Annotated in this window: 41 protein-coding genes; 16 read left to right on the top strand and 25 right to left on the bottom strand. The window is 73.1% G+C overall.

Features of this window, described 5'->3' with window-relative positions; genetic code table 11:
• Positions 1-54: 54 nt before the first annotated feature.
• On the bottom strand, positions 55-1,095 hold the full coding sequence (gene mgrA, locus IE265_RS13105; RefSeq protein WP_190035646.1) for an L-glyceraldehyde 3-phosphate reductase: 1,041 nt from the start codon (positions 1,093-1,095) through the stop codon (positions 55-57).
• A 277-nt stretch (positions 1,096-1,372) separates the two neighbouring features.
• Between mgrA and IE265_RS13110 the strand changes: the two genes are divergently transcribed.
• Positions 1,373-1,939 carry a snapalysin family zinc-dependent metalloprotease gene (locus tag IE265_RS13110; RefSeq protein ID WP_190035647.1) on the top strand — a complete coding sequence of 189 codons (567 nt, stop codon included), beginning with the start codon at positions 1,373-1,375 and terminating at the stop codon, positions 1,937-1,939.
• 245 nt (positions 1,940-2,184) lie between these two features.
• Here IE265_RS13110 and IE265_RS13115 read toward each other — a convergent pair whose 3' ends face one another.
• The 4 genes from IE265_RS13115 to IE265_RS13130 form a co-directional block, all read right to left on the bottom strand.
• Positions 2,185-3,273 (bottom strand): glutamate--cysteine ligase 2, encoded by a 1,089-nt coding sequence (locus tag IE265_RS13115; protein ID WP_190035717.1) that lies wholly within the window; start codon positions 3,271-3,273, stop codon positions 2,185-2,187.
• A gap of 63 nt (positions 3,274-3,336) precedes the next feature.
• Positions 3,337-3,687, bottom strand: coding sequence for a hypothetical protein (locus IE265_RS13120; protein WP_190035648.1), 351 nt, complete (start codon positions 3,685-3,687; stop codon positions 3,337-3,339).
• A gap of 188 nt (positions 3,688-3,875) precedes the next feature.
• A complete protein-coding gene (locus IE265_RS13125) occupies positions 3,876-4,220 on the bottom strand; it encodes a VOC family protein (RefSeq protein ID WP_190035649.1) in 345 nt (114 codons plus the stop codon).
• Positions 4,221-4,297: 77 nt separating this feature from the next.
• Positions 4,298-4,633, bottom strand: coding sequence for a PRC-barrel domain-containing protein (locus tag IE265_RS13130; protein ID WP_373302944.1), 336 nt, complete (start codon positions 4,631-4,633; stop codon positions 4,298-4,300).
• A gap of 362 nt (positions 4,634-4,995) precedes the next feature.
• Between IE265_RS13130 and IE265_RS13135 the strand changes: the two genes are divergently transcribed.
• The 3 genes from IE265_RS13135 to IE265_RS13145 all read left to right on the top strand — a co-directional run bounded on the left by IE265_RS13135 (position 4,996) and on the right by IE265_RS13145 (position 7,584).
• Positions 4,996-5,649 (top strand): hypothetical protein, encoded by a 654-nt coding sequence (locus tag IE265_RS13135; protein ID WP_190035651.1) that lies wholly within the window; start codon positions 4,996-4,998, stop codon positions 5,647-5,649.
• Positions 5,650-5,788: 139 nt separating this feature from the next.
• Positions 5,789-6,517, top strand: a complete 729-nt coding sequence (locus IE265_RS13140) for a class F sortase (RefSeq protein WP_190035652.1) — start codon at positions 5,789-5,791, stop codon at positions 6,515-6,517.
• 299 nt (positions 6,518-6,816) lie between these two features.
• Positions 6,817-7,584 (top strand): LamG domain-containing protein, encoded by a 768-nt coding sequence (locus IE265_RS13145; protein ID WP_229916158.1) that lies wholly within the window; start codon positions 6,817-6,819, stop codon positions 7,582-7,584.
• A gap of 9 nt (positions 7,585-7,593) precedes the next feature.
• Here IE265_RS13145 and IE265_RS13150 read toward each other — a convergent pair whose 3' ends face one another.
• A complete protein-coding gene (locus tag IE265_RS13150; protein ID WP_190035653.1) occupies positions 7,594-8,133 on the bottom strand; it encodes a helix-hairpin-helix domain-containing protein in 540 nt (179 codons plus the stop codon).
• A 100-nt stretch (positions 8,134-8,233) separates the two neighbouring features.
• On the opposite strand from IE265_RS13150, the gene IE265_RS13155 reads away from it, so the two are divergent.
• Complete coding sequence (locus IE265_RS13155) at positions 8,234-10,657, top strand: ATP-binding protein (RefSeq protein WP_190035654.1); 2,424 nt, start codon at positions 8,234-8,236, stop codon at positions 10,655-10,657.
• On the opposite strand, the gene IE265_RS13160 is transcribed toward IE265_RS13155, so the two are convergent.
• Together IE265_RS13160 and IE265_RS13165 are read right to left on the bottom strand one after the other, a co-directional pair.
• The gene (locus IE265_RS13160; protein WP_190035655.1) at positions 10,609-11,076 is read right to left on the bottom strand and encodes a response regulator; all 468 of its coding nucleotides are present in this window, start codon (positions 11,074-11,076) and stop codon (positions 10,609-10,611) included. The two genes, IE265_RS13155 and IE265_RS13160, sit on opposite strands and share 49 nt — an antisense overlap.
• 5 nt (positions 11,077-11,081) lie before the next feature.
• The gene (locus IE265_RS13165) at positions 11,082-12,863 is read right to left on the bottom strand and encodes a PP2C family protein-serine/threonine phosphatase (protein WP_229916159.1); all 1,782 of its coding nucleotides are present in this window, start codon (positions 12,861-12,863) and stop codon (positions 11,082-11,084) included.
• A 410-nt stretch (positions 12,864-13,273) separates the two neighbouring features.
• Here IE265_RS13165 and IE265_RS13170 point away from each other — a divergent pair, with 410 nt between their 5' ends.
• Entirely contained in the window at positions 13,274-14,563 is a 1,290-nt protein-coding gene (locus IE265_RS13170; protein WP_229916160.1) for an MFS transporter, read from the top strand.
• 230 nt (positions 14,564-14,793) lie between these two features.
• Here the strand turns inward: IE265_RS13170 and IE265_RS13175 are convergent, their stop codons facing one another.
• On the bottom strand, positions 14,794-15,111 hold the full coding sequence (locus IE265_RS13175; RefSeq protein WP_190035657.1) for an alpha-amylase inhibitor: 318 nt from the start codon (positions 15,109-15,111) through the stop codon (positions 14,794-14,796).
• A gap of 563 nt (positions 15,112-15,674) precedes the next feature.
• Between IE265_RS13175 and IE265_RS13180 the strand changes: the two genes are divergently transcribed.
• Positions 15,675-16,598, top strand: coding sequence for an SGNH/GDSL hydrolase family protein (locus IE265_RS13180; RefSeq protein ID WP_190035658.1), 924 nt, complete (start codon positions 15,675-15,677; stop codon positions 16,596-16,598).
• A 134-nt stretch (positions 16,599-16,732) separates the two neighbouring features.
• On the top strand, positions 16,733-17,536 hold the full coding sequence (locus IE265_RS13185; RefSeq protein WP_190035659.1) for a sortase domain-containing protein: 804 nt from the start codon (positions 16,733-16,735) through the stop codon (positions 17,534-17,536).
• Between the two features lie 188 nt (positions 17,537-17,724).
• Here IE265_RS13185 and IE265_RS13190 read toward each other — a convergent pair whose 3' ends face one another.
• From IE265_RS13190 to IE265_RS13205, 4 genes are read right to left on the bottom strand one after another with little or no spacing between them, the layout of a single operon-like run.
• A complete protein-coding gene (locus tag IE265_RS13190) occupies positions 17,725-19,089 on the bottom strand; it encodes a GH1 family beta-glucosidase (protein WP_190035660.1) in 1,365 nt (454 codons plus the stop codon).
• Positions 19,090-19,142: 53 nt separating this feature from the next.
• A complete protein-coding gene (locus IE265_RS13195; RefSeq protein WP_190035661.1) occupies positions 19,143-20,057 on the bottom strand; it encodes a carbohydrate ABC transporter permease in 915 nt (304 codons plus the stop codon).
• On the bottom strand, positions 20,050-21,048 hold the full coding sequence (locus tag IE265_RS13200) for a carbohydrate ABC transporter permease (RefSeq protein ID WP_190035662.1): 999 nt from the start codon (positions 21,046-21,048) through the stop codon (positions 20,050-20,052). The genes IE265_RS13195 and IE265_RS13200 overlap by 8 nt, the downstream gene beginning before the upstream one ends.
• A 14-nt stretch (positions 21,049-21,062) precedes the next feature.
• A complete protein-coding gene (locus IE265_RS13205; RefSeq protein WP_190035663.1) occupies positions 21,063-22,376 on the bottom strand; it encodes an ABC transporter substrate-binding protein in 1,314 nt (437 codons plus the stop codon).
• Positions 22,377-22,557: 181 nt separating this feature from the next.
• Between IE265_RS13205 and IE265_RS13210 the strand changes: the two genes are divergently transcribed.
• Positions 22,558-23,910: an ROK family protein gene (locus tag IE265_RS13210; protein WP_190035664.1), complete on the top strand. Its 1,353-nt coding sequence runs from the start codon at positions 22,558-22,560 to the stop codon at positions 23,908-23,910.
• Between the two features lie 15 nt (positions 23,911-23,925).
• Here IE265_RS13210 and pqqE read toward each other — a convergent pair whose 3' ends face one another.
• The 10 genes from pqqE to IE265_RS13260 form a co-directional block, all read right to left on the bottom strand.
• Positions 23,926-25,047, bottom strand: a complete 1,122-nt coding sequence (gene pqqE, locus IE265_RS13215; protein ID WP_190035665.1) for a pyrroloquinoline quinone biosynthesis protein PqqE — start codon at positions 25,045-25,047, stop codon at positions 23,926-23,928.
• A complete protein-coding gene (pqqD, locus tag IE265_RS13220; RefSeq protein WP_190035722.1) occupies positions 25,044-25,310 on the bottom strand; it encodes a pyrroloquinoline quinone biosynthesis peptide chaperone PqqD in 267 nt (88 codons plus the stop codon). Before pqqD ends, pqqE begins: the two co-directional genes overlap by 4 nt.
• Positions 25,307-26,041, bottom strand: a complete 735-nt coding sequence (gene pqqC / locus IE265_RS13225) for a pyrroloquinoline-quinone synthase PqqC (protein WP_190035720.1) — start codon at positions 26,039-26,041, stop codon at positions 25,307-25,309. Before pqqC ends, pqqD begins: the two co-directional genes overlap by 4 nt.
• A 62-nt stretch (positions 26,042-26,103) precedes the next feature.
• Positions 26,104-27,003 (bottom strand): pyrroloquinoline quinone biosynthesis protein PqqB, encoded by a 900-nt coding sequence (gene pqqB / locus IE265_RS13230; protein ID WP_190035666.1) that lies wholly within the window; start codon positions 27,001-27,003, stop codon positions 26,104-26,106.
• Positions 27,004-27,012: 9 nt separating this feature from the next.
• The gene (gene pqqA, locus IE265_RS13235; protein WP_190035667.1) at positions 27,013-27,141 is read right to left on the bottom strand and encodes a pyrroloquinoline quinone precursor peptide PqqA; all 129 of its coding nucleotides are present in this window, start codon (positions 27,139-27,141) and stop codon (positions 27,013-27,015) included.
• Positions 27,142-27,313: 172 nt separating this feature from the next.
• Positions 27,314-28,306 carry a ThuA domain-containing protein gene (locus tag IE265_RS13240; RefSeq protein ID WP_190035668.1) on the bottom strand — a complete coding sequence of 331 codons (993 nt, stop codon included), beginning with the start codon at positions 28,304-28,306 and terminating at the stop codon, positions 27,314-27,316.
• Between the two features lie 385 nt (positions 28,307-28,691).
• The gene (locus IE265_RS13245; protein WP_190035669.1) at positions 28,692-30,842 is read right to left on the bottom strand and encodes an outer membrane protein assembly factor BamB family protein; all 2,151 of its coding nucleotides are present in this window, start codon (positions 30,840-30,842) and stop codon (positions 28,692-28,694) included.
• 198 nt (positions 30,843-31,040) lie between these two features.
• On the bottom strand, positions 31,041-31,916 hold the full coding sequence (locus tag IE265_RS13250) for a citryl-CoA lyase (RefSeq protein ID WP_190035670.1): 876 nt from the start codon (positions 31,914-31,916) through the stop codon (positions 31,041-31,043).
• The gene (locus tag IE265_RS13255; RefSeq protein ID WP_190035671.1) at positions 31,913-33,112 is read right to left on the bottom strand and encodes a CaiB/BaiF CoA transferase family protein; all 1,200 of its coding nucleotides are present in this window, start codon (positions 33,110-33,112) and stop codon (positions 31,913-31,915) included. The genes IE265_RS13250 and IE265_RS13255 overlap by 4 nt, the downstream gene beginning before the upstream one ends.
• A gap of 56 nt (positions 33,113-33,168) precedes the next feature.
• Positions 33,169-33,936: an IclR family transcriptional regulator gene (locus IE265_RS13260; protein WP_190035672.1), complete on the bottom strand. Its 768-nt coding sequence runs from the start codon at positions 33,934-33,936 to the stop codon at positions 33,169-33,171.
• 214 nt (positions 33,937-34,150) lie between these two features.
• On the opposite strand from IE265_RS13260, the gene IE265_RS13265 reads away from it, so the two are divergent.
• From IE265_RS13265 to IE265_RS13295, 7 genes are all read left to right on the top strand, one after another.
• Positions 34,151-35,653, top strand: coding sequence for an aldehyde dehydrogenase family protein (locus IE265_RS13265; RefSeq protein ID WP_229916167.1), 1,503 nt, complete (start codon positions 34,151-34,153; stop codon positions 35,651-35,653).
• A complete protein-coding gene (locus IE265_RS13270; protein ID WP_190035674.1) occupies positions 35,650-37,401 on the top strand; it encodes a thiamine pyrophosphate-binding protein in 1,752 nt (583 codons plus the stop codon). Before IE265_RS13265 ends, IE265_RS13270 begins: the two co-directional genes overlap by 4 nt.
• 355 nt (positions 37,402-37,756) lie before the next feature.
• A complete protein-coding gene (locus tag IE265_RS13275) occupies positions 37,757-38,917 on the top strand; it encodes an ABC transporter substrate-binding protein (protein WP_190035675.1) in 1,161 nt (386 codons plus the stop codon).
• 7 nt (positions 38,918-38,924) lie between these two features.
• Positions 38,925-39,794 (top strand): branched-chain amino acid ABC transporter permease, encoded by an 870-nt coding sequence (locus tag IE265_RS13280; RefSeq protein ID WP_190035676.1) that lies wholly within the window; start codon positions 38,925-38,927, stop codon positions 39,792-39,794.
• Entirely contained in the window at positions 39,791-41,626 is a 1,836-nt protein-coding gene (locus IE265_RS13285) for a branched-chain amino acid ABC transporter ATP-binding protein/permease (protein WP_190035677.1), read from the top strand. Before IE265_RS13280 ends, IE265_RS13285 begins: the two co-directional genes overlap by 4 nt.
• Positions 41,623-42,357 carry an ABC transporter ATP-binding protein gene (locus tag IE265_RS13290; protein ID WP_190035678.1) on the top strand — a complete coding sequence of 245 codons (735 nt, stop codon included), beginning with the start codon at positions 41,623-41,625 and terminating at the stop codon, positions 42,355-42,357. Before IE265_RS13285 ends, IE265_RS13290 begins: the two co-directional genes overlap by 4 nt.
• 78 nt (positions 42,358-42,435) lie before the next feature.
• Entirely contained in the window at positions 42,436-43,314 is an 879-nt protein-coding gene (locus IE265_RS13295; RefSeq protein ID WP_190035679.1) for a shikimate dehydrogenase, read from the top strand.
• A 46-nt stretch (positions 43,315-43,360) separates the two neighbouring features.
• Here IE265_RS13295 and IE265_RS13300 read toward each other — a convergent pair whose 3' ends face one another.
• A complete protein-coding gene (locus tag IE265_RS13300) occupies positions 43,361-44,401 on the bottom strand; it encodes a LacI family DNA-binding transcriptional regulator (RefSeq protein ID WP_190035680.1) in 1,041 nt (346 codons plus the stop codon).
• A 65-nt stretch (positions 44,402-44,466) separates the two neighbouring features.
• A complete protein-coding gene (locus tag IE265_RS13305) occupies positions 44,467-46,908 on the bottom strand; it encodes a glycoside hydrolase family 3 C-terminal domain-containing protein (RefSeq protein ID WP_190035681.1) in 2,442 nt (813 codons plus the stop codon).
• Between the last annotated feature and the right edge of the window lie 126 nt (positions 46,909-47,034).

The raw sequence follows: 47,034 nt of genomic DNA on the forward strand, positions 1-47,034 counted from the left end.
GCCGGGCCCCGCCGCGCTCGGGCGCGGACCGCCGTCAGGCGCCCGGTCCGGTGCTCAGAGGTTGCCGAGCCGCGCGTCGCGCCACAGGTCGACGCCGCCGTCGGTGGCGTACTTGTCGATCTCGGCCAGTTCCTCGGCGCTGAAGTCGAGGTTCTCCAGAGCGGCGACGTTCTGCTCCAACTGCTCCGTGCGCGAGGCGCCGATGACGAGCGAGGTGACGCGTTCGTCGCGCAGCGCCCAGGCGAGAGCCATCTGGGCGAGGGTCTGGCCGCGTCGGCCCGCGATGTCGTTGAGGGCGCGCAGCCGGCGGACCATGTCCTCCGAGAGCCACGAGGCGTCGAGGGAGGTGCCCCGCGCCGCACGCGAGTCCTGCGGCACACCGTCGAGGTAGCGCCCGGTCAGCATGCCCTGGGCCAGCGCGGTGAAGCCGATGACACCGAAGCCCTCCTCCTCGGCGGCGTCCAGCAGGCCCTCGGTCTCGATCCAGCGGTTGAGCATGCTGTACGACGGCTGGTGGATGAGCAGGGGAGTGCCGAGGTCCCGGAGGATGGCCGCCGCCTCGCGGCTCCGCTCGGCGTCGTACGAGGAGATGCCGACATACAGGGCCTTGCCCTGGCGTACCGCGGTGTCGAGGGCCCCCATCGTCTCCTCCAGCGGAGTGTCCGCGTCGAGCCGGTGGGAGTAGAAGATGTCGACGTAGTCCAGGCCCATGCGGCCGAGCGACTGGTCGAGGGACGCGAGCATGTACTTGCGCGAGCCGCCGCCCTGCCCGTAGGGCCCGGGCCACATGTCCCAGCCCGCCTTGGTGGAGACCACCAGCTCGTCGCGGTAGGGCGCCAGGTCCTGCTTCATCAGGCGCCCGAAGTTTGTCTCCGCGGAGCCGTACGGCGGGCCGTAGTTGTTCGCGAGGTCGTGGTGCGTGATGCCGAGGTCGAACGCGCGCAGGGCAATCTCGCGCTGCGTCTCGAAGGACCGGTCGTCCCCGAAGTTGTGCCAGTAGCCCAGGGACAGGGCGGGCAGGTCGAGGCCGGAACGTCCGGTGCGCCGGTAGCGCATGGTGCCGTTGTAGCGCTCGGGATTCATGACGTGGTTCATCGGGTCGTCTCCGGTGGTGCGGTACGAGGGTGTCCCAGGGGGATCGTGGGGATCCGCCTGCCCACAGTGCCTCCGCCCGATCCCGAAGTCCAACAGTTGCCCGCCATGGAATTCAGCGGTGTCGTCTCTGAATCGGCGGGGCGTGGTCCTCCCGGGTGATGTCCGCGGGCACGGCACGCGGGCCCGGCCGGAATGACGGATTGGCCGTCGGCCGTGGTGGGCAGGGAGCCTGCGAATGTCATGCGCACGACTACCTTCCCCCACAAGGAGGTCGACCATGCACGTCCGTACCATCACGACCGGTGTCGCCGCCGTTCTGGCGGTGACCTTCCCCCTGCTCGGCGGCCAGGCCGCGGCCGCCCCGTCGGCGGACGCGGACCGCACCCTGGCCGCCCGTGTCGTCACCTACGACGCGAGCGGCGCCGCGGAGTTCAAGTCCGCGGTCGACCGGGGCGCGGCGATCTGGAACGAGAGCGTCGACGCCGTCGAGCTGCGGCCCGTCGCGGCAGGGCAGCGCGCCAACATCCGTGTCCTGGCCGACAACGGCTGGCCCCGTGCCCTGCCCACGACGCTCGGCAACGGAACCGTCTACATCGGACGCCAGGCGGTGGACCAGGGCTACAACACGGTCCGCATCTCGTCCCACGAGCTCGGCCACATCCTGGGCCTGCCGGACCGCAAGCCAGGCCCCTGCTCCAGCCTGATGTCCGGGTCCAGCGCGGGTACCGCGTGCACGAACCCGTACCCGAACGCGGCCGAGAAGGCCGAGGTCGAGGCGGACTTCGGCGGCGGGCTCGCCCGCCTGGTCCCGAACGTGCCCCGTGACGTCGTGATCGTGGACTGACCGGGCGGGGAACGGCACGGAGGGCACCCGTCCGCCTCCGGCGCGCACACTGGCGTCGACGGTGTTCGGGTGCCCGGTCGCGTGCCGGCACGAGTCGTGCGCCGGCGTGAGTCGCGGCAACGCGGGCCCCACCCCGGCACCACCCCCGGAGGCACCACCCCCGGCAGCCGGGCGACCCCGCCCGGACCCGCAGGGCCGTACCCCTCGGTGCCACGCCCCGTCCGGCCTCCAGGACGAGCGGGTGTTCAGGCCTGGGTGCGCCGCGCGCACTCCGTGACGACCGCGCCCAGGCTCCCGGTCTCGTCGAGCAGGCGGCGCTGCACCCGGGCGCCGTTGCCGTGGAGCAGCAGCTCGGCGACACCGGTCCTCGCGCGCTCGGCGTCGCCGCAGGAGTCCAGCGCCTCGCCCACATGCTCCAGCAGCGCCCGCACCACGTCATCGGCCGGCTCGGGCCTCATGGACACGGGATGCAGCAGCCGCTCGTCGAGGCCGGACCGGGCCGCGCGCCACGCGGCCAGTCGCAGCAGGTCCACGCTGTGCCCGAGCGGTTCGGTGCCCGCACGCCACTCCCGCGCCGCCGTCTCCACGAGGCCCCTGGCGAGGGTGGCGATCAGCGTCGCGGCGGCCGCGTCCAGGCAGACGTCCGCGACGCGGATCTCGACCGTGGGGAACTTCGCGGAGATCCGGGCGTCGTAGTAGACCATCCCCTCGTCCCGCACCACGCCCGTGGCGACCATGTCGGCCACGCGCCGGTGGTACTCGGCGGCCGAACCGAACAGCCCGGTCGGCCCGGCCATCGGCCAGCGCAGCCACACCCGGCTCCGGTAGCTGCTGTAGAGACTGTCCGCGCCCTGCCAGAACGGGGAGTTGCCGCTGAGGGCCGACAGCACGGAGAGCCAGGGGCCGATCCGGTCGAGCACCGCGGCACCCTCGTCGTCGGATTCGACCGAGACATGGATGTGGCACCCGCAGGCGAGCTGCTCCTGGGCCGGCAGGCCGAACTCGTCGGCCATCCAGCGGTACCTGGACCCCATGCCGACCGTCGGGGTCACCGGAAGGGGGGAGGTGGCCAGCGCCGCGACGGTGGCCCCGGTGTCCGCCGCGAGCCGCGCCGCCACCTTGCGGCAGCGGACGATCTCCGCGCCGAGTTCCTCCATGTCCGCCCGGGGGTGCGTGGCGAACTCCAGCTGCTGGTCGTGGAACTCCTTCTCGAAGGTCTCCTCGGCCACGTCCGCTCGGGCCGCGCGCGCCATCACGGCCGAGGACAGGGCCTGCGGTTCCCCTGTCCGCGGATCGACCAGGAGGAGTTCCTCCTCCACTCCGACGGTACGCACGAGACGCGGCCTTTCCTCGGGGGCGTCGCCGTCGGCGACGGCGGGGTGCTCGGGGAGCACCGGTTACCTGTTTCTCGACGAACGACCCCCATGGTCCGCCCTCGCGGCCTCCTCACCCTGGACGAAGGGGTCACAGCGCGGGTCGTAGGGCCCGGCATGGTCGGCCATCGACTCCGTCACCCGTTCCCACTCCTCCGCCTCGGCGCGGGCGCGGACTGCGTCGGGGCCGGTGAGTGAGCGGGACCTCGCGGCGGCGCGGGCCTCCTCGCGGGCGGCCTTCGCCTCGTGGTGCGTCATGCCGGTGGCCCTCCGCCGGACGTCCGCCCAGGCGGCGTGCTCCTCGGGGGTGGGTCCGGCAGGACCTCCCGCGTCGTCGTCGGCGAAGCCGGTGTCTGGTCCGTGGTCGAAGCCCACGTCACGTCCTCGATGTCGAAGGGGAACGGTCGATCTTCCGCCTTCTGGATTCCCTGGAACCGCCCGCAGACACCTGGCCGCCGCGACCCGCAAGGCACGCGTCACCCGGTGCGTGCACAGGCGTACGGGCCCCCGGTGAGGGGCCGCACGCACAGCACCCGCCCCATGCCTCGGACCACGCGCGGTCCTCATGGGCGGAAGGGGGTGCCGAAGCCGATCTCGTTCCCGTCCGGATCGTGGTACGTGGCCTTGAGCACGCCGTTCGGGCACGTCTCGCGCGTGGTGGGCTCCAGCCTGCGCGCGGCGATCCGTGCCACCAGGGTGTCGAGGTCGTCCACGACGACGGTGTGCACGGCGTGGCCGGCGTGGTCGGGGCGCAGCTCGACCGCCATGGACCGGTGCTCCCCGAGTTCCCACACCGCCTCGGTCCCACCGGCGGCGAAGGCCGGCGGGGAGCCGAAGAGGCGCTGGTACCAGTCCAGGGCCCGGACGTAGTCGCTCACGGGGATGCCTGCGTAGAGGTCGACAGCCATGAGGCCATGCTAGGTACGCCGGCCTGTACGCGGCGTAAAGGAGCCCGGCACCGCCGTCCGCCGGGCCGGACCGCGGCTCAGTGGCCGGATCCGTAGTGGCCGCCGAGCTGGTCCCGGTAGCGCGGGTCGCCCAGGTGCCTTTCCTCGTCGAACTCGGGAGCGGCCTTGATCTGTTCCTTGGTGCGGTCGACCCGGATGGTCCGGTCCTCGTGGTCCATGCCCGTCACCGTCCCGGCCGGCAGCAGGACCTTCCTGCCGAGGATCCACACCCCGGTGTCGACGACGAGGTACTGGGGCCCGACCTCGGCGGAGTGCTTGTGGACCTTGCCGATCCGGCCGTCGGTCGCCTCCACCCGGTATCCGCTCAGGTCACTGTCCGGCGTGTGTCCGGCTGTCGGACCGTAGCTCCACATGTTCTCTGTCACGATCGCCTTTCCTGTCGTCGGACCCGCGGTCCGAATCCGAGCCGGGCGGGGCCCGTTGAGCCCCTCGGTTGCATGCCGCGCCGGGTTCCCGGGACCGGGCCGTTCACACCCTTCCCGCGCCGGTCACGGGCCCGCGGGGGCCCGGGCCCGTCGCGACACGCCGACCCGGGACCCGGTCGGGCGATCGGGGCGAAAGGCATTCGGGGGACCTCCGGGCGACGGGCGTTGACCCGGTTGCCCGTCTCAAGTGGTGCGTCCCGGAGTGCCGACTGACGGTGGTTCATGTCGAGGCAGGGACTTCGTTCGCTGACACCGTGTCAGCAGCCCGACTCGGCGGAAGGACTCACACGATGCGTTCTGCTCGCATGCTTCTCGCCACCGCGGCGGCCTCGGCCGCCCTGGCCGTCGGCGCCCCCGGCGCGTACGCCGCGACGTCGGCGGACTGGGACCAGGAAGACTCCTCCTACAGCAAGGAGAAGGGTGAGTGGTCCGGCAAGGAGCACCACGAGAACGGCAAGCACCACGAGAACGGCAAGCACGAGAAGCCGTGGGGCGGCGTGCACACCGGCGGTGGCGCGCTCACCGCGGTGGGTGACGACTCGTACGGCAGGGAGAAGGGCGAGTGGTCCGGCAAGGAGGAGGAGTCGTACGGCAAGGAGAAGGGTGAGTGGTCGGGCAAGGAGCACCACGGGAACGGCAAGCACGAGAAGCCGTGGGGCGGCGTGCACACCGGCGGTGGCGCGCTCACCGCGGTGACCGAGGACGACTGGAGCGCCGGCGAGAAGAAGAAGTTCGACCCGGAGACGTACAAGCGTGACGGCGGCCACGAGAAGAACGACTGGAGTGGCGGCGGGCACCACCAGAAGCCCAGCGGCGGCGTGCACACCGGTGGCGGCGGGCTCGCCGACCCGGGTGTCACCGCGGGCGGACTGGCCGTGCTGGGCGTCGCCGCCGCGGGCGTCTACGCACTGCGGCGCAGGAACTCCGCCGAAGCCGCGTCCTGAGCCATGCCTGACGGCATAGCAGCCGGGGCCGCCGCGTGTACCCGCCGCGGCGGCCCGGCCGACGCCGAACCCCGCCGGCCGACGCCGCCATTCCGTCGTGCCGGTCCTGTCGCCGCGTACCTGTGAGGTGTTCTTTCAGATGGCAACCCCGTCGCCCTCTTCGGGGGAGACCGAGTTGGTGCCCCAGCGGCGCGCATCCCGTTCGGGCTTGCGGTCGATGATGTGGGCCATCGGCGTTCTCGTCCTTGTCGTGGTGAGTGCCGTCAACAGCCACGAGAAGTCGTCCGGAACGGACGGCGCGCCGCGCGCCTCGGCCGCACTCGCGCCCCCCGCCTCGTCCGCGCCGTCCGTGCCGCCCGCCCGGGCCGTTCCGCCCGCACCTTCGCGCAGTGCCGCCCCGGTCACGGGGAAGGTCCTGCCGAGAGCGAAGCCGACCCGGCTGCGGATCGCCAAGATCGCGGTCGACGCCCCCTTCACCGACCTGGGCATCGGTGCCTCCGGGCAGCTCGACGCCCCGCCCGCCGACGATGTGAACCTGGTCGGCTGGCACGCCGCCGGCATCTCTCCCGGAGAGGCGGGCACCGCGCTCATCGCCGGACACGTCGACACGGCGACCGCCCCGGCCGTGTTCGCCGGACTGTCCGAGCTCGAGAAGGGCGACACCTTCGCCGTGGAGCGGGCGGACGGACGGACCGCGTCGTTCGTGGTCGACGCCGTCGAGACGTTCGAGAAGGACGAGTTCCCCGACCGACGCGTCTACGCCGACACCTCACGTGCCGAGGTCCGGCTGATCACCTGCGCCGGGGACTACGACCACAGCGCGAAGGACTACACGGAGAACCTGGTGGTCTTCGCCCACCTCCTGTGACACGCGACCTCGGCCGGGGCGCGCCCGCGGCACGTCCGCGCGTCCGCGCCCGTCTCCCGCGCGCGTCCGCCCCTGCCGCACGGCCGGCGGACCGCGCGCAGGCCCGGCGGCCCGTGGCGCCGGGGCCGCCGAGGCCCCTCGCGGCCGGTGCCGCGCCGACTGCGGGCACGGCGCCGCCCAGGAGGCCGGTGCCGCTCCGGCAGGCGCGATCCGGCCGCGGACTCACCCGGACGGGTTGTTCCTGGGGCGGTCTGCCGCCGCGGGTGCATGGCCGCGCCCGCACCGGACAGGACCACGGCATGCAGAACCCGACACAGGACGGCCGCCCGGCGAACCGGACGGCGGCCGACGATCCCGCACCGACGACGGAACCCGCACCCGACGTGGTCTTCACGGCCGACTTCTCGTCGGCCCGGCAATGGGTCGCGGGCCGGTCGTGGGCCTATCCCGACGGCGGACCGGTCAACCCCGACGACAACAAGCTCGACCACCTGGTGGCGGACCCGGCCTACTCCCGTACCGGAACGTTCCGGGCCACCCGCAGACGCGACGGCAACTGGGACACCGGCCTGCTGACGACCGAGGGCAGCGAGGAGGGCTTCACGCTGCGCCCGGGGGACGTGCTGGACGCGCGGGTGCGGCTGCCCACCGAGACGGGCGCCTGGCCCGCCATCTGGACCTGGCGGGACGGCGGTCAGGAGATCGACGTCTTCGAGTACCACCCCGACAACCCGGACCTCCTGGAGTTCACCAACCACGTCCGCGGCGGCCAGCGCTACCACCGCGACGAAGCGGTGAGTCCGGGGGCCCGGGTCGACCTGCGCGTGGTGCTGGGCGTCCGCTCGGTTTCCTGGTGGGTCAACGGCGTGAAGGTGTTCGCGGACCGGCGCGGGGTCGGGCGGCGCTGGTACGCCCACCTCATCGTCAACCTGTCCGTGTGCGCCGGTCGTTACCACCCGGCGCCGGACGAGGACGCGACGGAGATGTCGTACGAGGTGGAGAGCCTGGTGGTGCGCCGCCCCGGTCCCGTCGTCGTCGCGCAGCGCACCCCGGACGGGCACGCGTAGCCGCCCTGGTCACGTCCTGAAGGCCAGGCCCTTCCGCTCCAGGGCCTCGGCCAGGACCCGTACGGCCTTCGGACCCACCCCGTGGAGCGCGAGGAGTTCGGCCTCCGTGTGCCGGGCCACCTCCTCCAGGGACCGCACGTCCGCGCCCAGCAGCGCGCGGGTCGCGGGCCGTCCGATGCCGGCGGGGAGGTCGCCGTCCGGGGCGTCGGCCGATCCCTCGGCGGCGGTCAGCGAGGCGGCGAGCCGTTTCGGCGCGGTGCCGAACCACGCCGCCCGGACCAGCCAGTTCATGTCCATGCCGTTGACATCGGCCAGCGGGACACGGACACCGACCGGCCTGTCCCCGCGTACCAGGCGCTCCCCGCCCGGGTGCGCGGTCAGAGCGGCCCCGATCGCGTCCTCAGGCAACCGCAGCAGCACTTGTCCCTCGTCGGTCACCGAAACGAACCGCCGGTCGCGCACGGCGAACACGACAGTCCCCGCGGCGGCGCCCTCCGTCACCTCGGGAAGCGCGAGCGCGGCCTTGCGCACCTGGGCCAGTGTCGTCACGGACCGAGTCTCGCACGGGCCCGCGGCGTCGGCCGGGGGACAGGCCCGGTGCCCGTCGGCTCCCGGCCGTGCACGGGCGCGCCCGGGGCCGGATGACACAATGACCGGGCCCGGTGCGGCATGGGCCGGTGGGCGGAACGGGGAGCGTGTGGACGGCTGGCTGTCGGACCGGGCGAAGTCGGCGGAGGCCGCCGTGCCGGGCGGGTTCGACCTGTCGGAGTGCGTCACGGAGCCCATTCACCTGCTGGGCGGGATCCAGTCGTACGGAACCCTCGTGGCGGTGGACGCCGGGAGCGGCGTCGTCGACACGGCTGCGCGCAACACCGGCGCGGTGATCGGGGTCGCGTGCGAGGACCTGCTCGGCGGCCCGGTCACCCGGATCCTCGAGGAGACGGACTACGCCGAGGCGCTGGAGGCGACGGCCGCGTTCCAGGACACCGCCGCCTTCCTGCCCGTGCGGGCGGGCACCGAGGGCGACCGGCGGCCGTTCGACCTCTCGGTCCACCGTGTCGGAGACCTGCTGGTCCTGGAGTTCGAGCCGCGCGAGGAGGGCGACGCCTTCCGTTTCTCCGGCTTCTACCGGGGCGTGCGGGCGGCCCTGGCCCGGCTGCGGTCGGCGACGACGGTGGCCGAGTGCTGCGCCCGCGCCGTGCGTGAGATGCGTGCCCTGACCGGGTTCGACCGTGTGGTCGCCTACCGGTTCGACGGACCCGAGGGGCCCGGGGAAGTGGTCGCCGAGGACGTCGACGCGAGCCTGGAGTCCTGGCTCGGTCTGTGGTTCCCCGCGACGGACATCCCGCCCCAGGCCCGCCGGCTGTACCGGGAGAACTGGATCCGGGTCATCACCGACGTCGACGACGAGAGCGTGCGCCTCCATCCGCCGGTCAGGCCGGCGACCGGCCGCCCCCTCGACCTTTCCCAGGCCGCCCTGCGCACGGTGTCGGGCTTCCATCTCGAGTACCTGCGCAACATCTCGGTCGCCTCGTCCATGTCGGTCTCGGTCCTGCGCGACGAGGACCTGTGGGGACTGATCGCCTGTCACGGGGCGGGCCCGGTGCGGCTGTCGCCCGAAGTGCGCTCGGCGTGCGAGCTGTTCGGGGCGGCCTTCTCGCTCCAACTGGCGGCCATCGAGGAGAAGGAGCGTGCGCAGGCGCTACTGAAGGCCAACGAGCGGACCGCGGTGGTGGCCGCCCTGCTGGACGGCAGACTCGAAGAGGCCGTGGCCCGGCACGGCGACGCCGTACGCGCTCTGCTCGACGCGGACGGGTTCGTGCTCTCGCGCGGCGGCCGGGTCACCGCCTCGGGCATCGAGGTGCCCGAGGAACTCGTCGCGGTGCTGCGGCGCCGGGCCGCCGTGCTGACACCGGGCTCGCTCTGGTCGACGGACCGTCTGCCGGAGGAGGCTCGGGGTACTGAGGACGGCGGTCCGGGGACGGGCGTCGGCGGTCCGGGGACGGGCGACAGCGGTCCGGGGACGGGCGACGGCGGTCCGGAGGCAGGGCCCGCCGGGGTTCTGATGATCCCGCTCGGCGCCTCGGGGGAGTTCCTCGCCTGGACACGGCAGGAACGGCCCGTGCCCCAGCACTGGGCCGCGGACCCGTCCGAGCCGGTACGGGTCGGGCCGCGCGGCGAACGGCTCACCCCCCGCGGGTCGAGCGCCGTGTTCCGCTCGGTGATGCGGGGCCGCAGCCTGCCCTGGTCCCCGCACGACGAGGCGGCGGCGCTGGAGCTGTGGCGGATACTGACGGGCCTCGTCCTGCGGCACGCCGACACGCTGGCCGTCCTGAACGACGAACTGAGGATGACGAACCTCGATCTGGACTCCTTCGCCCACATCGCCGCCCACGACCTCAAGGAACCCCTGCGGGGGATCTCCAACTCGGCGACCTTCGTGATGGAGGACGCGGCCTCGGAGCTGGACGAGACGACCCTGCGCAGACTGCGGACCATGCAGCGCCTGGCGGGTCGCATGGACGAACTGCTCAACTCACTGCTCGACTACGCCAGGCTGGGCAGGGCGGGACTCCAGGTGCGCGAGGTCTCCCTCGCCGAGGTGGTCGACGGGGCCCTCGACGTCGTGGGACCCCGTCTGGAGCAGGCGCGGGTGACCGTGGTGCGCGGCCGCCCGGGCACGCTGCGCGCCGACGCCGACCGGCTGTACGAGATCCTGGTGAACCTCCTGGTCAACGCGGCCAAGTACGCCGGGGACCACGACCGGCGGACGGTCGAGATCGGGCTGGAGGAGGTCGTGCCTCCCGGAGCCGTACGGCCCGAGACCGCGGTGGTGGTCCGGGACAACGGCATCGGGATCGCCGCCGACCAGCAGCAGGAGGTCTTCCACCTGTTCCGGCGGCTGCACGGGCCCGGCGAGCGGGGCGGCGGCACCGGGGTGGGCCTGGCCGTCGTCAAGAGGATCGTGGAACGCCACGGGGGCAGGCTCTGGCTGGACAGCGTGCTGGGCGAGGGGACGGCGTTCTACTTCGTGCTGCCGTCCGAGCCCTCCGGCGGTTCGGGCACGGCCTGAGCCCTGGACTGCTGCCAGTAGTCGACGGCCCCCTTGAGGACCGTACGGAACAGGGTGAAGTTGACCGGCTTGTAGATGTAGCTGTCCGCCCCCGCCGCGTAGCACCTGTCGACCTCGGCGGGGGCCGTGGACGAGGTGAAGACGACGAGTGTGACGTCCCGGAACTCGGGACGGGCCCGCAGGGCTCCGAGGAGTCCGTGGCCGTCCATGCCGGGCATGTTCAGGTCGAGCAGCACGAGGCCGGGCAGGACGTCGGACGCGAGCAGCGCGTCGACGACGCCCTCGCCGCGGTGCACGAACTCCAGCCGCAGGGCGGGGTGGGTGCTCGACAGCGCCCGCTGGATCGCCTCCGCGTCCTCCTGGGAGTCCTCGACGACGAGAACGCTGCCGGGGTCGATCCGCCGCGCGCCTTCGAGCATGGACCTCAAGACCTTTCCGTCACTCTGGCCACCAGTACGGCCGTGTCGTCGTCCCCGGACGCCCTGAAGTCCGCGGCCATGCCCACCAGGTGCTCCGCGACGGCTCCGCGCGCCGCGCCGCACCGGCGGACCGCGTCCACGAGCCGCGTCTCGAACATCACGCCCCCGGCGTCGCGCGCCTCGGTGAGGCCGTCGGTGAACATGACCACCGTATCCCCGGGGTTGAGCCGTACCGTGGCCGTCCGGTACCGGTGGCCGTCGAGGACGCCCATCAGCACGCCCGAGACGTGCACCTCGGCCACGTCGCCGTCGGCCCGCAGGACCATCGGCGGGGGGTGTCCCGCACAGGCGGTGTGCAGCAGGTAGCCGTCGCCGTCCGGTACGAGCAGGGTCACGAGCGCGGTGACGAAGCGGGACACCTTCTCCCGCAGCAGCGCCTGGTTGAGGCGTTCCAGGGCCCGGCCGGGCGCGGCGCCGTCCTCCAGGAGCGTTCTCAGGGTGTGCCGGGCGAGTCCCGTCATCGCGGCGGCCTCGGCACCGCGTCCGCAGACGTCGCCGATGAACAGGGCGACCTCGTCGCCGCGTTGGACGGCGTCGTAGAAGTCGCCGCCCACGTCCAGCGAGGCGTCGGCGACCGCGTACGCGGCGCTCAGCTCCAGCCCCCGGGGCGAGGGCAGCGCCGGCGGCAGGAGATGGCGCTGCAACTGCGCGACGTGCCGGCGGCGCAGCTCGTACGACGTGCTGGTGTCGATGGCCAGCGCGGCCCGGCGTGCCAGGTCGTCCAGCATGCGCAGACCGCTGATGTCCTCGTCGGTGCGCTGGAAGAGGAAGGTGAGGGTGCCGAGGGCCCTGGCCCGCGCCCGCAGGGGGCTCACGCTGACGGCACGGACGAGCCGTCCCGGTCCGTCCGTCGCCGCGCCGAACGGGCCCCCCGCCAGCTCCGCCTCGCGCAGCACGACTCCGGTGCGGCCCCGCATGACGCGGCGGAGGGTGTCCCCGGTCCACGTGTCCCGGCGGGTGACCTCGGAGAGCCAGTCCTGCGCCGTGGCCGCAACATGGGCGCGGGCGACGGGAACGAGCCGGCCGTCGGGCTGGAAGAGGTGCACCACACAGCCCTCGGCCACGGCGGGCACCGCCAGGCGTGCCACGCGGCTGAGGGTCTCCTCGATGTCCAGGCTCTCGTCCATCAGGAACGAGGCCTCGGCGAGGAAGGCCTCCTCGACCTGGCGGCGTTCATGGGCCCTGACGTCGACGATCCGGCGGTTGATGGCCACCAGGACGTCGCACACCTGGGTGAGCCGCTGCCGCAGCGGGTCGTCCGGGCCGACCGGCACCGCCAGGCCGACCGACAGGGTCGCCCAGTCGTTCTCGCCGAGCACGAACCTGCACTCCAGTGCGGCGGCGGCGCCCGCGTCCGACAGCAGGCGGTGCTCCGGGGCGAAGTCGCCCTCGCCGTCGGGGAGGAGGCGGTCGACGACGGCCGGGCCGTGTGCCGCCGGGTCCGAGGAGTCCGGGCGGCGGGCGGCCCCCGCGGACTTCGTGCCGTCCTCGGCCACCTCGGTGACTGGTCTGGTCCCACTCGTCAGGCGTCGCGTGTACCGCAGCTCACCGCCGGTCCAGCGGGTCCCGACCACGGCCAGTACCTCGGGCTCGGCGAGCAGCAGGGCGTAGACGTGGTCGGCCATGGCGGTGACGTCCGTGACCCCGCCCGTCACCATCCACAGCCGGTGCAGCCGTGCCGCCCAGGAGTGGTCCCGCGCGGCCTTCGGCCCGTCGTCCCGCTCCACCCGTCCCCACCCCCTCAGCCCCTCAGCCCCGGCACCGGGCATCCTGCCGTCCCTTGCCCCAGGGACGGCCCATCTCATCACGTCCGGCTGTACGGTACGGCAACAGTCAAGCGACTGAAGTATTTCGGTGAAGCCGCGCGACTGTCCTGCCCGCACCCGGCGGGTGCCCGGCCGGCCGTCCGCACGGGCCTGCGCGCCCACGCCGGCCTGCCGTACCGTACGGACATGGCTGGTGGCAGCGCACGGGACGGCGGGGCGTGCGGCGCGCGGGGTGCCCGCGCGACGGTCCCCTCCCCCCGGCCTTCGGGTACGCGGCGGTTCTCGGGCCGACGCGGCACCGCGCCGCGGGGGCGGGTCTGAACAGCCGCCGCCGGTACGGACGTTCACGCGGGGAGCGGGCGGCCGGCGTCGTGCGGAAGGGGCCCGGGAGAGAGCGGGCGCGGGACCTCGCCGACTGGCGCCGGGCCCTGGTCGTGGCGTTCTTCGCCACCGGACTCGGCATGGCGACCTGGGTGTCGCGCACTCCCGCGATCCGTGACGCCATCGGCGCCTCGACCGGTGAGATGGGACTCGTGATCGCCGGGCTGTCCGTAGGTTCCGTCGTCGGCATCGCGGCGGGCGGCCGGTTCGTGGTCCGGCGCGGTGCCCGGTTCGTGGTGGTCCTGGGGATGGCGGCCATCGTGCTCGGGCTGCTCGTGGCCGCCTTGGGCGTGGTCGTCGGAGAGGGCGTCCTCGTGGCCGCGGGCCTCGCCTGCTTCGGCTACGGAATGGGTTCCGGCGAGATCGGCCTGAACGTGGGCGGGGTCGAGCTGGAGATCGCCGTGGGGCGCAGTGTCGTACCGGGTCTGCACGGCTGGTACAGCCTCGGTGTCTTCGCCGGCGGCCTGGCGGGACTCGGCGCGAACAGTGCCGGAGTCCCCGTCTTCGCGCACCTCGCCGCCGTCGCGCTGCTCGCCGCCACCGGCTCGCGGTGGCTGGTCGCCCGGCTGCCGCCCCTGACCGTGCCGGCCCCGGCCGACGAGCCCGCGCCGGGCGTGGCCGGCACGGACGGGGGCGGCCGTGCCTGGCTGGACGGCCGACTGCTCGGGCTGGGCGTCATCATCCTCGGCATGGCACTCGCGGAGGGCTCCGCGAACGACTGGCTGCCGCTCATCGTCGTGGACGGCTTCGGGCGCAGCGCCGCGCTCGGGTCGGTGGTCTACGCCCTGTTCGGGCTCTCCATGGCGGTCGGCCGGCTGTCCGGCGGGGCGGCGATCGACCGCTTCGGCAGGGCCCCGGTGATACGCGCCGGGGCTCTCACGGCCGCCGCCGGCATCGGGCTGGTCGCCGTCGCGCCGGACCTGGTGTGGGGGGTGGCGGGCACCCTGCTGTGGGGTCTCGGCGCCTCGCTGGGCTTTCCCGTCGTGCTGTCCGCCGCGGGCGACGACCCCGTCCACGCGGCCAGGCGCGCCACTGCGGTGGCCTCCGCCGGATACGCGGCCTTCCTGGCAGGGCCCCCGGTGCTCGGGTTCCTCGCGGAGGAGGTGGGCCTGCGCGACGCGATCCTCGTCGTCCTGGCGGCGGTCCTGGCCACCGTGCCGTGCTCGGGAGCCGTCCGGCCGCCGGGCCGTCCGGCGAGCCGTCACGCGCCACCGCCCGCCGGCCCGGGGGCGGTTCCGGAAGCCGGTCCGCCGCCGACGGCCGACGGCCGACGTCCGTGACCGTCGCCGGGGCGGTCCCGGCCCGGCGACCGGCCCCCGCGAGGGGACGACGGGGTGACGGGTCGGCCCTCGACGGGGACGGGCGGCCGGTCGGCTTCCCCGGGTGGGAACAGGTGTACCGGACGGCGCGGACGGGGGCGGCCACCGCGGTCGGACCGGCCGTGCACGGCACCGGCGCGGCGTACGGCCGGACGCGCCGCGGGGCGGACCGACCCGGGCCCGGGGCATCGCTAGCGGGCGTCCCGTGTGCAGGCGCGCAGGCCGGTGACGTCGTTGTGGCCGGGGCCGTACCCCGGGAAGGTCGCGATCGCGGCGGGCGCGACGACCCGGCAGGGGACCTGCGTGCCGTCGGTGTACTCGACGGTGAGCTCGACCGTGATGTCGCAGTCGTTCAGGACGGTGGTGTAGCGCCAGTCGCTCGCGTAGTGCACGCAGTCGGGCACGTCCGTCTCCCCGGCGGCCCGCGCGGTCGGGGCGAGGCCGCCGAGCGCGGCAGTCGCCACGACGGTGCAGAGGGTGGTGCGCAGAAGGTCGCTCGTGCCGGGCATCGGCGTGCTCCTCGGGGAAGGCTCGGGTGGTCTCTACAGGGCGGACGGGCGGACGGCTCCGGCACCGCCGTGCCGGAGCCGCCCGCACACCTTGCAAGGTCTTGCAGGATTTGCGCAAAACCATGAATCTCCTTTCAGTCAGTGGTCCGGCGCTCAACCAGTTCGGGACCGGAACGGCCCGGCGCGGGAAGCCGCAGGTGGGCGAGGTGGGGGCGGCGCGTCACGGGTGCGTCGAGCCGTCCGCGGGCGTGCCGCGGGGGTCGGCGAGCCGTCGACCGCCATGGCAGAGAGGCGCGTTGTGAGCGGTCGCCCGGGGCCTCGCCGGGCCGTGCGGCCACCGGCGGCACGTCACGCGTACGCGACCCGCCGGGCCGGGCGGACGGTCGAAAGTTGAACGAGCCGGGGTCGACCAGACCCTGGCCCGCGGGCCTACCGGCCGGTATACAGGCGATGTTGGGCCTGTGGGGCGGGAGCGTGCCCGGCAGCCGCGGTGTCGCGATCCTCCGTGTGCTCCGACGCCGGTCCGGTGCCGCGGGCTGTCCGGGCTTCAGGGGAGGGGCACGATGAACCATCACACGCGTCCGGGCGGCGACGTCCCGCGACGGCGCCGCGCCATGGTGCTGGGCGCCGCGCTGAGCAGTTGCGCACTCGTCGCCGGTGCCGTCGCCTCGACCCCCGCCGCGGCGGGGGAGCGGCACTCGCCCCGCCCCGTGGACTACGTGGCGCTCGGCGACTCGTACACCTCAGGACCGGTGATACCCCGTCAGGTGGACGCCAACTGCGCCCGCTCGGACCACAACTACCCCTCGCTCGTGGCGGCCCGGTACAGGACGGCCTCGTTCAAGGACGTCAGCTGCGGCGGGGCCAAGACCGACGAGATGTGGAAGGCGCAGGGAACCAACGGGCCCCAGCTCGACGCGCTGAGGCGGAGCACCGACCTGGTGACGCTCCAGATCGGCGGCAACGACATGGGGTTCGGCCCCATCATCAGCACCTGCGCCGCGCTCAGCTCCAAGGACCTGGCCGGGAACCCGTGCCGGCAGCACTACACGTCCACCGGCGTCGACCAGCTCGCGCTCAACATCGTCCGGACCGCGCCGAAGGTCGCCCGGGTGCTGCGCGCGGTGCACGACCGGGCGCCCCACGCCCGCGTCGTGGTCGTCGGCTACCCCGCGCTCCTGCCCGACGACGGCAGCGGCTGCTACCCGTCGGTCCCCTTCGCCGCGAAGGACTTCCCGTACCTGCGGGACACCGGCAAGCGGCTCAACCAGATGCTCCGCCTGGTCGCCTGGCTGAACCGGGCCGAGTACGTCGACACCTACGGCCCGTCGGTGGGCCACGACATGTGCAAGGCGCCCGCCGACCGCTGGGTCGAGCCGCTCAGGCCCGTCGCGCCCGCGGCCCCCGCGCATCCCAACGCCAAGGGCATGGAAGCCATGGCGGACGTGGTCCTGAAGCGCCTGGGCAAGGGGGCGGGGCACCGCTGACCCATCGGGTTCCCGGCCCGCCCCGCCAGGTGCTCCCGGCGGGCCGGGAACCCGCCGCGCGGCCGGTTCGTTCTCCCCGTGAGGCGGTCCGGTCACCACGCCCCGTTCGAACCCGGCCGCCGGTCGGGAGTGCCATGATCGCCACGCGCGCCGCCGGTGCGGCCCTCGCAGCCGGGCTGCTCGGCCTGGTCGCGGCGTGCGCGGGGGGCACACCCGACACCACCTCCGCACCGCGCGCGGAGCGGAGCCTGACCTCCCCGGCGCCGACCGGGGCACCCGTCGCGTCGGCATCGGCGTCTCCGAGCGCCGAGGGAGACGGCTCGCCCAGCCCGGAAGCATCCTCCGCCCGGACCTCTCCCGTCCCCGCGTCCGACTCCTCGGCCCCGGTGAAACCCGCGGTCGACCCGCGCACCACGCCGGCCTCCATGAGCATTCCCGCCATCGGCGTGCGTGACCTGAAGGTCGTTCCGTACGAGGGGACGACCGACGACTGGCCGGGCACGCACATCCAGAACCGGGGCGTGGCCGCGAGCCCGTACGGGCCGCAGGGCGGCGTCGGGCCGGGCGGGACGGGCAACTACCTCGTCACCGCGCACCGGCTGAGCGCGGGCGGGCCCCTGCGCGACCTGCCGAGCCTCGACAAGGGCGACACCGTACGCGTCGTCCTGGGCGACAGGGTGTACACCTACGAGATCACGGCATCGCGGTGGACCTCGTTCCGGTCCGAGCGCTCACTCGCCGAGCAGCGCGCCGCCGTGCCCGGCAAGCCCGGGGAGAAGCCCACCGAGGCGATGATCACGATCTCGACCTGCGCCACCCCCGAGGACAACGCCGCGGGGAACTTCTGGCGCGACGACCGGCACAACCCCGAGCACCGCATCGACCGGATCGGGACCCTCGTCGCCACGGAGAAGGCCGCCGGCGGGGCGAAGGGATAGCGCCGGACCGCCCGGCCGCGCTGTCCGGCGTCCACACGCCCGGCGCCCCTGGCCGCTGACGCGGAACGGTCAAGGCGGCTGCGCGTCCGCGGTGCGGCCGGGAGCGCGGGTCCCGCGACACCCGGGCGGGCACGGGAGCCGCGCTGCCGCGGCCCCCGCGACACCCGGGCGGGCGCGGGCGGTGCGCCTCAGGCGGCCCGGCTGGCCCGGCCCCGGTGGCTGCGGACGATGTCCGCGTACGCGTGCCCAGTGCCCTTGATGGTGCGGACCTGGCTGCGGTAGTCGACGTGGACGAGGCCGAAGCGCTTGTCGTAGCCGTAGGCCCACTCGAAGTTGTCCAGCAGGGACCAGGCGAAGTACCCGGCCAGGGGCGCGCCCTTGCGGGCCGCCGAGGCACAGGCCGCGAGGTGCCCGACCAGGTAGTCCTGGCGCTCCGGGTCGTCGACGGTGCCGTCGGGGCGGACCACGTCGGGGTACGAGGAGCCGTTCTCCGTGACGTAGAGCCGCCGGGCGCCGTACTCGTTCGTCAGGCGCAGCAGCAGCGTCTCGATGCCGTCGGCGTCGATCTCCCAGTCCATGCCCGTACGGGGGACGCCGAGGCGGCGCACCGAGCGTGCGTACGGCGCGGGCCCGCTCGGGTCGTCTGCGACCGTGGCGGGGAAGTAGTAGTTCAGGCCCAGCCAGTCCAGCGGCTGCGCGATCGTCGCCAGGTCGCCCGCACGCTCGGGCAGTTCGACGCCGTAGACCTCGCGCATGTCGGCCGGGAAGCCGCGGCCGTGCACCGGGTCGAGCCACCAGCGGTTGGTGTGGCCGTCCATGCGGCGGGCCGCCGCCGTGTCCTCGGGCCGGTCGGAGGCCGCGTGGACGGTGGAGAGGTTGTTGACGATGCCCACCTCGGCGTCCGGGCACGCGGCCCTGATCGCCTGCGCGGCCATGCCGTGCCCGAGCAGCAGGTGGTACGAGGCGCGGACGGCGGCCGTCAGATCGGTCAGACCGGGCGCCATCTTGCCTTCGAGGTGACCGATCCAGGCGGAGCACAGGGGCTCGTTGAGGGTGGTCCAGTGGGTGACGCGGTCGCCCAGCCGCTCGGCCACGACGGAGGCGTAGGCCGCGAAGTGCTCGGCGGTCTCGCGCTCGGGCCAGCCGCCCCGGTCCTGGAGCGCCTGGGGGAGGTCCCAGTGGTAGAGCGTGACGGACGGCGTGATGCCGGCCTCCAGCAGGCCGTCGATCAGTTCGTCGTAGAAGGCGAGGCCCTTCGCGTTCACCGCTCCGTCGCCGCCCGGCACCACCCGGGGCCAGGCGACGGAGAGCCGGTAGGCGTTGGTGCCCAGCGCCTTCATGAGCGAGACGTCCTCGCGCCAGCGGTGGTAGTGGTCGCAGGCCATGTCGCCGTGGTCGCCGTTGTCGGTCTTGCCCGGCGTGTGGGAGAACGTGTCCCAGATCGACGGCGATCGGCCGTCCTCCGCAACGGCGCCCTCGATCTGGTAGGCCGAGGTGGCCGTGCCCCACAGGAAGTCGTGCGGGAGAGCGGCGAGGTCGATGCGTTCGGACACAGAAGTCCTCTCAGAGGTGGGGGAGCCGGTCGGTTCGTGGGTGGGGGAGTCGGTCACTTCACCGCTCCCGCGGTGAGCCCGGCGACGAGGTAGCGCTGGAGCAGCAGGAAGCCCGCGACCACGGGGATGCTCACGACCAGTGACGCCGCCATGATCTGGTTCCAGTACACCTCGTTCTGCGTGGAGTAGCCCTGGAGGCCCACGGCGAGGGTGCGGGTGGCGTCGTTGGTCATCACTGAGGCGAACAGGACTTCGCCCCAGGCCGTCATGAACGCGTAGACGGCCACCGCGACGATGCCCGGGATCGCGGCCGGGACGACGACCCGGAACAGCGCGCCGAGGGGTCCGCAGCCGTCCACGAGGGCGGCCTCGTCCAGATCGCGCGGCACCGAGTCGAAGTACCCGATGAGCATCCAGATCGAGAACGGCAGCGAGAAGGTCAGATAGGTGAGGATCAGGCCGCCGCGCGAGCCGAACAGCGCGATTCCGGTGGCGTTGCCGATGTTGACGTAGATCAGGAACAGCGGCAGCAGGAACAGGATGCCCGGGAACATCTGCGTGGACAGCACGGTGACCGTGAAGACGCGCTTGCCCCGGAAGTTGTAGCGGCTGACCGCGTACGCGGAGAACACCGCGATGACCACCGAGCAGACGGTCGCCGCGCCGGCCACGATCAGCGAGTTCATGAAGTACTTGGCCAGCGGGACCGTCGACCAGATGTCGATGTACGGGCGGATCGTCAGCCCGCTGGGCACCCAGCGGAACTTCCCGGACACGTCCTGGAGCGGCTTCAGCGAGCTGGAGACCATGACGTACACGGGCAGCAGGACGAAGCCGGTGAGCAGGGTCAGGAAGATCGCGCGCGACCAGAGGAAGGACCGCGGGGGCGCCATCGGTGAGCGGGGCACGGCCCGCACGGGGCGCTCGGCGGCCGGCGCCGGGCGGGGCGCCGTCGAGGTGCTAGACATCGGCGGCCTTCCTTCCACGAGAGGTCAGCGCGAGGTACACGCCGGTCACGACCAGCAGGAAGAGCAGCAGCAGGACGGACATGGCCGAACCGGCGCCGAAGTTCCAGGTCACGAACGACGACTGGTAGATGTGGATCGAGATCAGGTCGGCGGCCTCCGGCGCGGCCTTCCCGAACAGGACGTACGGCGTGTTGAAGTCGTTGAACGTCCACAGGAACAGCACCAGTACGAGCACCTGGTTGACCGGGCGCAGCGACGGCAGGGTGATGCGGCGGAGCTGTTGCCACAGTCCCGCGCCGTCGAGCGAGGCCGCCTCGTACAGCTCCCTGGGGATGTTCTGCAGGCCGGCCATGACGATCAGGAAGGCGAAGGGCCAGCCCTTCCAGACCGACACGGTGAGCAGGGCGACGAAGCTGTTGTCGCCGATGAGCCAGAACGACGGCTTGTCGGTGAGGCCCAGCTGGTCGTGCAGGACGTGGTTCACCAGCCCGTTGTCGTGCTGGAACATGAACGCCCAGGTGATGACGGCCGCGTACACGGGCAGCGCGTACGGCACCAGGAACACGGCCCGCAGCAGACCGCGGCCGCGGAAGACATCCTGCATGTAGATCGCGGCGGCCGTGCCGAGCAGCCAGCATATGCCGACCGACAGCACGGTGAAGACGCAGGTCACGAAGAACGAGTGGAGCAGCGCCTCGCCGACGGGCGCGTCGAAGTCCACCGACATCGTGTAGTTGTCGAGCCCGGACCAGGGCGCGGTGCCCCAGTCGCGGATGTAGAACTGGGTGAGCTCCTTGAAGCTCATCACCATGCCGATGACCATCGGCACCAGGTGGACGAGGAGTTCGAGGAGCAGGGCGGGCAGGAGCAGCAGGTACGGCAGTCCGATGCGGCGGATCCGCCCGGTGCGGCGCGGGCCGCGCGCCGCACCGGGGGAGTTCTTGCGCACCGACGGCTCGTCGACGGCTGCGTCGGCGGTCGTGGTGGTCATGAGGGGACTCGCGCTCACTTCGTCGGCATCTGCTGCTGGGCCTTTTCGAGCTTCGCCTTGACGGACGCGGTGGTCACCGGACGCCCGGCGGCGGCGTCGGCGAACAGTTCCTTGACGGCCGTGCCGACCGCCGTCTCGAACTGCGACTCCTCGGCCACCTGCGGAAGGGCCTCCGCACTCGTCGCGAGGGTCTCCCGCAGGGCAGCCGTCGCCTGTGTGTTGAACGCGGGGTCGGACTGCGCGGCCTTGACCGGCGGGATGGAGCCGTACGCCTTGTTGAGGATCTTCTGCTCGGCGTCGCTCGTCATGAACTCCACGAACTTCGTGGCGCCGTCGATGTTCTTGCTGTTCTTGAAGACGGCCATGTTGATGCCGGCGACCATGGAGTTGACGTTCGTGCCGGTGCCGGGGGTGCCCGACTGGACCGGCGCGGGCGCCACGCCCCACTCGTCGTCCTCCATGCCCAGCGACTTGAAGGTGGCGGAGGCGGTCTGCCACAGCACCATCGCCGTCTTGCCCTTGGCGAAGTCGCTGAGCGACTGGTTCTGCGCGTACTCGGCGTTGCCGGGCGCGACGATCTTGTCCTTGGCCATCAGGTCGACGTACTGCTTGATCGCGGCGACCGCGCCGTCGGAGGTGAAGTCGGGCTTGCCTTCCGCGGTGAAGAAGTCGGCGTCGTGCTGCTGTCCGAGGACGAAGATCTGGTGGATGTTGTTCGACAGGTTGGAACCCTCGGCGCCGAGGCCCCACTTGCCCTTCTTGGAGATCTTCTTGCCGTCGGCGACCAGCTCGTCCCACGTGGCCGGCGGCTTGCTGATGCCGGCGTCGGCGAACATCTTCTTGTTGTAGTAGAGCGCGTAGGCCATGGAGTACAGCGGCACCGCCGCCGGGTCCTGGCCCTGGACGCCCGTGGAGCCGAGGGCCGAGTCGACGAAGCGGTCCTTGCCCCCGATCCTGCCGAAGTTCTTGGCGTCCCACGGCAGCAGCGCGCCGGAGGCCTGCAGCGAGGCGCTCCAGGTGTTGCCTATGTTGAGGACGTCGGGGCCCTGGCCGGACGTGGTCGCGGTGAGGATCCGGTTGAGCAGGTCCGACCAGGGCACCACCTCCAGCTTGACCTTGATTCCGGTCTCCTTCTCGAACTTGTCGAGTTCGGGCCGGAGGACCTTCTTGTCGACCTCGATGCTGGCGCCCTGGTTGGAGGCCCAGTAGGTCAGCGTCTTGGGTGAGTCGTTGGATCCCTCGCCCGACGACGAACCACCGCCGCACGCCGAGGCGGCAAGAGCGAGAGACATGGTGACGGCGCCTACGGCCGCGGCTCGGATGCGCATGGCTCCAGGTGTCCCTTTCCGGGAGTCGAGAACCAGAGGAAGACTGCGGAGCGACACCCCGTTCGACTTCCGAAGTCCCTCATGGCTTAATTTAGGACGTGAGTTAAACCTCAAGAGAAGGGCGCGTCAAGAGCTTCAGCGAGGGTGACTTGACGGGCCGAGCCGGAAAAGAGGGGGTCAGGTGGCAGCGCGCAACGGTCGGACGGTCCGTGACCTGCGGCGGGAGAACCGCACCGCGGTACTGCAACGTTTGTATTTCGACGGGCCGATGAGCCGTTTCTCCCTCGGTCCGGCGACAGGCCTGAGTTCGGGCTCCGTCACCAATGTCGTCGCCGACCTGCTGGCCGACGGGCTCGTGGAGGAGGCCGGCAGTGTCAACTCCGACGGCGGCCGCCCGCGTACGCTGCTCCGCGTCTCCCCCGGCAGCGGGCACATGATCGGGGTCGACGTCGGCGAGACCCGGGTCCGCGTCGAGCTGTTCGACCTCTCCCTGGCCGAACTCGCACGCACCGAGCGGCCGTTGGTCCACCGGGGCGACAACGCCTACGACGTGGAGGTGATCGTCGGCCATATCCTGGACGGTGTCACCGAGGTGCTGCGGACGGCCGGCCGGATCCCCGGCGAACTCCTCGGTGTCGGCATCGGGATGCCCGGAATCGTCGAGCACTCGGCCGAGGAGGGCGCCGTCGTGCACGGCCAGACCATCGGCTGGGACGCCGTCCCGCTCGAACGCATGCTGCGGGACTCCGGACAACTGCCGCCGCACGTGCCCTACTTCATCGACAACGGCGCCAAGACCCTCGGACAGGCCGAGATGTGGTTCGGTGCCGGACGCGGCGCGCGCAACGCCGTCGTGGTCCTGTTCGGCTCCGGAGTCGGCGCCTGCGTCGTGACCGACGAGGTCGAGCACGGCCGTGCCGTCGAATGGGGCCACCTCACCGTGCGCGTGCAGGGACGCCGGTGCCGCTGCGGGGCGCTCGGCTGCCTGGAGGCCTACGCGGGCGCGGAGGCGCTCCTGGAACGCTGGCAGGAGGCGGGCGGGCAACCGCCGCACGACACCGACGAGGAGACCGCGCTGACCGCGATCCTCGCGGCGGCCTACCCGCCCGACGGCGGCGAACCCGACCCGGTGGCCGCGGCCGTGCTCGCCGAGACGGCGGAGTACCTGGGCGCGGGCCTTTCGGACCTGATCAACCTCTTCCAGCCCGAGCGCATCCTCGTCGGCGGCTGGGCCGGCCTCCAGCTCGGGGCGCGCTTCCTGGAGACCGTGCGGACGTACGCCCACTCCTACGCGCTGACCCACCCCGCGGGTCGGGTCGGCATCGAACTCGGCAGGCTGGGACCCGACGCCGTGACCGTGGGCGCGGCGATCCTGCCCCTCGCCGACTTCTTCGCCCGAGGAGGCCGCCCGCCGTCCGCCGAGGTGTCCCAGGACGAACCGCCGGTGTGGCGCACGTCGTTGGGAGGGCGGCTCGCTCAGAGCCCGGCGAGGCGCGGCCCGACCCGCGCGGGTCGGACCGGGACCGCGCCGTGAGTCGCCCCCGCCCGCTCACCCGACGACGCGGCCCGGCGCACGCCCTCCCGGGCGGCGCGGGACGATCGCGGCCGGCGTGTCCGCCCGCGTGAGCGCGACCAGGGCCGCGTGGTCGGGGGAGAGGGAGCAGGCCGGGTCGGTGCGTGCGGCGTCCCCCGTGAGGGCGTGGGCCTGGCACCGGCAGCCGCCGAAGTCCTCGGTGCGGCGGTCGCAGTCCCTGCAGGGGGAGGGCAGCCAGTCGGTCCCCCGGTACAGGGTGAACGCCCTCGACTCCGCCCAGATCCAGCGCAGCGGCCGCTCGGTGACGTTCGGCGGGTCCAGGCCGGGAAGCGCCGCGGCCGCGGGGCACGGCAGCGCCGTGCCGTCCGGCGCGACGGTGAGGGAGACGGCGCCCCAGCCGCCCATGCACGGCTTGGGCGTCCCGGAGAAGTAGTCGGGCACCACCCAGGTGATGTCGAGGACTCCGGCCAGTTCCGCCCTGCGCCGCTCCACCGCCTGGGCCGCCGCCGCGAGTTGCTCGCCGGTGGGCATGAGGGCGGCCCTGTTGAGCAGACCCCACCCGTAGAACTGGGTGTTGGCCAGCTCGACGCGGTCCGCTCCCCAGTCCAGCGCGAGCCGGACGAGGTCGTCCACGGCGTCGAGGTTGTGCCGGTGCAGTACGGCGTTGACGCCGAGCGGCAGGCCCCGGTCCGTGACGAGTCGGGCCGCGGCACGCTTCGCGGCGAACGCCGGATGGCCGGCGAGCGCGTCGGAGCGCTCCGGGTCCGCGTGCTGGACGGACAACTGGACGCTGTGCAGCCCCGCTTCCACCAGCGCGTCCAGCCGTGCCGCGGACAGGCCGACCGCGCTGGTCACGAGCTGGGTGTGGAGCCCGGCCTCCACCGCGGCCCTCGTGATGTCCTCCAGGTCGCGGCGCAGCAGCGGCTCACCGCCTGACAAATGGGTCTGCAGGACGCCCAGTTCGGCCGCCTGGCGGAACACGTCGGCCCACTGGTCCGTACGGAGTTCCCGCGAACGGCGGGTCAGTTCCAGCGGGTTGGAGCAGTACCCGCACCGCAGGGGGCAGGCGTGGGTCAGTTCGGCGAGCAGGGCCCAGGGCGGGGGAGGTTCGGCGCCTACGGGCGCGGTGGGCGTCATCGCAGGCAGCCCTGCGTGCGCAGCCGGCCGAGGAACGAGGCGACGTCGTCCGCCGCTACCGGCCCGGAGTGCGCGCGGCCCAGTGCGGCCGTGATCTCCTCGACCGTGCGGCTGCCGTCGCACAGGTCCAGGACCGCGCGGCCCGAGCCGTGCAGCACGACCACGCGTTCCGGCAGCAGCAGCACGTCCGACCGGCGCACGTGGTCGCGGCGGAGCACCGCGGAGGCGGCGACGCGGGGCCGCCAGGCCCGGTCGGCGCTCACCGGAGCGCCGTCGGCGCGCTCGCGCCCTGCACGCTGTCCAGCAGGGCCCACAGCACATCGCACTTGAAGGACAGTGCGGCCAGGGCCTGTTCCTGCTCGGCGCGGGTGAGCGCCCATTCCGTGACCCAGGCGAGGGCCTCGGCGGCGTCGCGGCGGCCCTGCGGCACCCGGTCGCGGAAGTAGGCCAGGCCGGCGGGGTCGATCCACGGGTAGTGGCGGGGAAAGGCCTCCAGGCGGGTGAGCATGATGGACGGGGCGCACAGTTCGGTGAGCGACGAGGCGACCGCCTCCAGTGCGGTGCCGTCGCGGCAGAGCCCGACGTACCCGTCGACGGCGAGGCGCACCCCGGGCAGCAGCCGGCGGTGCGTCAGCAGGTCCTCCCGCCGCAGGCCGACCGCCTCACCCAGCCGGAGCCAGCGCTCGATCCCGCCGTCGCCCTCGGTGAGGCCGTCGTGGTCCTGGATGCGCCGCAGCCACGAGCGCCGGCGGTCCGGTGTGCCCAGCTTGGTCAGGACGAAGGCGTCCTTGAGCGGGATGGCGCACTGGTAGTAGAAGCGGTTCGCCACCCAGGTGCGCAGCTCGTCCGCGCTCAACCCACCCGCGTGCATACGCCGGTTGAACGGGTGTCGGTCGTGGTAGCGGGCCGCGGCCAGGCCGCGCAGCCGCCGTTCGAACCCGGCCGCGTCCCACGGGCCGGCGAGCGGGTTGTGCGGGTCGGCCGGCGGGTTCAGCGGGTCGGCCCGTTCCTGGCCGGAGGGCCCGGGGGTCCGTGATGTGCCGGGCACGGTCGTGGTCACAGGGACACCGCCATCCTGTCCTCGGCCACGCCCAGGCCCAGCCGGGCGAGCCGCTCGTGCTCGGGATCGTCGGGGTCCACGAGCGGGTTGGTGTTGTTGAGATGGGTGAAGAGGGCCCGCGCGCCCGTCCGGTGCAGTCTGCGCGCGGTGCCTTCAGGGCCCCGCACGGGCAGGTGGCCCATGGCGGTGGCGGTACGGGTGGAGAGGCCGTTGCGGCCGGGCTCGTCCTCGTCGAGGAACGTTCCGTCGACCAGCGCGAAGTCGGCGTCCGCCAGTTCCGCGTCGAGCCGCTGGCTCCACGCGGCGATCGACGGCGCGTACAGGGCGCCGGCGCCGGTGCCGGGGTCGCGGACGAGCAGGGCCGTGCTCCAGGCGGGATGCGCGGGCTCGTCGGCCGCGTACCGGGGGCGCTTGGCGGACAGGGGCAGCGCGCTGACGCCGAGGCCGCCGATGACGGCGGGGCGTCCCTCGCCGGTGAGAGGCAGGTCGTGCCAGACCAACTCCGCGTACGGGGCGAGCACTTCCGTCAGGGGAAGCCGCGAGGCCAGCGCCTTGCGCACGGGTTCGGTGCACCACACCTCGATCCGGGCCGCCTCGCGCAGGCGCAGCAGACCGAGCGTGTGGTCGAGTTCGGCGTCGGTCAGCACGACGCGCACCACGGGGGTGCGCCGCCGTCCGTCGTCCGGCCGCAGCCCGGGGTGGCTCTCCAGTTGCTCGGCGATGTCCGGAGTGGCGTTGGCGAGGAACCAGTCGCCCGGGGCCGTTCCGTGAACGGCCAGGGCGTCGTGCAGTCGGCGGCGGGAGGGGTCCCGGCGTGCCCCGGCGCAACCGGGGCACGCGCAGTTCCACTGGGGGAGTCCGCCGCCCGCCGCAGTGCCGAGGACACGCAGCAGCACGGCGGCCGCCTACTCGGAGCGCAGCGCGTAGGCGGTGACTTCGAGGGCGGTGTCGACCACCGTGAAGTCGGGGGCCTGCCAGACGGCGGGCCGCTCGTCCTGCTCGGGCCGGCGCGGTGCGGGGTTCTCGTTCTGCATGGTGCTTCCTTCCGTCGGGGTGGAGCGACCGGCCGTCCGGCCCGGGCTGTCGGTCCGGACGGGTGGTGCGGGTCCGGGATCGGTCCGGACGGGGGTGCGGGTCCGGGTGGACCCGGTTCCGGGGGCGGTGCGGAGAAGCGGGCATGGACCGGGGCGACGGCCTCGGGGCGGGCTACTTGCAGAAGGGGGCCTGGCCCATGGCGGAGCGGATGCCGCCGAGGACGAGCCGCTGGAACTCGGCCGCGCCGGGGAAGGACCCGTCGGTGCTGAAGTCCCTCGCGTCGTGGCCCAGGGTGGTCAGCCAGGCACGGCCGCCGTCGTAGTAGTGGCACCAGGCGACCGGGTGGTCGTCGCCGTGCCCGGGATGGCGGTAGTTGCCCGCGGTTCCCTCGGCCAGGGTGCTCTCGTCGACTTCGGCCAGGACCCGCACACGGGTGGGGGCGGGGACGAGGTTGTACCACTCGTCGGAGAACGACCAGGACGCGGGCAGCGACCTGGTGGAGACGTCCTTGCGGTTCACGGTCCGTACGGTGCCGGGTTGCGCGGGGCCGTGGTCGTAGAAGTTCGCGTTGCCCAAAAGCCCTTCGTACCAAGGCCAGTTGTATTCGGTGCCGAAGGCGTTGTGGATGCCCACGAAGCCTCCGCCGCCCCGGACGTACTGCCGCAGCGAGGTCTGCGCGGCGTCGTCCAGGGCGTCGCGGCTGGTGGAGTAGAAGACGACGGCGTCGTACCGGAAGAGCGCGGCCGGCGAGGACAGCCGGGACACGTCCTCGGTGTAGTCGACCTGGAAGCCGTTGTCCCGGCCCATCCTGAGCACGCCGTTCTGCACGGTGTTGGCGTCGGTGAGAGGGGGGTTGAGTCCGGGGGCGAGCGCCGGGCCGAGGTTGGCGTGGCGCGGACCCGCCGTGCGGGTGTAGAGCAGGACGCGGAATCCGTCGGAGGCGTCGAAGTTGCCCCAGTCGTGGTAGCAGCGGGGGTCCACGCCCCGGCACACGCCGTAGTCGGGCTCGCCGAGCTCACGCGCCCCCTGGTCCGTACGGTCCTGGGCGACGCTGAGGGTGCCGGAGGCCAGCAGCGCGATCGTCAGGCCGAGGGCGCCGGCGGCTCCGGTCAGCGCCGCGCGCAGGGGCCGCGTGCGCCGTCCGGCCGGGGATGGTGTGTTCATGGGAACGTCCTTGGGTCGGCTGCGGGGTACGGGGAGCGGTGCGGTGGAGCCCGCGAGGTGCGACGGTCCGTCCGTCGTCGGCGTGGGCGCGGGCCGGGTGGCGGCGGGGTCGCCGGGGTCGCCGGGGGTGTGCGCGGGCCGTGCGGCCCTGCCCGGAGGGGGCGTCGTGGGTGTTCCGGGCGGAAGCCCGAAGCCCGAGGCCGGAAGTCGGAAGTCGGAAGCCGGAAGCCCGAAGCCGGAAGCCGGAAACCCCAAGCGCGCAGCCCGAGTTGTGTGGGGTGCCGGGCGCCATTCGTGCCGCGCCGTACGGCCGGGGAGGCGGCGGTGGGGCGCGCGCGAGGCCGCGGCGGGGTGTGTCGGGGCGGCCCGGCCCACCGGCGGGGGTCTAGTGGACCACGATCTTGCCGGTGCTCTGCGGGGCGACCGGGTCGTTGTAGAAGTACTCGCCCGGGGTGTCGAAGGTGTGCGTGAAGGACTGCCCCGGCATGAGCAGACCGGTGTCGAACTCGGCCTCGAAGAACGACACGGCGCCGTGCGCCGACCTGTTGTCCGGCGGGTTGGTGAACGTGACGGCCGTGCCCCGGGGGACGCGCAGGTGCTGGGGCGACATGGCGTTCTGCGCGACGAGGTTCTCCGTTGCCCCCGGGGCGCTCCTGGCGGCGTCCCAGATCCGGCCCAGCGTGACGGTGTCGTGGGCGGTCGCGCCGGTGACGGCGGCGGCGCGGACCTGGTTGCGCCGCGACGGCGGGGTGGGGGCGGCGGCCTGCGGGACGGTGCCGCCCAGCTTGAAGGCCCACAGGTGGTCGCCCTTCGGGACGTCCGGGTAGGGCAGGCCGTTGCCTCCGGCGAGGACGGCGACGTACTGCTCGCCGTCGATCTCGTACGTCAGCGGGCTGGTGTTCACCCCGGCCCCGCACTGCCAGCTCCACAGCGGGCTGCCGTCCCGGTCGTCGAGTGCGGTCAGGACGCCGTCGGGCCTGCCCTGGAAGAGGACTCCGCCGGCCGTGCTGAGGACACCGTTGCCGTGGGCGAGGGACCAGTCGCCCTCCCGTCGCCAGGCCACGGTGTTGCTGCGCGGGTCGACGGCGGCCAGGCCCCCCGCGAAGTACTCGCCGAGCGGGCGGGCGGTGTTGACCCGGCCCCCGTGGGTGTTCGAGTAGGCGGAGTTGATCAGGCCGTAGCCGACGTAGACGAGGCCGGTGCGATGGCTGAAGGAGGGGGACGACCAGTCGGCACCGCCGCCGGCGCCGGGGAAGATGATCGTCGCCCGGTCCCAGTGGGCCTCGAACAGCCCGCCCGTCGGGTAGAAGGGCACCGGCCGGGTCGACTTGTCGAGACGGGGCTCCGTCTCGACGAACGGCTCGCCGCCGGGAAAGGGCTGGGTGGGCGAGGTCTTCTGCGCCGCGTGCTGGGGGACGGGCCGCTCCTCCATGCCGTGGACGGGCTTCCCGGTGGCGCGGTCGAGGATGTAGTACATGCCCGTCTTGCTGCCGTAGACGACGACCCGGCGCTTGCGGCCCTTGATCAGCAGGTCGGCGAGCACGGGGGACATGACGCCGTCGTAGTCCCAGATGTCGTGGTGGACGGACTGGAAGTGCCAGCGGCGCTCACCGGTCTTGGCGTCGATGGCGACCAGGCAGTTGGCGAACAGGTTGTCGCCGCCCCGGGTGGAGCCGTCGGTACGCGGATAGGGGTTGCCGAACGTCCAGTAGACGGTGCTGAGTTCGGGGTCGACGGCCGGATGGATCCAGCAGACGGCGCCCCCGGTCTTCCAGGTGTCGCCCTCCCAGGTGTCGTGTCCGAACTCGCCGGGTCCGGGGGTTCCCCAGAAGGTCCAGACGACCTCCCCGGTCGCCGCGTCGAGGGCGTAGCCGCGTCCTCGGGCACCCGCCGTGCTGCCCTGGGTGCCGATGTAGACGAGTCCGTCCCAGTAGACAGCCGCTCCGGCCAGGCCGCCCCGGCTGCCTCCGCACTGACCGCTCGCGGGGTCGCAGTCCGGGTCGCCCTGGTCCTCGACGAGCAGTTCGCGCGACCAGACCGGAGCCCCGGTCCGCTGGTCGAGCGCGTGGACCCTGTTGTCGCCGGAGATGGTGAAGGCCAGGCCCCTGCCGAGCGCCAGACCGCGCATGTTGGTGGTCTCGTCGCCGACCCTCGTTCGCCACTTCACCCCGCCGGTGCGGCCGTCGACGGCGAACACGTTCTGCTGCGTGGTGGCGAGGTACAGGACACCGTCCTGGGCGATGACGGCGCACTGCTGGTGGGAGGCGGTGGAGCCGTTCTCCAGGTTGACGTGCCACGCGCCGCCGAGCCCGCGGACGTTGCCGGTGGTGATCCGCCGGAGCGAGGAGTGGTTGTGGTTGCCGAGGTTTCCGCCGGCCGTCGGGAAGTCCTTGCCGGTGGCCGCGTGCGACTGGTCCGGCACCGGCCGGGCCAGTCCGTCCGTGGGTGAATCGGCCTGTGCGGGGGCCGGGTTGAGGAGGGTGACGGTGGTCGCCGTGCCGGCGGCGGTCGAGGTGAGGAAGCTGCGTCTGTCCATGGTCCCTCTTTCATGGCATGGACCTGACCATCAAATCGGTGACGGGCCGACCTGTGCGTCAGGGTGGGGGAGGGAGTGCGGCGGGCGGATCATGGTCCGCTGTACGGTTCGTGGAACCCGTAAGGTGGTCGCCGAGTGGCGGTTAGACACGTTAGGGACGGCGACCCGGTCGTGGCAAGGGCCTGACGCGGATCGGTTCTACGCACCCTGCACGGGCGGCAGGCGGGCGGGCACCACCCCGCGCGGGACGGGGCCCTTGTTGCGGCGTCCCTGGCCGCTCTCCTCCCAGGCGTGCGCCAGTACGCCCACCGATCGGCTCAGCACGAACAGGCCGCGGGCCAGGGGGGCCGGGAAGCCCAGCTCGGCGTAGATCACGGCGGTGGCGCCGTCGATGTTCATCGGCACCGGCCGGGCGCCGGCACGGCGCCTGCGCAGCACGCTCTCGACGGCGAGGGCGGCCTCCAGGTGGTCACCGGCGACCACGCCGTCGGCCACCGCGTCCCGGACGAGGCCGAGCAGGGGGTCGCGGCGGGGGTCGACGGGGTGGAACCGGTGCCCGAAGCCCGGCAGATAGCGCGAGCGGCTCTGCCAGTCGGCCATCACCTCCTGGGCCGCGGTGTCCCAGTCGAGTCCCGTGGCGTGGCGCGCGCGGACGTCCGTGAGCATCTCCACGCACTGCTGGCCGGCTCCGCCGTGCGAGTCGCCCAGCATGTTGATGCCCGTGGCCATGGCGTTGTTGAGTCCGATGCCGCAGGTGGCCGCCATCCGGGCGGCCGCGATGGACGGCGCCTGCGGGCCGTGGTCGACGCCCGCGACCAGTGCCGCCTCCAGCAGCGCCGACTCGCGGGCGGAGGGTGTTCCGCCGCGCAGCAGCAGCCAGATGACGTCCACGAGGCTCGCGGACCCGATGAGCTGCTGGATGGGCCGCTCGCGCAACTCGATGCTGCCGGGCTCGACATGGCTGACGGCCGTGGCCCACCACTGGGCCGCCTCGTCCGCTTCGGGCGCTTCAGCCGCTTCAGCCGTTTCGGCTGCTTCGGCCGTTTCGGCCGTTTCGTCGACGGAGCCGGTCATGACGCCGCGCTCTCCTCGGTCGCGGCCGCCGCCCAGCGGCGCGCCAACTGGTGCCGTTCGGCGTTGTGCTCCCCCAGCAGCGGCGGCGGCGACGGCGGTGCGAACGCCTCGCCGTCGAAGGTCACCCCGCTGCCGACCACCCGCAGGCGCTGCCCGGGACGCGCCGGATGGTCCAGCTCGGTCACGAAGCGCCGGTGCTCCAACTGCGGCTGCTCCAGCGCCTGGGGCACGGTCAGCACCCGCGCGGCCGGGACGCCCGCCGCGTTCAGCTCGCGCTCCCACTCGACGGCCGGCCGCGTGGCCAGACGGGAGTTGAGCTCCGCGTTCAGTTCGGCGCGGTGCGTCCTGCGCCGCTCGCGTTCGGCGAACCGCTCGTCGGTGGCGAGCTGGGCCGCCCCCACCAGACGGCACAGGGTCTCGAACTGGCGCTGCTGGTTGGCGGTGATGTTGAGGGGCCCGTCGAGGGCGTGGAAGGTGCCCGAGGGGGCGGCGGTGGGGTTCTGGTCGCCCAGGGGTTCCGGCGGGACCCCGCTCACGAGGTAGTTGGACACCGCCCACCCCATCGAGGACAGCGAGGCCTCCAGCATGGAGACGTCCAGCCTGCTGCCGTGCCCGGTGCGTTCCCGGTGCAGCAGCGCCGCGTTGATGGCGAGGGCCGCCATCAGGCCCCCGGTGGTGTCGCACACGGGGAAGCCGACGCGCTGCGGTGCCGTCTCGCTGGTCCCGGTGACGCTCATCATGCCGGTCAGGCCCTGGACGATCTGGTCGTAGGCGGGGGCGCCGCTCATCGGACCGGTGTGCCCGAACCCGGAGATGGAGCAGTACACCAGGCGCGGGTTGAACAGGGCGAGCCGCTCGGAGCCGTACCCCAGGCGGTCGAGGACCCCGGCCCGGAAGTTCTCCAGCAGTACGTCCGCGCCCCGGAGCAGGTCCTCGAAGAGGGCGCGGTCCGCGCCGTCGCCGAGGTCCAGGACCAGGGACTTCTTGCCGGCGTTCTGCGCGAGGAACGACGCGCCGGCCCCGTCGCGGTTGAGTGCCGGGTCCGGACCGAGGCCGCGGGCGAGGTCGCCGGCGCCGGGTCGTTCGACCTTGACGACCTCGGCGCCCAGGAGCATGAGCTGATAGCTGCAGTACGGCCCGGCGAGCACGTTCGTGAGATCCAGAACGCGTATTCCGTCGAGCGGGCGAACCTGCATGGACGACTCCTTCCAGGGCGCCGCGGACGGCGCCGCTTGCCTTGCCGGCGGGTCGGTCAGCCGCGTGGCTCCAGGGGGTGCTGGAAGCCCTGTGCGGCGATGTGCTGGGCCACGTTCAGGAGATCGCGCGCGAAGTCCTCGGTGGCGCGCTCGGGAATCCGTGCGGTGGGGCCGCTCAGGGAGAGCGAGGCGACGACCACGCCCGACTGGGTCCGGATGGGCACGGCGACCGCCGTCAGGCCGACGTCCCGCTCGCCGTGGCTGACCGCGTACCCGAGCGCCGCCGCCTCGTCGGCCCACAGCCGCAGCTGCTGGACATGCGCGACGCCGTGCGGCGAGGCCTCCGCGACCCGCTGGAGCAGGCTGTCGGTGGCGCCGATCAGCAGCACCTTCGACGAGGCGCCCGCCCACAGCGGGAGTTCGTCACCCACCCGCACGACGTGCCGCAGGGGCTGGGCGCTCTCCTGCTGGGCGACGCACACGCGGTGGATGTCGCGCCGGATCATCAGGTTCGCGGTCTCGCCGCGCCGGTCGGCCAGTTCGCGCAGCAGTTTCTGCGTGTCCGGCGGCAGTTCCCAGCTCGTGTGCGCCAGATGCGCCCAGCGCCACAGCCCGGGGCCGGCGGTGTATCCGCCGGGTGTGGCCCACAGGAGCCCGTACTGCTCCAGGGTCTGCACCAGCCGCACCACGGTGGTCTTGGGCAGGCCGGTCGCTTCGACCATGTCCCTGAGCGGGACGGTGGGCTGATCCTCGGTCAGCAGCGACAGGATGTCCAGAGCGCGGCGCACACTGCGTACACCGCCCAGTCCTTGCTCCGCGTCCACGGTCTCTCCTCGCGTCGGTGGGAAGCACTGCCGCGCCCGTCCCCGGGCCCGGCACCTGGGGCGACAGCTTTCCCCAGCGCGGCTCGCAGGGGAAACCGGCGGTTTTCAATTTCCTCGTTCCGGCCTATTGCCACGGTCTTCCGGCGCCCGTACGTTACACGCCAGTCCACAGAGCAGTCCACGCAAACCACTAGATGGTTTTTCTGGAGACGTGATGCTGCAAGACCTCCTCAAGGCGGCCGACCACGACGCGGTCGTCGACGTGCTGCCCTTCGTGGCCGGTTCCTGGGGCGGCGCGGGCCCGCCGCTGGAACGCACCGGCCCGCACCGCCGGCGCGTGGTCAGCCGGGCCCCGACCGCCACGCCCGCCGAGATCGGCACCGCGCTGACCCGCTCCCGCCCCTACGCGGCCCAGGTCGCCGCACTCGCGCCGGCCGCCCGCGCCGACATCCTGGAACGGGGCTCCCGCAACGCCGCCGCCCACCGCGAACCCCTCGCCCGCCTCCTCGCCGTCGAACTGGGCAAGCCGCTCAAGGACGGCCGCACCGAGATCGACCGGGTCGCCGCCACCCTCGCCGTCTGCGCCGCGGAGGCACGCCGCGTCGACGGGGAGAACCTCCCGGTCGCCGGCTGGGACAGCGGCGTCGGCAGCACCGCGCTCACCTACCGGGCACCCGCGGGCGTCGCCCTCGCGATCACCCCGTTCAACGCCCCCGCCAACCTCCTCGCGCACAAACTCGGCGCCTCCTTCGCCGCCGGCAACACCACCCTCGTCAAGGCACCCCCGCAAGCCCCGGCCGTCTCCGCCGCCGTCGTCGCGCTGCTCCTGGACAGCGGCCTGCCCCACCAGGCGGTCCAACTCCTGCACGGCGGCGGCGACACGGGCGCGGCCCTGTGCGCCGCGGACGAGGTGAGCGTCATCAGTTTCACCGGCAGCGCCGCCACCGGCGCGGCCGTGGCCCGGGCGGCGGGCGCCAAGCGACTCGCCCTCGAACTCGGCGGCAACGCCGCGACCGTCGTGTGCGAGGACGCGGACATCGGCGCCGCCGCGGCCGTCTGCGCCCGCACCGGCTACAGCAACTCCGGCCAGAGCTGCGTCTCCGTCCAGCGCGTCTACGTCCACCGCAGCCGCTACGACGCCTTCCTCGACGCCTTCACCGCCGCCGTGGACACCCTCGTCGTCGGCGACCCCCTGGAGGAGGGCACCGACATCGGGGCCATGGTCGACGAGGAGGCAGCCGAACGCGTCGTGCGCTGGGCGAAGGAGGCCGCCGGCCTCGGCGCGACCGTCGTCCGCGGCGGCACCCGCGACGGGGCCACCGCCGCCCCCACCATCGTGGCCGACCCACCGCCGCACGCCTCCGTCGTGGTCCACGAGGTCTTCGGCGCGCTCGTCGCGGTGCTGCCCTACGACGACTTCGACACCGTCCTCGACACCTGCAACACGAGCCGGTACGGCCTCCAGGCGGGCCTGTTCACCCAGGACATCAGCCGTGTCGTCACCGCCTGGCGGCGCCTGCAGGTCGGCGGTCTGATCGTCAACGGCTCCTCCAACCTCCGCCTCGACCACGTGCCCTTCGGCGGGGTGAAGGACTCCGGCTTCGGCCGCGAGGCCCCCCGCTGGCTCATCGACGACTACACCGTCGTCAAGACCCTCGTGCTGCGCGGCCTGTCCGTCTGGGGCACGCGGCGCGAGCTGTCCAAGGAGAACCCGTGAGCACCGCGACCGCCGCCGAGGCCCTTGTCGCCCAACTCGAGTCCTACGGCGTCGAGTACGTCTTCGGCACCTGCGGACACACCAACATCGCCCTCCTCGACGCCCTCGGGCCCAGCCCGATCCGGTTCGTCATCGCCCGCCACGAACAGGCGGCCGCGCACGCCGCCGACGGCTACGCCCGCATGACCGGCCGTCCGGGTGTGCTGCTGACCCATGTCGGCCCCGGGATGATGAACGCCGTCACCGGTGTCGCGACCGCCGCCCTCGACTCCGTCCCGCTCGTCGTCATCACCGGCGACATCCCCTCGTACTACCAGGGCCGGCACCCCCACCAGGAGGTCAACCTCCACGCCGACGCCGACCAGACGGCGATCTACCGGCCGTTCTGCAAACGGGTCTGGCAGGTGCAGCGCGTCCAGGACCTGGCGCGGGTCACCGAGCGGGCCTTCTGGACCGCGACCACCGGGCGGCCCGGCACCGTCCTGGTCAACATCCCGATGGACCTCCTCAACCGGCCGGCCGACCCCGGAAGCGGCGGACGACCGCTGCCGGCGCAACTCGGAACCCCCGGCCTCGACCTGCCGACCGCGGAGCGCATCGCCGACGCGCTGCTGAGCGCCGAACGCCCTCTCATCTACTTCGGCGGCGGACTGCGCGAACCGGGGGCCCGCGCCGAACTCCGCGCCCTGGCAGAACACTTGGACATCCCCCTCGCGCACTCCCTGATGGGCAAGGGGGCCGTCCCCGACCAGCACCCGCTGCTGCTCGGCATGCCGGGCTTCTGGGGACTCGAAGCCACCCACGAGCACACCAGGGGCGCGGACGTCGTGCTCGCCCTGGCCACCCGGTTCGCCGAGACGGACGCCAGCTCCTGGGAGAGCGCGTACACGTGGAACTTCCCGCCGAGCAGGCTCATCCAGATCGACATCGACCCGGCCGAGATCGGCCGCAACTACCCAGTGGACATCGGCGCGGTGGCGGACGTGGGCCTCGCCGTACGGAGCATCGCCGCCGCCGTCCGAGAGCGCCGGGCCGAGCCGCTGACCCGCCCGGGGCTGCGCGAGGGCGTCGCGGCCGCCCGCCGGGCGGTGTTCGAGGCGGCGCGGGAGGCGGGGCGCGGCGACGACTTCCCGCTGCGTCCGCAGCGCATCCTGAGCGACCTGCGCGAGGCATTGCCGGACGACGCGGTGCTGGTCACGGACGTCGGCTGGAACAAGAACGGTGTCGCCCAGTGCTACGAACTGCCCGAGCGGGGCCGCTTCATCACTCCCGGCGGCGCCTCCACCATGGGCTTCGGGCCCGCCGCCGCCGTCGGCGTGCAGATCGCCGAGCCCGAGCGCGTGGTGGTCGCCCTCGTCGGCGACGGCGGCATGAGCGCCCAACTGCCCGCGGTGCCGATGGCCGTCGAACAGGGCGCCCCGGTCATCTTCCTGGTGATGAACAACCGTGCCCACGGAACCATCGCCGACCTCCAGGCGTCGTCGTTCGGCCGCTCCTACGGATGCGAGTTCACGGATGCCCAAGGGCGGCCCTACAGCCCCGACTTCGCCCGCTACGGAGAGTCCTGCGGCGCCGACGGCTACACGGTGGGCACACCCGGGGAACTGCGCAAGGTCCTGACCGACGCCGTCTCCCGGCGCCGCCCCGCCGTGCTCGACGTCCCGATGGTCAACGAGCCGGTCCCCACACCCGGCCACTGGAACATCAAGGACATCTACGCGGGCCGCTTCCCGGCCGGCGCCTCCTGACACACGACACGACACGACGCGACGTGTGACGACACGGCCCGCACCCCGTCCCACCCCGCGTCACGACCCGCAACTCGCCCGCCACGTCCGTACACGTACCCGCCCCGCCCCGACCCGACCGTGCGTGCACCCCCGCCTCCGGACGCCGGCGCCGCACTCCCGCCCACAGCCCGTGCGCCACCCGAACAGGCCCCACCCGGCCCTCAGTTGCCGCACCCGCCGGACCCGCGACACGTCCGCCCCCGTACCCCGTCCCGACCGGTCCCACCGACCCGACCGCAGGACCGGTCGGCGGGGGACGGTCGCCTCCCCCACGCCCCTCACCCGCCGTCCCGTCCTCCACGAGGTGACCGCCATGACCCGCTTCTCCCGGCCCACGGCCCCCCGCACCGCCCTCGTCGGCGCAGCCGCCCTCGCCGCCGCGCTCTGCGCCTGCAGCGCCCCCGGCGAGTCCGACAGCGACGCCGGGTCCGACTCCGGACCCATCAGGATCGCCATCGTCAACGCCCGCAGCGGACAGCTCTCCTCGCTGGGGGACTGGGAGTACAAGGGCGCCAAGCTCGCCGTCGACGAGTGGAACAAGAAGGGCGGCATCGACGGCCGCAAGATCCAGGTCAAGTCCTTCGACGACCAGGGCGACCCCACCACCGGCACCAACCTGGCCCGGAAGATCGACAGCGGGAACTACATCGCCATGATCGGCACCGCCGAGAGCGCGGTCACCATCGCGATGGCCCCCGTGCTGAAGCAGGCCGAGATCCCCAACATCACCTCCGGGCAGGCCGACGCGCTGGTCGAGCAGAAGAGCCCCTTCCTCTTCCTGAACGGACCCACCAGCACCACCTACGACACGACGCTCGCCAAGCACCTCGTCGAGGAGAAGGGCTACAAGCGGATCGCGGTGATCACCAACAACGGGTCGTTCGGCAAGGGCGAGCACGACGCCTTCACCAAGGCCGTCAAGGACCTCGGCGTCACCCCGGTGACCGACCAGGTGGTCACCACCGACCAGAAGGAGTTCAGCGCCGCGCTCACCAGGATCCGCTCCGCGAAGCCGGACGTCGTGTTCATCGGCTCCGAGGAGGTCGAGGCCGGCCTCATCGTCAAGCAGGCCAGGGACCTCGGGATCGACGCCCCGTTCGCGGGCGCCGCACCGCAGGGCACCCCCGTCTTCATGGACACCGCCGGCAAGGCCGCCGTCGAGGGCACCATCGTCAGCTCGCCCTACCTCGGCAACGACATCAGCCCCGCCGCCGAGAAGTTCGCCGCCGCCTACAAGTCCGCCTACGGCGAGGACGCCGAGATGCACGGCGCGAAGGCGTACGACGGTGCCAACATCCTCCTCACCGCGCTGAAGACCAGCAAGGTGGCCACCGGCCGCGAACTCGCCGACGCCATCCGCGCAACCGCCTACGACGGGCTGCTGGGCGAGTTCCGCTACAACGACGACGGCGTCGGCATCACCCGCACCACCATCGGCGTCATCCGCGACGGCAAGCTCGTCGAAGTGAAGTGAGGCCGACGTGCAGGAAACCCTTCAGACACTCGTCGGCGGGCTGAGCCTCGGTGCCGTGTACGCCCTGGTCGCCATGGGCTTCTCCCTCGTGTACCGCACCATGGGCCTGGTCAACTTCGCCCACGCGGACATCGCCATGATCGGCGCGTACACCGCGTCGACCTTCTACCTCACCGTCCGGCTCCCCTTCGCCGCGGCCATGGCGGTCGCGATCGTCGTCACCGGGGCGATCGGCCTCGTCATCGAACGCGTCCTGCGGCCCCTGGAGAACAAGGACTTCGACCTGATGCTGATCGGCACGATCGGCTTCGGCATCGTCCTCCAGGCACTGGCCATCATCATCTGGGGCACCACGGGCCGGGCCGTGCCGTCGCCGCTGGACGCGGCCCCGTTCACGGTCCTCGGCATCCGCGTGCGCACGTACGACCTGCTGGTGATGGCCGTGGCCGCGCTCGCGGTCGTCGGCCTCGGCTTCTTCCTGTCCCGCACCAAGAGGGGCGCGGCCATGCAGGCAGCGGCGCTCGACCACGAGGCCGCGACCGCCGTCGGCATCGACGTCGGTCGCAGCAACGCCCTCGCCTTCGCCATCGGCGCGGGCCTGGCGGCCCTGGCCGGCGGGCTGGTCGGGCCCATGCTCTACGTGGACGCGTCCCTGGGCGGCGCCCTCGGCATCAAGGGGTTCGCCGCGGCGATGCTCGGCGGCTTCGGCTCCATCCACGGCGCCGTCGTGGGCGGGATCGCCATCGGCGTCCTCGACTCGTACGCCGCCGGGCACTTCCAGGGCTACTCGGTCCTGGTGACCTTCCTCGTCTTCACGGTCGCGATCATGATCCGGCCCATGGGCATCTTCGGCGAAAGGACGGTCAGCCGCGCATGAAGTCCCGCTCCGCCGCCCTCGTCACGCTGATCGCCGGGGCCTGCGTCCTGCCGTACGGCCTCGGCGGCTACACCATCCACGTCGTCGACATCGCCCTGATCCACGCGCTCCTCGCCATCGGCCTGGGGCTGGCCATGGGGGTGTCCGGCCAGATCAACCTCGCCCAGGTCGCCTTCTTCGGGGTCGGCGCGTACGGCGTCGCCGTCCTCACCACGCACTACGGGTACGGCTTCTGGGCGGCCGCCGCCCTCGCCGTGCCGGCCACGGTCGCCACCGGCCTGCTCGTCGGCGTCCCCGCCCTGCGCATGCAGTCCCACTACCTGGGCATCGTCACCCTCGGCCTCGCCCTGGGATTCATCAACTGGATCACCAACGCCCGGATCACCGGCGGCGCCGACGGCATCTCCGGCATCCCCGTGCCCACCCTGCCGGGCGTCGACCTCTCCAGCGAATACCTCTACTACTACCTGGAAGTCGCCGTCTTCGCCCTCGGCCTGCTCTTCGGCCTGTTCGTCGTGCACACCTCGCTCGGCCGCCGGCTGCGCGCCATGCGCGACGACTCGCTCGCCGCGGGAGCCATGGGCGCCGAGATCCCCTACCTGCGCATGACGGCCTTCGTCCTCGCGAGCCTCTACGGAGGCCTGGCCGGAGTGCTGTACGGCGGCCTCATCCGGTACGTGGCACCCGAGACCTTCTCCATCGGCAACATGTTCATCCTGCTCGCCATGGTCATCATCGGCGGCAGGCGCTCCCTCGTCGGCTGTGTCGTCGGCGCCGTCGGCCTGACCCTCGTACGGGAGTGGCTCTCGGACTTCTCGACCTACGCCCAACTCGGCTACGGCGTGGTCGTCGTCCTCATGGTCGTCTTCGCGCCGACAGGGCTCGCCGGCATCCCCGCCCGGGTCCGGGACCTGTACCGCAGGCGGGCCGGCCACCACGAGGCGCGGGCCGAACTGCGCCCCTTCACGCCCTATCCGCCCGCCGCGCCGGCGACCGGGCAACCGGTGCTCCTGGTCGCCGAGTCCGTCACCAAGCAGTTCCGGGGGCTGCGCGCCCTGGACGCGGTCTCGCTCACCGTGCGGGCCGGCGAGATCCGGGGCATCGTCGGCCCCAACGGATCAGGGAAGACAACCCTGTTCAACGTGATCAGCGGGTTCTACCGGGCCACTTCTGGGACGGTCGGCTTCGCCGGCGACGACACCACCACCGCCCGCCCCTACGCGCTGTCCCTGGCCGGAATGGCCCGCACCTTCCAGAACCTGCGGCTCTTCGGACAGCTCACCGTCCGCGAGAACGTCCTCGTCGCACTCGACCGCACGAGGACCCGCGCCATCTGGCAGTACGCGGTGTGGCAGCCGGGCGTGCTGGCCCGGGAGCGCCGGCTCCGGGCCCGCGCCGACGAGGTCCTCGAACGCTACGGCCTCACCGACTTCGCGGAGGCCGACCCCGCCTCCCTGCCCTACGGGATCCAGCGCCGCATCGAGATCGCCCGCGCCATGGCGGCCCGGCCCCGCCTGCTCCTGCTGGACGAGCCCGCGGCCGGACTCAACGGAGAGGAGGTCCGGCAGCTCGTTCGGATCGTCCGGTCCATCCGCGACACCGGGACCACCGTCGTCCTGATCGAACACAACATGGGCCTGGTCATGTCCCTGTGCGAGAGGATCACCGTCCTGTCCGGCGGCCGGGTCATCGCGGAGGGGACCCCGGACGAGGTCGTCGCGGCGCCGGAGGTCATCGAGGCCTACCTCGGGGACTCCGACCTCACCGAGGCAGGACTGCCGCAGCCCCCGACCGCCGAGGAAGTCCGAAGGACCGAGGAGGCCCCCTCATGAAAGCCGCGGACACCGGCCCGGCCGGCACCCTGACGGTCGAGGACCTGAGCGTGCACTACGGCGGCGTCCGCGCCGTCGGCTCCATCGGGTTCACCGTCGCCCCGGGCGAGTCGGTGGGCATCATCGGCGCCAACGGGGCGGGCAAGACCTCCACCCTCAAGGCGCTGATGGGCCTGGTCCCGCGCAGCGGCGGACGCATCACCCTGGGCGGGCGCGACCTCACCCGGGTGAGGGCCCGGGACATGGTGCGCCACGGCATCGGCTACGTCCCGGAGGGCAGGCACGTCTTCTCCGGCCTGTCCGTCGAGAAGAACCTGATGCTCGGCGCGTACTCGCGGCCCTGGAACGACGGGACCCGCCGCCGACTCGACGAGGTGCACGCGCTGTTCCCGGTCCTCGGGGAGATGCGGGACCGGCCCGCCGGTGCGCTGTCCGGCGGCCAGCAGCAGATGCTCGCCATCGGCCGGGCCCTGATGGCAGGGCCCCGGCTGCTCGTGCTCGACGAGCCCTCCATGGGCCTGTCCCCGAAGCTCGTCGGCAGCATCCTCGACGTCCTGCTGAAGCTGCGCGAGGAGGGGATGAGCCTGCTCCTCGTGGAGCAGAACGCCAAACTCACCTTCGGCGTCACCAGTTCGTGCGTCGTCATGGAGAACGGCGAGGTCGCCATGACCGGAACCTCCGCCGAACTCAGCCGCGACCCCAGGGTCAGGGAGGTGTACCTGGGCCTGTGACCCCGCCGGGCTTCCCGGGGACCGCGGACCCTGCTATTCATAACGAACTGGTTCGTACATTGCCTGCCGGGAGCCGCCGTGACTCGGACGTCATTTCTCATGGGCCTGATCGGGACCGGCATCGGCCGGTCGCTCAGCCCGGAACTCCACGAGCGGGAGGCTGACCGGCACCAAGTCCGCTGCCTCTACCGGCTGCTGGACCTCGGCGGCGCCAAGCGGCACACCGCGGAGAACCTGCACGAACTGCTCGGGGCGGCCCGCAGCCTGGGGTTCGCGGGCCTGAACGTCACCCATCCCGTCAAGCAGCTCGTCCTGCCCCACCTGGACCGGCTCGCCCCCACGGCCGCCAGGGTCCGCGCCGTCAACACGGTGGTGTTCGCCGACGGCGCGGCGGTCGGACACAACACCGACGGCACGGGCTTCGCCGCGGCCCTCACCCGGGGACTGCCCGACGCGCCGATGCGCCACGTCGTGCAACTCGGGGCGGGAGGCGCCGGATCCGCGGTCGCCCACGCACTGCTCGACCTCGGAGCCGAGCGCGTCACCGTCGTCGACCCGGCCGCCGGCCGCGCGCGGGAGCTGGCCGAGGCGCTCAACACCGACGCGGGAAGCGAGCGCGCGCGGACGTGCGACGCCGCATCGCTCGGCACCGTCCTCCAGGAGGCCGACGGACTCGTCAACGCCTCACCGGTCGGAACGCCCGCCCTGCCCCGGCTGCCCCTCGACCCGGCGGCCCTGCACCCCGGGCTGTGGATCGTCGACATCAACTACCGGCCCCTGCGCACCCCACTCCTGGAGGCCGGCCGCGCCCTCGGCTGCCGGACCCTGCACGGCGGCGGGATGCTGGTCCACCAGGCCGCCGGCACCTTCCGCCTGGTCACCGGACTGGAACCCAGGACGGCTCACATGCTCGCCGACTTCGCCGACCTGACAGCCGGTGTGCGCGAACACTCCTGACCCGCTCTCCGGAGCGGCCCGGCCCGCGCCCGGGCGCCCGCCCCGCCTATGCCGACGCCCGGACCACCAGCTCGGGATCGAAGATGATCGAGGTCGGCTCGGTACGCACGCCCCTGATCTGCTCGTCGAGCAGCCGGGCCATCGCCGCCGCCATGTCCTCGACCGGCTGGCGCACCGTCGTCAGCGGCGGACGGCAGGCGAGCGCCGCGCTGGAGTCGTCGAACCCGACCACCGCGACATCGTCCGGCACCCGGCGCCCCCGCTCCCGCAGCACCTGGCAGATCCCCTGGGCCATCAGGTCGTTCGCGGCGAACACACCGTCCACGTCCGGGTGTTCGGCGAGCAGTTCGGTCATGGCCGCCATCCCGCTGTCGACCGTGAAACCACCCTGGACCAGCGGGACGTACGCATGCCCGCGGCGGGCCATCGTGTCCCGGAACCCGGCAAGCCGCTCCTGGCTCGCGGACACCGCCAGCGGACCCGACACGGTGACGATCCGCCGGCAGCCGCGCCCCAGCAGGTGCTCGGCTGCCAGGCGCCCGCCGTCCCGGTGCGCGAGGTCCACATAGCTGAGCGCGACCGGCCGCGAGGGCCGGGCGAACAGCACGGCGGGCAACCCCGCGCCGGCCAGCAGCGCGGGCAGCGGATCGTCGGCATGGGTGGACACGACGAGCGCCCCGTCCGCGCTGCCCTGCCGCAGATACGTCACGACCGCCTCCCGGGCCTCGACGGTCTCGGCGAACATGAGCACCGGATGCATCGAACGCGGCCGCAGATGGCCGACGACCCCGCTGACCACCCGGCCGAAGAACGGGTCGGCCAACACCCTCGTGGCGAAGGCGTTCTGCTCCTCGTCCGAGACCCCGCCGGCGCCGGACACCACGAGCGCCACGGTCTCGGTGCGCCGGGTCACCAGCGACCTGGCGGCCTGATTGGGCGCGTAGCCCGTTCTGCTGATGGCCAGGCGTACCGTCTCCTGGATGGCCGGGTCGACGTTGCGCACACCGTTGATGACCCGGGACACGGTCGCCCGGGAGACACCCGCCTCCCGGGCCACATCCTCCAGGGTCGGGGCCTGTCTGCTCATGCCCGCACCCTAACGGCACAGGCCACGGACGGCATAGAGCGCTCTCCGGCGGCCGGGCTCCCGGCTCAGCCGCGCACGCGGACCTCCACCCCCAGGTCCAGCGGGAGATCACTCGCCGAGCGGCCCGCGAGCACACGGCAGGGACCCGGCTCCGTACGCCACCCCCCGTCGCCGACGGACCAGTGGCGCAACGCCGCGGCGGGGACGGTCACCGAGGCGGTCGCCGTCGCGCCGGGACCCGCGTGCACCGCCGCGAATCCCGCGAGCCAGCGCCTCGGATACTCCAAGGCGGAGCCGGGGCGGGCCAGATACACCTGGACGACCTCGCGGCCGGCCCGCGGTCCCGTGTTGCGCACCCCGACACGCACGGTGAAGGGCTCCCCGGCGGCCACCTCGCGCGGCCCCGTCAACTCCTCGTAGGACCAGTCGGTGTAGCCGAGACCGTGCCCGAACCAGTAGGCGGGGGCGTGTCGGCCGCGGAGCCAGCCGCGGTAGCCGATGTGCAGGCCCTCGGTGTACTCCAGCCGCCCGGCGACCGGCCGCGTACCGGTGACCGGGGCGTCGGCGAGCGCGACCGGCCAGGTGGTCGGCAGCCGGCCGCCCGGCTCGGCCCGCCCGAGGATCACGTCGGCCAGGCCTCCGCCCCCCTCCTGCCCGGGGAACCAGGCCAGCAGCAGCGCGCCGACCTCGTCGCGCCACGGGAGTTCGACGGGGCCGCCGCTGTTGACGACGGCCACCGTGCGGGGGTTGGCCGCGGCGACGGCCCGCACCAGGGCGTTCTGCGTGGCGCCCAGGGTGAGGTCGCTGCGGTCGTACCCCTCCGACTCGCTGTGCTCCGTCGTTCCCACCACCACGACGACCGCGTCCGCCTCCGCGGCCGCCCGCACCGCCCCGGCGATCGCCCGGGAGGCGTCGGGGCGCGGCGGAGCGGCGCTCACGACCGTGGCCCTGCCCGTGTCGGGCGCGAGTTCGCGCCGCGCCACCAGCAGCGCGTCCTGCCCGACCGCCAGCCACGCCTCGGCGCTGCGCACCGGCGGGTTCACGTGCACGAGTGCCGGATCGTCCGTCTCCCTGGCGAACTCGCCTTCCACAAGGGTGCGTTCGTCGAGGCTCAGCCGCATCCGCCCGAAGCCCGCGATGCCCAGCGTCCAGCGGCCCGCCACCCGGGGGCGCAGCCGGGCACTGATCTCGACGGTGTGCGCCCCGGGCACGAGGCGGGGCTCCAACTGTCTCCCGCTGTTGCGGTGTTCGGCGTACAGCTCGGAGCCCGACGCGTCGAGCATCCGCAGCAGGACGCCCGGCAGCCCGGAGCGCGGATCACTGCACAGGTCCATGTCCAGTGCCGGGGCGGGCTCGTCGGGACACGGCCCGGGAGCGTGGACGACCCCGGCCCGTCCCCGCAGCAGGGCGCGCAGGCCCTCCAGGACGGACACCTCGTGCTGCGGGAAGACCCCGGCGCTGCCGCCGCCCTGCGTGCGGGTGCGTGCGGCATGCGCTCCCACCACGGCGACGGTCCGTACCTCCGGCCCGAGCGGTAGGACGCCCCGGTTGGCGAGCAGCACCGTGCCGGCCGAGGCCGCGCGGCGCAGCTGCGCCCTGGCGTCGCGCGGGCGGACGCCGCCCCGGGCGGGGGGACGTGCCTCCCCGGGCTCGCCGAGCACCCCCGCGCGGTCCGCGAGCGCGAGCAGGCGGCGCACCTTCCCGTCGACGGCGGACTCCGGCACCCGGCCGTCCTCCACTGCCTGCGCCAGGGCCTCGCCCCAGACGCTCTCGGGCCCCGGCATCGCGAGGTCGAGGCCGGACCGCGCGGTGTCGTGCGTCGTGCGCGCGGCGCCCCAGTCGGAGACCACCACGCCGTCGAAGCCCCACTCGCTCCGCAAGGGGTCCGACAGCAGCGGACTCGCCGTCATGGTGGTGCCGTTGACGGAGTTGTAGCCGGCCATGACGACCTGCACCCCGGCCGCGACGGCCGCCTCGAACGGGGCCAGGTACACCTCCCGCAGCGCCCGTTCGCCGGCGCGTACGTCGACCGTGAGGCGGTCCGTCTCGGAGTCGTTGGCCACGAAGTGCTTGGCCGTGGCGGCGACGCCCCGCGACTGGATGCCGCGGATCAGCGCCGCTCCGACCCGGGAGGTGAGTACGGGGTCCTCGGAGAAGCACTCGAAGTGCCGTCCGCCGAGCGGGCTGCGGTGCAGATTGAGGTTCGGCGCGAGGACCACGTGCACGCCCTTGCGCCGTGCCTCGGCGGCGAGGAGCGCACCGAGCCGCTCGACCAGGTCCACGTCCCACGTGGCGGCGAGCGCCGACGCGGACGGCAGCAGCAGTGCCGTCCGCCGTTCGTCCCACGACTCGCCCCGTACGCCCGCGGGGCCGTCCGACATCACCAACTCCCTCAGGCCGACGTCCGGCTCGGCCGGTGTGCGCCAGGTCGTGGCTCCCGTGAGCAGCCGGACCTTGGCCCGGAGGGTCAGCTTGTCGAGCAAGCGGTCGAGTTCGTCCTCGGTCATCCTCGCCCGTTCGTCCTCTCGTGTGGGCGCGGCAGCGGCCGACGCCTACGCCGGCCGCCCGCGGGATGCTCCTATGGCTGTCAAGCCGCTGGAGCCAGGTCGGTTTGAGTGATTCGTTCGGTTGGT

The organism is Streptomyces fructofermentans (genome assembly GCF_014651055.1).
In the GTDB taxonomy this organism is placed as follows: domain Bacteria; phylum Actinomycetota; class Actinomycetes; order Streptomycetales; family Streptomycetaceae; genus Streptomyces; species Streptomyces fructofermentans.

Coding starts and splice junctions, on each gene's coding strand:
- mgrA (WP_190035646.1), bottom strand. CDS start 1,095: ATGAACCACGTCATGAATCCCGAGCGCTACAACGGCACCATGCGCTAC.
- IE265_RS13110 (WP_190035647.1), top strand. CDS start 1,373: ATGCACGTCCGTACCATCACGACCGGTGTCGCCGCCGTTCTGGCGGTG.
- IE265_RS13125 (WP_190035649.1), bottom strand. CDS start 4,220: ATGGCTGTCGACCTCTACGCAGGCATCCCCGTGAGCGACTACGTCCGG.
- IE265_RS13130 (WP_373302944.1), bottom strand. CDS start 4,633: ATGTGGAGCTACGGTCCGACAGCCGGACACACGCCGGACAGTGACCTG.
- IE265_RS13135 (WP_190035651.1), top strand. CDS start 4,996: ATGCGTTCTGCTCGCATGCTTCTCGCCACCGCGGCGGCCTCGGCCGCC.
- IE265_RS13140 (WP_190035652.1), top strand. CDS start 5,789: ATGGCAACCCCGTCGCCCTCTTCGGGGGAGACCGAGTTGGTGCCCCAG.
- IE265_RS13145 (WP_229916158.1), top strand. CDS start 6,817: ATGCAGAACCCGACACAGGACGGCCGCCCGGCGAACCGGACGGCGGCC.
- IE265_RS13155 (WP_190035654.1), top strand. CDS start 8,234: ATGACCGGGCCCGGTGCGGCATGGGCCGGTGGGCGGAACGGGGAGCGT.
- IE265_RS13160 (WP_190035655.1), bottom strand. CDS start 11,076: ATGCTCGAAGGCGCGCGGCGGATCGACCCCGGCAGCGTTCTCGTCGTC.
- IE265_RS13175 (WP_190035657.1), bottom strand. CDS start 15,111: ATGCCCGGCACGAGCGACCTTCTGCGCACCACCCTCTGCACCGTCGTG.
- IE265_RS13180 (WP_190035658.1), top strand. CDS start 15,675: ATGAACCATCACACGCGTCCGGGCGGCGACGTCCCGCGACGGCGCCGC.
- IE265_RS13185 (WP_190035659.1), top strand. CDS start 16,733: ATGATCGCCACGCGCGCCGCCGGTGCGGCCCTCGCAGCCGGGCTGCTC.
- IE265_RS13195 (WP_190035661.1), bottom strand. CDS start 20,057: ATGTCTAGCACCTCGACGGCGCCCCGCCCGGCGCCGGCCGCCGAGCGC.
- IE265_RS13200 (WP_190035662.1), bottom strand. CDS start 21,048: ATGACCACCACGACCGCCGACGCAGCCGTCGACGAGCCGTCGGTGCGC.
- IE265_RS13205 (WP_190035663.1), bottom strand. CDS start 22,376: ATGCGCATCCGAGCCGCGGCCGTAGGCGCCGTCACCATGTCTCTCGCT.
- pqqE (WP_190035665.1), bottom strand. CDS start 25,047: ATGACGCCCACCGCGCCCGTAGGCGCCGAACCTCCCCCGCCCTGGGCC.
- pqqA (WP_190035667.1), bottom strand. CDS start 27,141: ATGCAGAACGAGAACCCCGCACCGCGCCGGCCCGAGCAGGACGAGCGG.
- IE265_RS13240 (WP_190035668.1), bottom strand. CDS start 28,306: ATGAACACACCATCCCCGGCCGGACGGCGCACGCGGCCCCTGCGCGCG.
- IE265_RS13245 (WP_190035669.1), bottom strand. CDS start 30,842: ATGGACAGACGCAGCTTCCTCACCTCGACCGCCGCCGGCACGGCGACC.
- IE265_RS13250 (WP_190035670.1), bottom strand. CDS start 31,916: ATGACCGGCTCCGTCGACGAAACGGCCGAAACGGCCGAAGCAGCCGAA.
- IE265_RS13255 (WP_190035671.1), bottom strand. CDS start 33,112: ATGCAGGTTCGCCCGCTCGACGGAATACGCGTTCTGGATCTCACGAAC.
- IE265_RS13265 (WP_229916167.1), top strand. CDS start 34,151: ATGCTGCAAGACCTCCTCAAGGCGGCCGACCACGACGCGGTCGTCGAC.
- IE265_RS13275 (WP_190035675.1), top strand. CDS start 37,757: ATGACCCGCTTCTCCCGGCCCACGGCCCCCCGCACCGCCCTCGTCGGC.
- IE265_RS13285 (WP_190035677.1), top strand. CDS start 39,791: ATGAAGTCCCGCTCCGCCGCCCTCGTCACGCTGATCGCCGGGGCCTGC.
- IE265_RS13290 (WP_190035678.1), top strand. CDS start 41,623: ATGAAAGCCGCGGACACCGGCCCGGCCGGCACCCTGACGGTCGAGGAC.
- IE265_RS13300 (WP_190035680.1), bottom strand. CDS start 44,401: ATGAGCAGACAGGCCCCGACCCTGGAGGATGTGGCCCGGGAGGCGGGT.
- IE265_RS13305 (WP_190035681.1), bottom strand. CDS start 46,908: ATGACCGAGGACGAACTCGACCGCTTGCTCGACAAGCTGACCCTCCGG.